At 60.0% G+C, this 57,671-nt stretch carries 40 protein-coding genes and 7 pseudogenes (1 of these 47 running past the window's edge); 21 read left to right on the top strand and 26 right to left on the bottom strand.

Annotated elements, in window-relative coordinates; all coding sequences use genetic code 11:
* The 8 genes and pseudogenes from Q7C20_RS00235 to Q7C20_RS00200 all read right to left on the bottom strand — a co-directional run.
* Window positions 1-2,719, bottom strand: the 5' portion of a protein-coding gene (locus Q7C20_RS00235) for an autotransporter domain-containing protein (protein WP_375064291.1). It extends 239 nt beyond the left edge of the window; only the first 2,719 of its 2,958 coding nucleotides appear in the window; its start codon is at window positions 2,717-2,719; the stop codon falls past the left edge of the window.
* A 30-nt stretch (window positions 2,720-2,749) separates the two neighbouring features.
* Window positions 2,750-4,084, bottom strand: coding sequence for a TolC family outer membrane protein (locus Q7C20_RS00230; RefSeq protein WP_375064289.1), 1,335 nt, complete (start codon window positions 4,082-4,084; stop codon window positions 2,750-2,752).
* Between the two features lie 2 nt (window positions 4,085-4,086).
* Window positions 4,087-5,388 carry an HlyD family type I secretion periplasmic adaptor subunit gene (locus Q7C20_RS00225; RefSeq protein ID WP_375064287.1) on the bottom strand — a complete coding sequence of 434 codons (1,302 nt, stop codon included), beginning with the start codon at window positions 5,386-5,388 and terminating at the stop codon, window positions 4,087-4,089.
* Entirely contained in the window at window positions 5,385-7,136 is a 1,752-nt protein-coding gene (locus Q7C20_RS00220) for a type I secretion system permease/ATPase (protein WP_375064285.1), read from the bottom strand. The genes Q7C20_RS00225 and Q7C20_RS00220 overlap by 4 nt, the downstream gene beginning before the upstream one ends.
* 103 nt (window positions 7,137-7,239) lie before the next feature.
* Entirely contained in the window at window positions 7,240-7,608 is a 369-nt protein-coding gene (locus Q7C20_RS00215) for a protease inhibitor Inh/omp19 family protein (protein ID WP_348057148.1), read from the bottom strand.
* 48 nt (window positions 7,609-7,656) lie between these two features.
* Window positions 7,657-9,090 (bottom strand): serralysin family metalloprotease, encoded by a 1,434-nt coding sequence (locus Q7C20_RS00210; protein ID WP_375064283.1) that lies wholly within the window; start codon window positions 9,088-9,090, stop codon window positions 7,657-7,659.
* Window positions 9,091-9,830: 740 nt separating this feature from the next.
* Window positions 9,831-9,983 (bottom strand): annotated as a pseudogene (locus tag Q7C20_RS00205) (spermidine/putrescine ABC transporter substrate-binding protein PotF); the annotation flags it as partial.
* Window positions 9,980-10,060: pseudogene (locus tag Q7C20_RS00200) on the bottom strand (DUF4440 domain-containing protein); the annotation flags it as partial. The pseudogenes Q7C20_RS00200 and Q7C20_RS00205, both read right to left, overlap by 4 nt.
* 174 nt (window positions 10,061-10,234) lie before the next feature.
* Between Q7C20_RS00200 and Q7C20_RS00195 the strand changes: the two are divergent.
* A complete protein-coding gene (locus tag Q7C20_RS00195) occupies window positions 10,235-10,507 on the top strand; it encodes a DUF1652 domain-containing protein (RefSeq protein WP_078742337.1) in 273 nt (90 codons plus the stop codon).
* Between the two features lie 169 nt (window positions 10,508-10,676).
* On the opposite strand, the gene Q7C20_RS00190 is transcribed toward Q7C20_RS00195, so the two are convergent.
* The gene (locus Q7C20_RS00190) at window positions 10,677-13,073 is read right to left on the bottom strand and encodes a UvrD-helicase domain-containing protein (protein WP_375064833.1); all 2,397 of its coding nucleotides are present in this window, start codon (window positions 13,071-13,073) and stop codon (window positions 10,677-10,679) included.
* Between the two features lie 270 nt (window positions 13,074-13,343).
* Between Q7C20_RS00190 and Q7C20_RS00185 the strand changes: the two genes are divergently transcribed.
* Window positions 13,344-14,039, top strand: coding sequence for a pirin family protein (locus Q7C20_RS00185; protein ID WP_375064280.1), 696 nt, complete (start codon window positions 13,344-13,346; stop codon window positions 14,037-14,039).
* Window positions 14,040-14,171: 132 nt separating this feature from the next.
* Here Q7C20_RS00185 and pgm read toward each other — a convergent pair whose 3' ends face one another.
* The 4 genes from pgm to Q7C20_RS00165 all read right to left on the bottom strand — a co-directional run bounded on the left by pgm (window position 14,172) and on the right by Q7C20_RS00165 (window position 20,503).
* Window positions 14,172-15,818, bottom strand: coding sequence for a phosphoglucomutase (alpha-D-glucose-1,6-bisphosphate-dependent) (gene pgm, locus Q7C20_RS00180; RefSeq protein WP_375064278.1), 1,647 nt, complete (start codon window positions 15,816-15,818; stop codon window positions 14,172-14,174).
* Between the two features lie 107 nt (window positions 15,819-15,925).
* On the bottom strand, window positions 15,926-17,332 hold the full coding sequence (locus tag Q7C20_RS00175; RefSeq protein WP_375064276.1) for a PLP-dependent aminotransferase family protein: 1,407 nt from the start codon (window positions 17,330-17,332) through the stop codon (window positions 15,926-15,928).
* Window positions 17,329-18,762 carry a hypothetical protein gene (locus Q7C20_RS00170; RefSeq protein WP_375064274.1) on the bottom strand — a complete coding sequence of 478 codons (1,434 nt, stop codon included), beginning with the start codon at window positions 18,760-18,762 and terminating at the stop codon, window positions 17,329-17,331. Before Q7C20_RS00170 ends, Q7C20_RS00175 begins: the two co-directional genes overlap by 4 nt.
* Before the next feature lie 718 nt (window positions 18,763-19,480).
* Window positions 19,481-20,503, bottom strand: coding sequence for a zinc-dependent alcohol dehydrogenase family protein (locus tag Q7C20_RS00165; RefSeq protein WP_375064272.1), 1,023 nt, complete (start codon window positions 20,501-20,503; stop codon window positions 19,481-19,483).
* A gap of 247 nt (window positions 20,504-20,750) precedes the next feature.
* On the opposite strand from Q7C20_RS00165, the gene Q7C20_RS00160 reads away from it, so the two are divergent.
* The gene (locus Q7C20_RS00160; RefSeq protein ID WP_065873157.1) at window positions 20,751-21,665 is read left to right on the top strand and encodes a LysR family transcriptional regulator; all 915 of its coding nucleotides are present in this window, start codon (window positions 20,751-20,753) and stop codon (window positions 21,663-21,665) included.
* 62 nt (window positions 21,666-21,727) lie between these two features.
* On the opposite strand, the gene Q7C20_RS00155 is transcribed toward Q7C20_RS00160, so the two are convergent.
* Window positions 21,728-22,630 carry a hypothetical protein gene (locus Q7C20_RS00155; protein ID WP_375064269.1) on the bottom strand — a complete coding sequence of 301 codons (903 nt, stop codon included), beginning with the start codon at window positions 22,628-22,630 and terminating at the stop codon, window positions 21,728-21,730.
* Between the two features lie 329 nt (window positions 22,631-22,959).
* Between Q7C20_RS00155 and Q7C20_RS00150 the strand changes: the two genes are divergently transcribed.
* A complete protein-coding gene (locus Q7C20_RS00150; protein WP_375064267.1) occupies window positions 22,960-23,244 on the top strand; it encodes a hypothetical protein in 285 nt (94 codons plus the stop codon).
* An 86-nt stretch (window positions 23,245-23,330) separates the two neighbouring features.
* On the opposite strand, the gene Q7C20_RS00145 is transcribed toward Q7C20_RS00150, so the two are convergent.
* From Q7C20_RS00145 to Q7C20_RS00135, 3 genes are read right to left on the bottom strand one after another with little or no spacing between them, the layout of a single operon-like run.
* Complete coding sequence (locus Q7C20_RS00145) at window positions 23,331-24,353, bottom strand: hypothetical protein (protein WP_375064266.1); 1,023 nt, start codon at window positions 24,351-24,353, stop codon at window positions 23,331-23,333.
* Window positions 24,350-25,372: a hypothetical protein gene (locus tag Q7C20_RS00140; protein WP_375064264.1), complete on the bottom strand. Its 1,023-nt coding sequence runs from the start codon at window positions 25,370-25,372 to the stop codon at window positions 24,350-24,352. The genes Q7C20_RS00145 and Q7C20_RS00140 overlap by 4 nt, the downstream gene beginning before the upstream one ends.
* The gene (locus tag Q7C20_RS00135; RefSeq protein WP_375064262.1) at window positions 25,365-30,521 is read right to left on the bottom strand and encodes an AAA domain-containing protein; all 5,157 of its coding nucleotides are present in this window, start codon (window positions 30,519-30,521) and stop codon (window positions 25,365-25,367) included. Before Q7C20_RS00135 ends, Q7C20_RS00140 begins: the two co-directional genes overlap by 8 nt.
* 233 nt (window positions 30,522-30,754) lie before the next feature.
* Here Q7C20_RS00135 and Q7C20_RS00130 point away from each other — a divergent pair, with 233 nt between their 5' ends.
* Both Q7C20_RS00130 and Q7C20_RS00125 read left to right on the top strand, forming a co-directional pair.
* Window positions 30,755-31,072 carry a hypothetical protein gene (locus Q7C20_RS00130; protein WP_348056413.1) on the top strand — a complete coding sequence of 106 codons (318 nt, stop codon included), beginning with the start codon at window positions 30,755-30,757 and terminating at the stop codon, window positions 31,070-31,072.
* 46 nt (window positions 31,073-31,118) lie between these two features.
* Entirely contained in the window at window positions 31,119-31,721 is a 603-nt protein-coding gene (locus Q7C20_RS00125) for a cysteine hydrolase (protein ID WP_348056415.1), read from the top strand.
* Here the strand turns inward: Q7C20_RS00125 and Q7C20_RS00120 are convergent.
* The 4 genes and pseudogenes from Q7C20_RS00120 to Q7C20_RS00105 all read right to left on the bottom strand — a co-directional run.
* Window positions 31,711-31,896 (bottom strand): annotated as a pseudogene (locus Q7C20_RS00120) (hypothetical protein); the annotation flags it as partial. The gene Q7C20_RS00125 and the pseudogene Q7C20_RS00120 overlap by 11 nt on opposite strands.
* A 153-nt stretch (window positions 31,897-32,049) precedes the next feature.
* A complete protein-coding gene (locus Q7C20_RS00115; protein WP_375064259.1) occupies window positions 32,050-32,523 on the bottom strand; it encodes a hypothetical protein in 474 nt (157 codons plus the stop codon).
* A gap of 287 nt (window positions 32,524-32,810) precedes the next feature.
* Complete coding sequence (locus Q7C20_RS00110; RefSeq protein WP_375064257.1) at window positions 32,811-33,221, bottom strand: hypothetical protein; 411 nt, start codon at window positions 33,219-33,221, stop codon at window positions 32,811-32,813.
* Window positions 33,222-33,262: 41 nt separating this feature from the next.
* Entirely contained in the window at window positions 33,263-33,958 is a 696-nt protein-coding gene (locus Q7C20_RS00105) for a B3/4 domain-containing protein (protein WP_375064255.1), read from the bottom strand.
* A 160-nt stretch (window positions 33,959-34,118) separates the two neighbouring features.
* Between Q7C20_RS00105 and Q7C20_RS00100 the strand changes: the two genes are divergently transcribed.
* Window positions 34,119-34,721, top strand: a complete 603-nt coding sequence (locus tag Q7C20_RS00100; RefSeq protein WP_375064253.1) for a cupin domain-containing protein — start codon at window positions 34,119-34,121, stop codon at window positions 34,719-34,721.
* A 40-nt stretch (window positions 34,722-34,761) separates the two neighbouring features.
* Here the strand turns inward: Q7C20_RS00100 and Q7C20_RS00095 are convergent.
* The 5 genes and pseudogenes from Q7C20_RS00095 to Q7C20_RS00075 form a co-directional block, all read right to left on the bottom strand.
* Window positions 34,762-35,196, bottom strand: a pseudogene (locus Q7C20_RS00095) (methyl-accepting chemotaxis protein); the annotation flags it as partial.
* 105 nt (window positions 35,197-35,301) lie between these two features.
* Window positions 35,302-35,985, bottom strand: a pseudogene (locus Q7C20_RS00090) (PAS domain-containing protein); the annotation flags it as partial.
* Window positions 35,986-36,248: 263 nt separating this feature from the next.
* Window positions 36,249-38,273 (bottom strand): methyl-accepting chemotaxis protein, encoded by a 2,025-nt coding sequence (locus Q7C20_RS00085; protein WP_375064251.1) that lies wholly within the window; start codon window positions 38,271-38,273, stop codon window positions 36,249-36,251.
* 342 nt (window positions 38,274-38,615) lie between these two features.
* A pseudogene (locus tag Q7C20_RS00080) lies at window positions 38,616-39,119 on the bottom strand (aldo/keto reductase); the annotation flags it as partial.
* Window positions 39,120-39,175: 56 nt separating this feature from the next.
* Window positions 39,176-39,355: pseudogene (locus Q7C20_RS00075) on the bottom strand (LysR family transcriptional regulator); the annotation flags it as partial.
* A gap of 189 nt (window positions 39,356-39,544) precedes the next feature.
* Between Q7C20_RS00075 and Q7C20_RS00070 the strand changes: the two are divergent.
* From Q7C20_RS00070 to Q7C20_RS00005, 14 genes are all read left to right on the top strand, one after another.
* Window positions 39,545-40,273 (top strand): AraC family transcriptional regulator, encoded by a 729-nt coding sequence (locus Q7C20_RS00070; RefSeq protein WP_348056437.1) that lies wholly within the window; start codon window positions 39,545-39,547, stop codon window positions 40,271-40,273.
* A gap of 184 nt (window positions 40,274-40,457) precedes the next feature.
* Window positions 40,458-41,522 (top strand): SDR family oxidoreductase, encoded by a 1,065-nt coding sequence (locus Q7C20_RS00065; RefSeq protein ID WP_375064248.1) that lies wholly within the window; start codon window positions 40,458-40,460, stop codon window positions 41,520-41,522.
* Window positions 41,519-42,778: an aspartate aminotransferase family protein gene (locus Q7C20_RS00060; protein WP_375064246.1), complete on the top strand. Its 1,260-nt coding sequence runs from the start codon at window positions 41,519-41,521 to the stop codon at window positions 42,776-42,778. Before Q7C20_RS00065 ends, Q7C20_RS00060 begins: the two co-directional genes overlap by 4 nt.
* A gap of 14 nt (window positions 42,779-42,792) precedes the next feature.
* A complete protein-coding gene (locus Q7C20_RS00055; RefSeq protein ID WP_348056440.1) occupies window positions 42,793-43,236 on the top strand; it encodes an SRPBCC family protein in 444 nt (147 codons plus the stop codon).
* 3 nt (window positions 43,237-43,239) lie between these two features.
* A complete protein-coding gene (locus Q7C20_RS00050; protein WP_375064244.1) occupies window positions 43,240-44,382 on the top strand; it encodes an acyl-CoA dehydrogenase in 1,143 nt (380 codons plus the stop codon).
* Complete coding sequence (locus tag Q7C20_RS00045) at window positions 44,379-45,206, top strand: SDR family NAD(P)-dependent oxidoreductase (protein ID WP_375064242.1); 828 nt, start codon at window positions 44,379-44,381, stop codon at window positions 45,204-45,206. Before Q7C20_RS00050 ends, Q7C20_RS00045 begins: the two co-directional genes overlap by 4 nt.
* A 10-nt stretch (window positions 45,207-45,216) precedes the next feature.
* Window positions 45,217-46,167: a fatty acid desaturase family protein gene (locus Q7C20_RS00040; protein WP_375064241.1), complete on the top strand. Its 951-nt coding sequence runs from the start codon at window positions 45,217-45,219 to the stop codon at window positions 46,165-46,167.
* Between the two features lie 60 nt (window positions 46,168-46,227).
* Entirely contained in the window at window positions 46,228-47,034 is an 807-nt protein-coding gene (locus Q7C20_RS00035; protein WP_375064239.1) for a DUF3050 domain-containing protein, read from the top strand.
* 40 nt (window positions 47,035-47,074) lie between these two features.
* Entirely contained in the window at window positions 47,075-48,142 is a 1,068-nt protein-coding gene (locus Q7C20_RS00030) for an HlyD family secretion protein (RefSeq protein WP_375064237.1), read from the top strand.
* On the top strand, window positions 48,139-49,656 hold the full coding sequence (locus Q7C20_RS00025; RefSeq protein ID WP_375064235.1) for a DHA2 family efflux MFS transporter permease subunit: 1,518 nt from the start codon (window positions 48,139-48,141) through the stop codon (window positions 49,654-49,656). Before Q7C20_RS00030 ends, Q7C20_RS00025 begins: the two co-directional genes overlap by 4 nt.
* 23 nt (window positions 49,657-49,679) lie before the next feature.
* Window positions 49,680-51,011 carry a TolC family outer membrane protein gene (locus tag Q7C20_RS00020; protein WP_375064233.1) on the top strand — a complete coding sequence of 444 codons (1,332 nt, stop codon included), beginning with the start codon at window positions 49,680-49,682 and terminating at the stop codon, window positions 51,009-51,011.
* Between the two features lie 208 nt (window positions 51,012-51,219).
* Complete coding sequence (mexE, locus tag Q7C20_RS00015) at window positions 51,220-52,461, top strand: multidrug efflux RND transporter periplasmic adaptor subunit MexE (RefSeq protein ID WP_375064231.1); 1,242 nt, start codon at window positions 51,220-51,222, stop codon at window positions 52,459-52,461.
* A 15-nt stretch (window positions 52,462-52,476) separates the two neighbouring features.
* Window positions 52,477-55,656, top strand: a complete 3,180-nt coding sequence (locus tag Q7C20_RS00010; protein ID WP_348056458.1) for an efflux RND transporter permease subunit — start codon at window positions 52,477-52,479, stop codon at window positions 55,654-55,656.
* Window positions 55,653-57,068, top strand: coding sequence for an efflux transporter outer membrane subunit (locus tag Q7C20_RS00005; RefSeq protein ID WP_375064229.1), 1,416 nt, complete (start codon window positions 55,653-55,655; stop codon window positions 57,066-57,068). Before Q7C20_RS00010 ends, Q7C20_RS00005 begins: the two co-directional genes overlap by 4 nt.
* Window positions 57,069-57,671: the final 603 nt, after the last annotated feature.

Below are 57,671 nucleotides of genomic sequence, written 5' to 3'. Positions count from 1 at the left end.
AGCCGGACAGTTCCAGCCGCTGGTGGTCATTCAAGGGAAGGGTTTTCATCGCCCGTACACCGAGGGTGCCGAGCAGCGCATCACGTCGATCGCTGCCGCGTTCCAGCGCGGCGGCATCGCCTTTTTCGTGGAACGAATCACTGTCCAGGTGCACGTAAGCGAGGTTGGCGAACGGTTCCAGCGCCAGGGGTTGCAGGTGAATGCGGTAAGCGGCCTCGGTAAACAACTGCGCCGTGCGCGCGTCCAGTTTGGCTTTTTGCTTGCCGCTGACTTCGCCGTATTGCAGGTCACGTTTCACGTCGCCGCGATGCCAGCTGTAGGCACCGCCGACGCTGACGCGCCAGTCGCCCAGTTCACGCCCGGCGTACGCGCCGAAGTGGTAGCTGTCGACGGAGGCCGACGAATGCGTGCCGCTGCCCATGTTCAGTGAGCTGTCGCTGTAGCCGGCGACCACACCCACGCGGGTTTGCTCGTCCAGCGCGCCGTCCACACCGGCCAGCAGGCCGCCGATGGAGGTGGTGGAACCTGCCGTCTCGCTGCGGCTGTCGGCCTTGCCCCACGCGCCGAGCGCCTTGAGCCACAGGTTGCTTTCACCGGTGACCGGCACATGACGCAGGCGTTCGCCCACGGCATCGCGCAATTGCAGGCTGTCGTTGATCAGCATCGCGCCAATCGCCGGATAGATTTCACCGGAGAGCTGCTGTAAACCCTGTTGCGCGGTGGCGATGGAATCCGACTGCAGCACGCTTTCGTACACCGGGTTGCCCGCGCCCAATTGCTCGGCGGCGGCTGCGACATTGCGCTGGTTACGATTGGCGGCGACGCTGGCGAAGGCGGTGTCGTTGCGCCCCACATTGAGCTGCACGCCATTGGCCGCGTAGTCGAGCGAGCCGCCGATGAACAGGTAGTCAGGCAGCACTTGCCCGAACTGCCCCTGAATGCCGCCCGCCGCTTGCAGGATGCTGTATTGGCGGCCGATCAGGCTTTGGGCCTGGCTTTGGCTGAGCAAGGTCGGGCTGTTTTCCAGCGCCAGGGTCACGGTGCCACCGCCCAGAACTGCCTTGCCGCCTGCAATAATCCGGTCGCTGCTGGCAGGCGTGAGTTCCACGGCATAAGTGGACCCTGCGCCCAGATTTACATCACCCGCCACCTGCAAGGTGCCCACTGAATTGCCCGGCGCCACGGTGCCGCCGTTGTTCACCGTCAACGCGCCAATACGCCCGGCGCCACCGAGGGTGCCGCTGTTGTTCACGGTCACCGCCGAGGTCAGCGAGCCGTTCACGGCCAATAAGCCGCCGTTAACAGTGGTGGCGCCGCGATAGGTGCTGTCGCCGCTCAACACCAAACTGCCCGCGCCGGATTTGATCAGGCTGCCTTCATACACGCGGCTCGCGCCAGCCAAGTCACGCGCCGTGCCGACGGCGTAATCGGTTTGATCCTGCTGGCTGGCAGCCGCGCCCACGCCGTTTTGCCAACCCTTGTCGATCAGCGTTTGCTGCCACGCGGCGTGCTCGGCGCGGTCTTCTGCCTGGCGCTGAATCAAGGCCTGATCGGTGATGCCATTGCTCCACACATCGCCCTGCCCTGCGGCCAGATTCACGTTCATGGCACCGAGCAATTGCCCCGGCCCGCGCATTGCGCGGCCCAGGTCCGGCACGCCCCAACCAACAATGGCATTCGGCGCCTGAGTGATCGAGCCGTCGAGCTGGGTCGCGGTGGTCAACAGCACCTGCAACGCTTGCTCGTTGGTCATGTACGGGTAGCGCTCCATCACCAGCGCCAGCGCGCCGGTAGCATGGGGCGCCGACATTGAGGTGCCGGATTTCACGCCATAGCCACCGCCAGGAATGGTGCTGTTGATCAGCGCACCGGGGGTGGAAATGCACCAGTACTTGGCGATGCCGCACTTGTTGTATTTCTGGTTATTGGCCTTGTCCAGCCCCGACACGGCGAGCCAGTGGCCCTCCAGCTCCGGCTGAAAATACGGCAGCGCCGAACGCACGCTGGCGTTGGCGTAACCACTGTTGCCGGCGCTGAATACGTTGATTACGCCCGCCTTGGCCACGTCCGCCGCCGCATCCAGCCAGGTGCCTTTGTTGTAATGCTGGGCATAGGCCGCGTGCAGGTCGCCGAGGGTCTGGTAGCTGACATTCGGCGGCTGGCTGCCCCAACTGTTGTTGATCGCACGCACGCCGGAATCCACCAGGGCGCTGTACACCGTCTTGAAGTATTTGGGGTCCGGCGTCGGGCCAAACAGGAAGCTGTCGTTGGCGTTGGTATTGCCCACATAGACTTGCGCGTTGTAGGCCACGCCATGCATGCCCACGCCGTCGCGCGCCGCGCCCATGGTGCCGGTGACGTGGGTGCCGTGGGAGTCGTTGTTGGGGTTCAGTGCTCCGGTGGTGCTGAAAGCGCTGCCATCGACATAAGTGCCAGTGGCGGTGACCGCGTGAAAACGCTCTTTGGAGGCTTCCGGGTGCGTGGGATCAAAGCCCGAATCCAGGGCGCCGATTTTGACACCACTGCCAGTGATGCCGGCGGCGTAGGCTTCATCTGCCTTCATGCGACCCAGGCCCCAGTCACTCTGGAACTCGGCGGAACGCCAGCTGGCGGGGTTACCCGGCTGGCCGGTCTCGGTGTAAGCCGCCTGTGCCGCAACGGACAACAGCAGCAACGAGCCTGCGGTGAAGGGTTTGAAGCGTGGTGAATCGGTGATCATTTAAACCATCCTTATTGTTTTTATACGGGCTCATTTCACCGGGCCGAAAGCCTCATCCACCTTGGCCAGCTCGGTGTCGCGCAAGTTGCCCGCGTAGTAGTGCAATTTGGTCCAGGCCATCAGGTAGTCATAACGCGCCTGCGCCAGGTCGCGGCGGGTGCTGTAAAGCTGCTGCTCGGCGTTCAGCGCATCGAGGTTGACGCGCTCGCCGCCGAGGATGCTTTGCTTGGTCGACACCACCAGCGCTTCGGCGGAGGTCAGGGCTTTTTGGTAGGCGCGCAGCTTGCTCACGCCCGACAGGCAGGCGCTGAATTGGCGACGCAGCTCGATCAGGGTTTCGCGGGTCTTGCCTTCCAGCTCGTACTCGGCCTGTTCCATGCCACGGCTGGCCTGGCGGGTGGAGGCCGAGATACCGCCACCGGCATACAGCGCCATGCTGACTTCGATGCCGATGGTGTTGGTGTCGTAGCGCTGGTTATAGGTGTTGCCGCTGTCCGACTCTTGTTTGCGCGAGCTGGCGTAGGCGGTGATTTTGGGCAGGTGCCCGGAGCGATTGCGCTCGACCTCATACCGCGCTATTTCCACGGCCTGACGCTGGGACGCGAGGGTCGGGTTATTGCTGATCGCCAATTCATGCCAGGTGTCGTAATTGGCCGGGGTCAGGGTGAAGGCGGCAAAGCTCTGGTTCAGCGGCGCGAGGTCGTTGATGTTGACGCTTTGCACGCCGATCAGCGCGCCCAATTCCCGCAAGGACGCATCCTGTTCATCCAGCGCCTGGATCTCTTCGGCGGTGGCCAGTTCATAACGCGATTCGGCCTCCAGAATGTCGGTCCGCGTGCCCTCGCCCTGCTTGAACAGGTGCTGGTTTTGCTGGAATTGCTGCTCGTAAGCCTTCTTCTTGGCGCGGGCGATGTCGATCTGGTCCTGAGCAAACAGCGCCTGGGTGTAATAGCTCAACACCCGCACCAGCAACGCCTGGCTCTTGTCGCGAAAGCTTTCATCGGCAAACAGCGCCTGCGCCACGCCCTTGCGGTAGTTGGCATAGGCTTCGTAATCGAACAGCGGCTGTTGCAGGCTGAAGGTTGAACCGTAGCTGTTGTAATTACGGTCATCCCGATAGCTGCCACCGCGCCCGTCCGGCAGGTGCGCTTCGGAATTGTTGCGGCCCTTGTTGTAGTTGTACGACAGCTTGGGCAGCAACCCGGCGCGGCCGATGGTGCGGTTTTCCAGGCCCGCGTCGCGTTCCTTGATGGCGCCCAGAAACACCGGATCGTTGCGCAAGGCTTGCTCGTACACATCGAATGGGCCCATGGCCGCTTGGGCACTGCCACATGCCAACAGCAGGGAAATGAACACTGACTTCATGCTCATTCCTCGGTCAACGCGGAGCCGGCGCGATCGAGCAGCGGCTTGAACAGGTAATTGAGCAAGGAGCGCTCGCCGGTGCGCACGAACATCTCGGCGGGCATGCCGGGTTTGATCACCAGGCCGTGGAGTTTGGCCAGCGCGTCCTCGCTGACGGTGGTGCGCAGTACGTAATACGGCTGGCCGGTTTTTTCGTCGAGCATCTGGTCGGCGGAAATCAGGCTGACTTCACCCGGCACGCGTGGCGTGCGGCTCTGGTTGAAGGCGGTAAACAGGATATCTACCGGCAAATGTGCGCCGACCTTATCCACCAGGTGCACCGGCAGATGCCCTTCGACTTCCAGGCGTGTGCCCTGGGGCACGATTTCCAGCAGGGTTTCACCGGCACGCACCACGGCGCCTTCGGTGTGCACGCCCAGGTTGACCGCAATACCGTCGGCCGGCGCGTTGATTTCGCTGTGTTGCAGGTCAAAGCCCGCTGAGGTGAGTTGCTGCTCCAGGGTCAGGCTGCGCAGTTGCGCGTCGGCCAGTTGGCTGCGCACTTCCTTCTGATATTCCTCGCCGTGCTGTTGCAACTTCAGGCGTGATTCCAGAATGCCCTGCTCCACTCGGCCGCTCTCGCCAGCGTTCTGCGCCAGGTCTTGTTGCACCTGGGACAGTTGACGCTGGTAATCAAGCAAGCGATTGCGCGGGATATAGCCGTTGTCGGCCAAGGGCTGCAGGTTGGCCAACTGATCACGCAGGGATTGGGCCTGGTTCGACAAATCACTGCGAGCGCGGCGCATGCCGCCCAGTTGCGAGGTGGCGCCTTCGATGTTCGCGCGGATCCCCGCCTGTTCACGGGCAAAAGCTTCGCGGCGGCTGCTGAACAGTTGGCGCTGGCCTTCCAGTACCAGCGCAAGCGCAGGGTCTGGGTTGGCGCTCAACTCGGCGGGAAAGGTGATGCTGGAAAGGTTGTCACGCTCGCTCTGCCAGCGTGCCACGCTGGCCCAGGCCATGCGGTACTGGGCTTGCAGGGACTGCACGTCGGCCTTGTTCTGGGTCTGGTCCAGACGAAACAGCGGCTGGCCTTGCTTTACCAACTCGCCCTCCTTCACCAGAATCCGGCTGACCACGCCGGGGCTGAAGGTTTGTACGGCCTTGCGCTTGCCGGACACCACCACCGTGCCCTGCACCGGGATGCCCTGGTCCAGGGGCGCCAGGCTGGCCCAGAGGAAGAAGCCACCGGCGCCGACGATCGTCAGCAGCCAGCCCATTTTTACGAAAAACCCGGCGTCACGCTGTTCAAAAGTAAGGCTGTTCATGCGCCTGGATTCCTTCCGGCTGAATACTGACGGCTAAGGCTCACGCCAGCCTTTTCTCGAGGGGCTTCTTGTTGCCCGGACAACGCGCGCAGCACTTCCTGGCTTGGCCCGAACGCCTGCAAACGGCCTTCGTTCAGCACCAGCAACTTGTCAGCCTGGGCCAACGCCGAGGAACGGTGGGTGACCAACACCACACTGCTGCCCTGGGCTTTCATCTGCATGATGGCGCTGGCCAGCGCGGCCTCGCCGACGGTGTCGAGGTTGGAGTTGGGTTCATCCAGCACGATCAGGCGCGGCCCGCCATACAGCGCGCGGGCCAGGGCAACCCGTTGTTTCTGGCCGCCCGACAGGCCGCCGCCGTTGTCGCCCAGCACGGTGTCGTAACCTTGAGGCAGGCGCAGGATCAGTTCATGCACGCCAGCTTGTTGCGCCGCCTGCACGACCCGCGCAGGGTCGGCATCACGAAAGCGCGCGATGTTGTCGGCAATGCTGCCGCTGAACAGTTCGATGTCCTGGGGCAGGTAGCCGATATGCGGGCCGAGGTCATCGCGGTCCCAGCGATGGATATCGGCGCCGTCCAGCCGCACGGTACCGCCCAGTGTTGGCCACACGCCCACCAGCACACGGGCCAGGGTTGATTTGCCCGAGCCCGAGGCGCCCAGCACGCCGAGCACTTCGCCCGCGCCGAGGTTGAAGCTCACCTGATGCAACGTCGCCATACGCTTGCCCGGCGGGCCCGCGCTGACTTGCTCGAAACTCACGTGGCCCTGTGGCGCCGGCAATGCCATCTGCTCGGCTTCAGGCGGGAATTCGCGCAGTAATTCGTCAAGCCGCTGGTACGCCAGCTTGGCCGAACTCCACTGCTTCCACACGGCAATCAGTTGGTCGATGGGGCTGAGCACACGGCCCATGAGAATGGAACCGGCAATCATCATCCCGGCGGTCATTTCGCCCTTGATCACCAGAAAGGCACCCAAGCCCAACACCAAAGACTGCAAGCACAGGCGCAGGCTCTTGCTCAGCGATGTGATCACCGAACCGGTGTCACTCGCCGTGTTCTGCAAACCGAGAAATTGCGAATGCACGGCAAACCAGCGTGTGCGCAGCGCGCCAAGCATGCCCATGGCCTGAATGGTCTCGGCGTTGTGCAAGTGGCTGGTGGCCAACTGTGTGGACTGCTGGGAAAAACCGCTGGCCTCGCCCAACGGCTTTTTGGTCAGGTATTCGTTGAGGCATGCCAGTGCGATCAACAGCACCGCCCCCGCCGTCGCCAACACCCCGAGCCACATGTTGAACAGGAAAATCACGAACAAATAGATCGGAAACCACGGCGCATCGAAAAACGCGAACAGCGCCGGGCCGGTGATGAATTGGCGGATATGAGTCAGGTCGCCCAGGGATTGCCCAGCGTGCCCTTGCCCACTTTTCAAATTACGTTCAAAGGCGGCCTTGTACACGCGCAAGTTGAAACGCCGCTCCAACTGGCTGCCGATACGGATCACGATAAAACTGCGAACGACTTCCAGCGTGCCGATAAAGGCAAAGAAGCCCACGACCATCAGCGTCAACATCACCAGGGTGGTTTCATTCTGGGAGGACAGCACACGGTCATACACTTGCAGCATGTAAATGGACGGCACCAGCATCAGCAGGTTAATTAATGCCGTGAAGCAGCCAACACTGATCAAAATGCTCTTGTATTCACCCAACGCCTTGAATAAGGGCGCGACGGCACGGGACTTCGCCATATGTTTTTTTCTTCCTTGAAGCGAATGACGCGCAATAGTTGCCCAAGCCCCTGAATAAGGGACGGCCAACTAATAAATCAAGTTATAAGGTTATAACTGTTAATCAGGGCGTTCGTTGCAGTACAACTTCTGTGCCTGACGGCGTGCGGCCCTTATATTCGCCTTCTTTCTGGCGATTTAAATGGGTAATGCCGCTGCCTTCGGCATTCATCAACCAGATGCCGTCCGGGGTGGGCGACCACGTCAGGGGCTTATCGCCCAGCCATTGTTCGACGCAGGCCACATCGCCGGCCAAGGCGTTTGCCTGCTCCAGCAGGTCGAGCGCGCAGACCTGACCCTGTTGCTTCAACTCCCAGTGCCCGGCCAATTGGGCGGTAGTGGGTAATACGAGACTGCTCGCCATTGCTTGGGCTCCTGCCGACACGAACAACACCTGTGTAACACAGGCGATCAAATGAGAAAAACGCGGCATTTGGGGCTCCATCCCGTAGCGCGGCGCCGGAGCGCCGCGCGTTTTACATTACGCCACGATGTCGCTGACGGCTGCCTGGCCGACGGTAGTGACGAGGAAATCCGCCACGCCGTGACCCGAGAAGTCGACAGCCAAGGTGCCCAGGTTGGTACCCGAGGCATAGCTCAGCACAGCATCGCCGGCATGCCCGGTGAACGCATTGACGAAGGTCAGGCCTGCACCCTTGGTGATACCGGACAGGTCGATCTTGTCCGAACCCGAGGTGAAGTCAAAGATCTTGTCGGCTGCACCCGGCTTGGAGTCGGAGCTGGCACCGTACACGAAGGTGTCGCTGCCGGCGCCGCCCCACAGTTGGTCCGCACCGCCACCGCCGTAGATGAGGTCGTTGCCGGCCCCGCCTTTGATCAGGTTGGCGGCGTTGTTGCCGATGATCAGGTCGTTACCCGCACCCCCGAAGGCGTTCTCGATGGTCACGCCTTTGGCGATGGACACGTTGCCCACCAAGCCGCCAACGTCGGAGAACGAGGTCTCATTGAGGTTGATCTTCTGGTTCTGGGTGAAACCGGAGAAGTCCAGGGTGTCGTTGCCGCCACCGTCCCACACCGAGAACACCAGTTTGTCGGCGTTGGAGGTGGCGCTGAGGAAATCACGCCCGGTGTTGGAGTTGAACCCGTAGGTGGTGTCGCTGGCGCGGGTGGCGTAGTTGGCACCGTAGAGCTTCTGGATCGCGGCAATGTCGTCGATCAGCGGGCCGGAAGCGTAAGCCTCAACCCCGCCTTTGCTGAAGTTCTGGTTGGTGTTGCTCTCGCTCCAGTAGCTCATGAGGCTGTAGCCGCGCGTGTCCTGTCCATAGGTCGCGTCGTTGTAGGTTGGGTTGCCATTCCCGGCGTTGTAGTCGCCAGGGTGAGCCAGGCCCAGGGTGTGGCCGATTTCGTGGGTCAGGGTCTGGCGGCCATAGTTGTTCAGGTCCGGGGTTTTGTTCGGCGTGTAGCTGTTGTTGGTCAGGTACCACGACGTGCCGTCGTAGCCTGCACCGGTGCCGGGCAGGTAGGCGAAGGCCGCCGCGCCGTCCTGGCCACTGCTGTAGTTGCCGAAGGTCATGTGCCCGTCACCGCCGGTGGCCTTTTCGGTAAAGGTCACTTTGGCGACATCCGCCCAGGATTGCATGGCCAGCGCGGCCTGTGCTTTCTGCTGGGTGTTGAACTGGCTGAACCCGGAGATGCCATGTTTGTTCATGGTGGCCGAGGACGCCGAGGTCAGGAAGGTGTAGGTCAGATCGATCTTGCCGTTGCCATCAGCGTCCCGAAACGCGGCGCCATCACGCAGCAGCTGGGTCGCTGCCTGGTCCACGGTGTAGGACGGCTTGCCATTGACCGTGAGGTTACCGCCACGGTCGTACAGATGGCTGAAGCTATCGATTTGCGAGTAAGCAGTGCTGGCTTGCGCAGCAGAAACAATAGCTTTGTCTTTTACTTTTGACATAAACGTACTTCCTTGTTTGCAAGTGCATCAGTCTTTGATCGATAGGAACCTCGCGGGCGAGATCGTCCTATCACTCGCCTCTTTTGAAGGCGTATCGAAACTGACACAACTTGAAATCTTTCGTCTACACATATTTCCGTGCTGAAAATGTGACGTGGATTCAACTTGAGGAAGTCGCGCGCAATGTTTATTGGGGGTAACTGGTTTTGGTCGAAAGAATTCTGCGCACTGATATTTAAATATTAAATAGCGCTGAAGCCGCCGTTGTTGGGCGGCGCACTTAGATAATGGATCCAATGTATTGTCACGGTGTCATTGGCAACATTAAAGAGCCACTATTTACACTAGTTATTAAACTTGACCCCTATTTCCGGGACATAGTCCTATCTGATTTGGGGTATGCAACAACGGTGCAAAGCGGGGTTGTTGTGGCAAACAGGCTTCTTGTGGCAGACGGGCTTGTTGTGGCAAGTGGATCTGTTGTGGTGAGCGGCTTGTTGTGGCGAACGGGCTTGTTGTGGCGAGCGGGCTTGCCCCGCGTTGGGGCGCGAAGCGGCCCTGAAACCAGGCGATGGAGTACAACCTGATACACCGCGTTCAGTCTGATTGGGGCTGCTTCGCAGCCCAACGCGGGGCAAGCCCGCTCGCCACAACAAGGCCGCTGGCCACAACAAGCTCACTTGCCATAAAAAGCTCACTCGCCACAGCAACTCAGCTCCCACATGAGTTCGGTGTTACGCCTATCTGCCGGTCCGAATGGTGTTCCACACCCGCGTGCGAATACGGTCGACATTCAACGGCATCGCCTCCAGTGCAAACAGCTTGCCCATCATTTCCGGGCTCGGGCCCCCCAGGCTGTCGGCTGCGCTGTTGCCGTTGGCGTAGTGCACGTAGGGCGCATTGTCTGGGTCGGCTGTTCGTGCACCAGCAATGCGTATTCATTAACTCGCCAGATCAGCCCGTCACGCACATGGCCTTTTGCCTGAATTTGCTCAGGATATGACTCACATCAAGGCACTGGAAAAGAACCGCCCAACGGAGCGAAAAAACCCACCGCTGGCGCAGGATCGGGTGCTATTTTGAACTTTGTCGACGCCATGACCAGTGAAGGTCTGGCCCTGCCGCGAGCCAAAGGAAGCGCTCAATGAAACAGGTGGGCAACATGAATAAAGTCACATTTCCCAACGCTTGCCAGCTGATGCGCTGGCATTTTCATCCGATGGGCTTCGAGGGGAGTATGGACGCCCCCGGCAGCATGGTTGCCCGCCTGTTTGACCGCGCCAGCGGCGAGACGCTGATTGCCATCGCCGGCATCCCTTGCGCCACCGTGATGAACGCCGCCGATGTAGAGCGGATCATCGAGGCGGTGGAAGATGAGCTGGAGTGTTTTGTGCCGCCGCTGTCGTTGCGGGCCTAATTGCAAATTAGTCTGGCAACAACTCTCTAAATGTGGGAGCGGGCTTGTGTGGGAGCTGGCTTGCCTGCGATGCAGGCACCTCGGTGTATCAGCCTCACCCGGTTGATGCTATCGCAGGCAAGCCAGCTCCCACACAACGCCGCTCCCACAGGGGTACTGCGTTCGCTTTCTAGCGGCGCCGATCGTCGAAGAACGGCTTCTTGCCATCGACCCGCTCCGACGCCCTGGGCACATTCACGCCCTGACCTTCCGGCTTTTCCACATACCAATAGCAATGGCTCACGGCCCGGGTTATCCCGACGTAGGCCAGGCGCAGCACTTCGTCTTTTTGGGCCGTGTCGTACGGTTCGCTGTCGCCGCTGTTGCCCAGGCCAGCCATGCGGTAGGCCTGGTTCTTGTAAGGCGAGCTGGTGAGGTGCTGACAATCGCCCAGCAGAAAAACCGCGTCCGCCTGCAGACCCTTGGCACTGTGATACGTCAGTTGTTTCAACCTGCGGGACTGTGGCGGCAAGCTGGAATCCACATTAACTACTGACTGTATATGCTCTTGGATCAACAGCTTATCGCTACTTTTTCGATACAGCATTAACACCGAATCACCCTTCTGATAGTGCTCCAGCAGTTGGCGACCCAGCGCGGCATCGTCCCGCTCAAGTACCGTAACCGGCACCAACGCCTTGGGTACTCCACTGGCCTTGGCCTTCTTGCCGGTAATCGCCGGGGCCGCGCGCACGATATGTTCGGCGGCGTCAATGATGTGCTGGTGACTGCGGTAGTTCTCGCTCAGCATCACGCGTGTGGTGCTCGGCGACACGAACTCCTTGTTGAATTCCATGAAGTACTTGGGCGAACTGCCGCGCCAACCGTAAATCGACTGCCAGTCGTCCCCCACGCACAGCAGGGATGACCGCTGCGCACCTCGGCCCACGTGCATCGCCGGGCCACGGCTGCGGATTTCACGCAGGCTGGCGCGAACCCACGAGACGATCTGCGGCGAGACGTCCTGGAATTCATCGATCATCAAGTGCGACATTGGCCGCAGCAACGGGTCGCTGAGCAGCTTGAGGTTTTCCGGGGTGTTTTCGCCGAACAGCGAGAACATTCGGTTGTAGGTCATGACCGGCGGCGACTGGTCGAGCAAATGGTCCTCCAGCGCCTTCCAGAAAATACTCAAGGCTTCAAAGTAGTAGCGGTCCGGGTCGTCCTTGGCGAAGCTCATTTGGCCAACAGCCGTCGGCACATCCAGCCCGAGGTTTTCGATAAACCCCGCAGCCATCACGAAACTGTCCAGCAACGGCGCCGACGTCAGTTCGCCTTTAACCTTGTAATCAAAGCCAGGCCCGGCAGCGGCCTCGCCCGCCAGGCTGCTTAAAAGACGTTTTGATGACTCGTAACTATCTATCCATATCAATGGCTTACGACAGAAAGCTTGAAACAGGGTGCGCTTGACCGCCCATTCTGCGCGCACCGACAGTTTCGAGTTCGGCCGACTGATCTGGGGGTTTTCCCGAGGGTCGAAGCCCAGGACCACCCAGGCATCCAGTTCAGGGACATAGCCATGGCAGTGAAACTGCGCGCCGTTGATTTCGAAGGTCTGGCGGCTGGGCTCAATGCCCTTGATCGGCCAGGCACCGGCGCGCAACCACAGGTCTTCGATCACATCGCACAGTTCTTCGTCGCGCTTGGCGGCCAGTTCGGTCACTGCGATGCGCTTCTGTACGTCCGGATGGTCGCGTTCCAACTCCTTGAGTTGCAGGCCATGGCGGGCCAGAGGCGTGATCAGTTCGCGAAAACGCGCATGGCGACCATGCAGCCGGTGATAGCAGGCGTTCATGAGTTGGCGCTGAGCATCGCTGATGCGCAGGTCGAACGGGTTGCTGTCCGCGTCTTCCACACCGCTGCCGAGGTTTTCAAAGGCTTGCAGCCGCTCGAACCCAGGCAGGCTACGCACCATGGGCAGAATGCGTGAGTGAAAGGTACGCACCACGGCTTGGGCTTCTTTGAAACCAAGGGGTTGGCCCCACAGGCCGAGAATCTTCATGAGCTTGTTGATGAAGTCTTTGCGCGACTCGCGGGTGAAGGTCACCACGGTCATCGAGCTGAGTTCAAAGCCCAGGTAATGGGTCAGCAGCAGGATACGCAGCACCAGCGAGGTCGATTTACCGGCACCGGCGCCGGCAATGACTGAGGTCGAAGGCGTGTCGCTGAAGATCATCTTCCATTGCGCGGCGCTGGGCTGGGCATGGGCTGGCAGCAAACGCGCCACGTCAGCCTTCATGCGCTTTTTCACGTCGGCGCTCAGCGGCAGGCGCCAATCATCGAACAGGCTGTCATCCACCCCCGGCGCGCGGTGCTCGTCCGGGCGGAAGTCGCGGATCAGCAACACCTGCCGGCCTTCCTCGATGCCGTCAGCCTTGCCCTCTTGATAGCCATACTCAACGCCTGCTTCGTGCCCGCTGCGAAAGCCGTCAGCCTGACCATGCAACCAGGAAAACCGGTGCTGGGCGCGCAAACGCGTCAGACCGTGGCCAAACAGGCGAGCGGCCAGCCGTTTTAACAGCGGCATTTCTGCCAGTGGGCGCAATTCGGGAGGCAGTTCAGAGTTGTGTTGCGACACGCGGACTCCAGCGATGAGGATGGTTTTGGCGAATGCGCCATGGTCGCCGGAATCGACGCCAAGTTCCAGCCAATTACTTTCGCGTCATACAGTTAGGCGATGAAGTGAAAGTCAAAACGCTACTTACCAATCGAATTACTGGATAGTAACCCGGCATTTTTTACGCTTTTTATCGATCTTGCACTGCTGGATCATGGTCACCATCCACAGGAGACGATCATGCTTGAACTTCGACCTTTCAACACCTTGGGCGGCGCCCATCACGGCTGGCTTGACGCCCATCACCACTTATCGTTCGCCGAGTACCACGACCCCAAGCGCATGCATTGGGGCAACCTGCGGGTGTGGAACGACGACATTATCGCGCCCGGCACCGGTTTTCCGCAGCACCCGCACCGCGACATGGAAATCATCACCTATGTGCGTGAAGGCGCTATCAGCCACGCCGATAACCTGGGCAATAAAGGCCGCACTGAAGCCGGCGACGTTCAGGTGATGAGCGCAGGCACCGGGATTGCTCACAGTGAGTACAACCTGGAGGCCACGCCAACCAAAATCTTTCAAATCTGGATTATCCCGAATGAAGCCGGGTTGCCGCCTTCCTGGGGTGCCAAGCCGTTTCCAAAAGGTGATCGCGAGGGTTTTGTGACCCTGGCCAGCGGCAAGGCCGGTGACAGCGAAAGCCTGCGCATTCGGGCAGATGCACGCCTGGTGGCGGCTAATTTGAAAGCCGGGGAAAGTGCCGAGTATCGGCTGGACAGCGGGCGTCGGGCGTATTTGGTGCCGGCGACGGGGGTGATTGAAGTTAATGGCTTGCGTGCGCAAGCGCGAGACGGCGTGGCGGTTGAGGATGAGCGCGTGTTGCGGGTGACGGCGGTTGAAGACAGCGAGATCGTGTTGGTCGATTTGGCCTGAGCTGTAGCCTTGCCCCAATCAATCTGTGGGAGCTGACTTGCCTGCGAGGGTGGCACCACGGTATGTCTGTAATACCGAGGTGCCACCATCGCAGGCAAGCCAGCTCCCACATTTCAAACGTCGTTTTTAGGGTCAGTTGGCGCTGATTGCGCCGTCTACCAGCACTTGCGCCTCTTCCACCAGTTGCTTGAGGTGATCTTCACCCATAAAGCTCTCGGCGTAGATCTTGTAGATGTCTTCGGTACCGGAAGGCCGTGCGGCGAACCAGCCGTTTTCGGTCATCACTTTCAAGCCGCCAATCGCCTGGTTGTTGCCCGGCGCGTGGCTGAGGATTTGCTGGATGCTTTCCCCGGCCAGTTGCGTGTTGGTGACCTGCTCCGGCGACAGCTTGCCCAGCAAGGCTTTCTGCGCGGGTGTGGCTTTGGCATCTACGCGAATCGCGAACGGCTCGCCCAGGGCATCGGTCAGGCCACGGTAGATCTGGCTTGGGTCCTGGCCTTTGCGCGAGGTCATTTCGGCTGCGAGCAAGGCCGGGATCAGGCCGTCCTTGTCGGTGCTCCAGACGCTGCCGTCTTTACGCAGGAACGAGGCACCGGCGCTTTCTTCACCGCCAAAGCCCAGTGAACCTTCAAACAAACCGTCCGCAAACCATTTGAAGCCAACCGGCACTTCAAACAGGCGACGACCGATACGCGCAGCGACGCGGTCGATCAGGCCGCTGCTGACCACGGTCTTGCCCACGGCCGCGTCGGCGCGCCATTGCGGGCGGTTCTGGAACAGGTAATCGATGGACACTGCCAAGTAATTGTTCGGCGCCAACAGGCCGCCGGACGGGGTCACGATGCCGTGGCGGTCGTGATCCGGGTCACAGGCGAAGGCCACGTCGTAACGGTCCTTGAGGCCGATCAACCCTTGCATGGCATAGCTGGAAGACGGGTCCATGCGAATCTGGCCGTCCCAATCCACGCTCATGAAGCGGAAAGTGGAGTCGACTTCGGTGTTCACCACGTCCAGGTTCAAACGGTAATGTTCGGCAATGGCCGACCAGTAGCGCACCCCTGCTCCGCCCAGCGGATCAACGCCCAGGCGCAGGTCAGCGCTGCGGATGATGTCCATGTCGATCACATTGCCCAGGTCTGCCACATAAGTGTTGAGGTAGTCATGACGGTGGGTAGTGTCTGCCTTGAGCGCCTGGGAATGGGTGATGCGCTTGACCCCGGCCAGCTTGTTCGCCAGCAGTTCGTTGGCCTTGGCTTCGATCCACTTGGTGACGTGGGTGTCGGCCGGGCCACCGTTGGGTGGGTTGTACTTGTAGCCGCCGCTTTGTGGCGGGTTGTGCGACGGCGTGATGACAATGCCGTCCGCCAGGCCGCTGGTACGGCCACGGTTGTAGCAAATGATGGCGTGGGAAATCGCCGGGGTCGGCGTGTATTCATCGCCTTCGGCCAGCATCACGTGCACACCGTTGGCGGCCAGCACTTCCAGGGCGCTCGCACCGGCGGGTGTCGACAGCGCATGGGTGTCCAGGCCGACGAACAATGGGCCGTTGATACCTTGGGCTTCACGGTACAGGCAGATGGCCTGGCTGATGGCGAGCACGTGCCATTCGTTGAAGCTCAGCTCGAACGAGCTGCCACGGTGCCCGGACGTACCAAAGGCCACGCGTTGGGTGGAGATCGCTGCATCAGGCTGGCCGGTGTAATAGGCCGTCACCAGTCGCGGGATATCCACCAGCAACTGAGCTGGCGCCGGCTTGCCCGCAAAAGGACTGATTGTCATGCATAAACCTCGAAAAGAAGGATTTGGAAAAAAAGAACCAGTTTACTGAGAGTTGGACTGCTGCGCGACGGTATCGATCCTACAGCAGATAGAGAAATTTCAGGCGCTCAGCCTAACTGCGCCTGACGCAGCGCCTCGCCCACCGCCGCCAGTGCCCTGTCCAGCTCCGGCTGCCCCTGAAACCCATGGCTCACGCGCAGGTGCTGGCGATGCAGGCCGCTGATGCTGAACAGTTCGCCGGGCGCTACGACCACCTGCCGGGCCAGCAAATGCTGGAATACCTGGCGCATGTCCACGGTGCGGGTGGACTTCAGCCAGAACGTTGCCCCGCCGGTGGGCATGGTATAGCTGACCAGGCCCGCCAGGTGCTGGTCGAGCCGCTCGCCTACAGTTTCGGCCTGCTCACGCAACCGTTGGCGCAGGGCACGCAAGTGCTGGTCGATTCGCCCGCTGTGATAAAGACGCGCGATGGCGCGCTGGCGAATCGACGACAACCGGAACGAGCGCAGCAGGAACTGGCGCTGCAGTTCACTGCTCATGGGCCGGCACAGCACATACCCGTGGGGCGCTTCTGGCCCGAGAATTTTCTCGAAGGAGGAAAACACCACCAAGCGCTCAGGGTTAACCAGGTCGCGCAGCGCGACGTGTGCCGGGTTGAAATTCAACTCACTGCGGCTGTCGTTTTCCAGCAACCAGCAGCCGTAACGCTCGAGCAGTTGCGCCACCTCCAGCGGGTTGCACGCAGGCGGCACAACCCCCGACGGCAGGCAGATCAGGGGTGAGAGCAGCAACGCCTGCACCGGTTCATCACGGAGCAAGCCTTCCAGCCGCATCAAATCCAGGCCGCCATCGGCCGTCAGTTCCAGCTCGATGATTTTTACCCCGGCGTCCTGCAACAGGCGCAGGATCAGCCAGTCGCACGGCGACTCGACGATCACCGAGGCGCCCTTGAGGCCCAGCACCTCAATCAGCATTTCAAGCACGCCGCGCAGGTCGGCGCCGATGTAGACGTCGTCGGCGTGCCAGCACTGCGTCGGTGAGGTGGTGTAGCGCGCCGCCAGCGCTGCCCGCAGCTCCCATACACCGCAAGGCTGGGACCACGGCTGCACCGGGTGCGGATACTGGCGAAGCAACTCCCGCTCCAATCGCAACAAGGTGCTGTCAAGCGACGCCAGCAACGCCGGTTCATCGCCGCTGAGCACCACCATGCCCGGCCGGCGAGCGGCGAGGTAGAGGCCTTCGAGCAAGTCCCCACTCGGCAACGCTTCGGGACTCTCGGCGAGGGGCCAGGCGTAATAGCCCGACTTGGCCACCGAATACACCCGACCCTCTTTTTCCAGCAGCGAATAGGCGTACTGGATGGTCGAAATCGATACGTTCAACCGCTGAGATAACTGGCGCAAAGACGGCAGCTTTACGCGGTTCTGCGTACCGACCTCGTTTATCAGGTTAATCATGTAGCGATACACCGCCTGATAGGCGAAACCTGCCTGTCTCGCCCCGCGCGATATCATTGTCCGGACAGCTGGAAGGCCATGTCTGCGTCGCCCATTGAGCTTAAGTCGTGATCACTACGGGCGACACGCACCGGGTCAAGATTCATCGGCCGTTTGTGGTACAGGTGCTGAAGCAACGGCAACGGCAACCCACTGGCGTCGGTCAGCCACTGCTGCAGCATCTCGGCGGCCGGCTTGCCCTGCAGCACCTTGTGCAGTTCGGGCAGTGCTACCAGCATGCCGGGGCAGCATTGGCGCAAGTAGCCTTCCAGCCGTTCGCCGTGATGAATAAAGGGTGAAAACAACAGGCAGATCAGCTGGCTTTGATCCAGGCCAAAAAAATCCTGGGCGCGCGTTACGGACAATGCTCGCCCTTCACGACTGACCGCCTGAGTCATCGCGTCGTCCGGGAGGTGCAGCTGGCGCAGGTAGGTCGACGCCTGAAAAAGAAAGCCTTCGACGCCCTCTTCATAGTCCCGCGCTCGCAGGCATTCAGCTTGCAGGCCGCGAAGGTGGGCCATCAACAGCGGGTTGGCAAAGGCCGGATGACTGAAGTGAAAGCCCAGCGGGTCGGGGGCGTAGTCCATGAACTCCGCGAGCAATGGCGTGTTGTTGCGGTCGATTCCCTTCAACAGGTCCGCGATCCCGATGTAAGCCAAGTGCCGGTGACCGCCGGGGCTGCTGTCGGCCTTCGGGGTGAAGTGTTCGCCGTACAGGCCACGGTAGAAGTCGTCGCTCCATTGATCCATGCGCGTGAACACGCCATTGAGCGAAGCAGGCCGGTCCTGTGTAACCTCGACGCCTGTTGTCTGGACGGTCTTTTTCAACCAGGCAAGGAACTGGCTTTGCTTGCGCACAGAGTCGCCGCTGACCACGGCATGCACCCCGCCGTTCCAGGCGGTGACGCGCTGGTAAAAATCCCCAAGGGCCAGGTAGGTGTCGTTACACAGGGTTGCGCGAATATCACCGGAGGTCAGGTGGCCGACCATCTGCCTGTTGCGCTGCGTGGTTTCTCGGCCAGTGGTAGACGGTGGGCGCTGGTGATTGAAAGGCAGCACCTGGCCATATTCCACCATCAGCAGCTCGACACGCGGATCATCATGGAAAAACAGCCGGCTGTAGCCACGATGAAGCGTATCGAGGGTGCCTTGGGTCATGCTGGCGTGGCGCAACGTGGCCACCCGCAGGTGAAATGTCCTCGGCGCCCGAGCGGCAATGGTCAATTGTGCGGCGCGCAGCAGCGCCAGGGTGTAGCTGCTGACTTCACCGCCGCCGTGGGCCACCAGTATTTTGTAATCGCCCATCTGCTCCATTCCGCCCGCCGCCACAACAATGCGCTGGATCAACAGTTGAAGTGCAGTGCGTTCTGTCCGATTGAAATGCCCGACCAACCGTTGCAAAACTTGCTGGTAAACATAATTCATAGCCTGGTCGTGAATAGCGCTCATTGTTCTACTACCTGAGTTGAAGTATCAGTTTCAAGCAACTGCTGAGAGTATTTGCTCGCTGTATTACGGCGGTGAGAAAGGTCGCTCAGGCGCAGTGTCATCGCGATAAGTCAACATTAGCATCCCGCAACAAAAAGATATTGGCTGCTTACTTGGCCAACACCGAATTCTCACGGCGCACGAAGGCTCTGCGACGGGCCTTAAAGCCAGTAGCGAATGCCTTCCTAGGAACGTTCTGACAACTTCCTACACCTATTTAACTGGCAACAATAAGATCCTTCCGACAAATAAAAAACGCGACGCAGTGTTCCTCGCCCACCTCTATCTTGAAACCCTTTCTGAAGGCGCCCATGTCCTCGGGGCCGTGCATTGCAGTTACTGTGGATGGCAGGAATTGCCTGCAGCACTATCAAGCACTCAATCATTTCTCAGTCCTTGAGATGAACATGAAGTGCCAATTATCGGGGCTGCAATAATGATTAACAGATACAGAAGCCGGCCTAAAACCAGTTCAGATAAATATCAGGCAGTGCACGGATGACACGCGCACAAAGACGCCGCGCTGGGATTCAGGGCGGCGTCTGGAAGGAAGGTATCGTTTACAGGATTGAGGAATGACTCTGCGCGTGAGGTGGCACGCGGTTTAAGTCATGCCAAATGGCGCATTTACCCCATGCGCCAAGGGGTTGGACGGTCCGTTTGCGAATACTCCTACATCTCAAACAGCTTCAACCTGCAACGCAACGCGCTCGCGGCACGGGCATTCGTCCATATAACGGTGCGCTTCGACGAACTGACTGAACGGAAACACCGTGGTTTTCAGCGGCACCAGCACGCCATCAGCCGTCAGTTGGTTGATGTCACGCAGGGCACGTTGCATCGCCACCTGATCCTGGATGATGCCCAGTTCGGGTTTACCGGTGAAGTTACCAATGCAGTGCACGAAGAACTGAATATTCTTCTGGAACGCCGCGCAGGCCGGAAATGGCGTCTGGTTACCGCCTTGCAGACCATAGAGCACCAGACTGCCACGGGGTGCCAGCACGTCACCGAGCAACGACATCTGCGGGCCGCCCAAGCCATCGAACACCACGTCAACGCCACGGTTGTCGGTGAACTTGTTGATTTGCATCAACAGGTCCTGCTCTTCGGTGACGATGACCTTTTCCGCGCCCAGGGACAGCAGGTACTCGCGCTCCGAGGCGTCCTTGGTAGCCGCAATCACCCGCACACCCAGGGCTTTGCCCAGTTGCACGAACGAGGGGCCGGCACAGTGACTGGCGTCGGTCACCAGCGCAAACTGGCCGGGTTTGACCCGCGCCAGGTCCATGTAGGCAAAGTAGGCAATCAACAGCGGCGTGTAGTGCACGCTGGCCTGAATCGGGCTCAAGACGTCCGGATAACGGGTCAGGGCCGAACGGGGCAGGACGATTTGTTCGCCATACACCGGGTAATCATTAGGGCTCTCGGCCGGAAAACTGGCCACTTTATCGCCCACTGCCAGGTCATCCACGCCGTCGCCGAGGGCAATAACCACCCCGGCCATCTCATGGCCAAGGCCGGAGGGCAAGCGTGCATGGGAGGACGCCAGGTTCTGGCGCCACAGAACGTCGTACCAGCTGATGCCAATCGCATCGACACGCACCTGCACTTCGCCGGGTGCAGGCTGCGCGGCTGCGTGCTCTTCGCACTTGAGCACCTCGGCCGGACCAAACTTGTGAAAACGAATCGTGCGGGACATCGCAAACCTCGTCAAAGTAACCTCTAATGCCATGAACTCTATCTGGGCTTTCCAGGTAAGACCACCGGTCGCCGTTAATAGTCGACATGCATGTCATTGATTCCGCAACTGAGGGATAAACCTCAAGTGCTGTAGGAAAACTCAATTATCTTGTGCAGAGTACCAGCCTTTCCCCGTAAGATTCATGCTGGTCATCGCTTCTATATGGCCGATCTCGTCAAGTTTGCTGACTCTTCCAGGACACAAGATGAACCGTAACGACCTGCGTCGTGTCGACCTTAACCTCTTGATCGTATTCGAAACCTTGATGCACGAGCGCAGTGTGACCCGCGCCGCCGAGAAGTTGTTCCTTGGCCAGCCAGCCATCAGCGCGGCCCTGTCGCGCCTGCGTGGGTTGTTTGATGACCCGCTGTTCGTACGCACCGGGCGCAGCATGGAACCGTCCGCCCGCGCCGTGGAAATCTTTGCCCTGCTCTCCCCGGCCCTGGACTCGATCTCCACCGCCGTCAGCCGCGCAGCTGAATTCGACCCGGCCACCAGCACCGCGGTATTCCGTATCGGCCTGTCCGACGATGTCGAGTTCGCCCTGTTGCCGCAATTGCTCAAACGCCTGCGCGCCGAGTCCCCGGGCATCGTGCTGGTGGTGCGCCGCGTCAACTACATCCTGATGCCCGGCCTGCTGGCCTCCGGCGAAATCTCCATCGGCGTCAGCTACACCGCCGACCTTCCGGCCAACGCCAAGCGCAAGGTATTGCGCCGCAGCCTGCCCAAACTGCTGCGCGCCGACAGCGTGCCGGGTTCATTGAGCCTGGATGACTTCTGCGCGCGCCCGCACGCCCTGGTGTCCTTCGCGGGTGACCTGAGCGGGTTTATTGATGAAGAGTTGGAAAAACTCGACCGCAAACGCCACGTGGTGCTGGCCGTGCCGCAGTTCAATGGCCTCGGCACGCTGCTGGCGGGCACTGACATCCTCGCCACCGTGCCGGACTACGCAGCGGAAGCGCTGACCTCGGCAGGCGGTTTGCGCGCTGAAGACCCGCCGCTGCCCGTGCGCTCGTTCGAGTTGCACATGGCGTGGCGCGGGTCGCAGGACAATGATCCGGGAGAGCGGTGGTTGCGGTCGCGGATTCAGATGTTTTTTGGCGATCCTGAGAGTCTTTAGGGGTCGTCGGGCAGGCTGTGCGGCTGGTGGGGTATTGCAGCGCTCAAACGGCGCTGCATAGCTCAACGCGACCGGGTTGCGGCGACGGAACCCTCAATCGCCAAGGCGTTGAGAAATCCAAGGCAATTGCTCGGGTTGGTAGCCGTTGATCTTTTCTCCCACCGAGATAAGCGCATTGTTGACGCTGCGTGGGGTAGTGCCCATTCCAGGTAGTTTTTCCGCCGTAACTCGGCAGGCCTGCGCTTTGCTGAGTCCCTGGTCATGGTGAAGATCCCAGGCGAATAGCCTCGAATCAACGGCGCAACGCTGGTGAGTGTCTTGAACAATTTATGCGCCTGCACAGGCTCGAATAAGTCGACAAAATCCGTGGCCGGCGACGGTTCGTCGAGCAACCTTTGCAGTCTGGCGTAATCGCCTTTTGCACGGGCATCCGCTATACGCCGTGCACGAATCATTCCTCTGCCGGAATAAGCGGCGTTCACGATTTCCCTTCTGGATGGCGCTGGAGTTTCGGAGTCAAACACCACAATTACACTATCGGTGACCCGTTTGCCGTTGATGATCACTTCATCAACGTCAGTGGTGAAGCTCCTGACACTGCGATTGGAAACAGGGATGGGAGACTGCCCGGGGCGGTTATAGAACCTATGGACCTCAATCATCCGTGGCGGCTCATGGTCCTCGTCCATTCGGCTCTGCTTGCCATGGTATGAGAACTTTCCGGTGGTGATACCCATTTCCTCACGCCCGGCTGAAGAGTTGATGAATACCCACCAATTCCACATCAGCTCAAGTTCGTTTTCTACGGCCAGGTCGGCAAGTCGGAAGCCCCGCGTGAACTGCAACCTTGACCAAACTTCATCAATCTGGCTTTCGAAGCGATTCATCGTGTCCCGCAACAGCTGAGCCTGGTGTTCGTCTTCAACCCCATCAGCCGGGTCGTACTGCCACTGAAACGCGTCCAAAAAGGATCGCAGCCCCCCTTAAGCCTTCGATGGGCTCATCCATTACTTGGCCGGGGGTATAGATGGCCTGGGCTATTTGATCATGCAATTGAACAAGCATCCGGTGTGCATCCCCGGTTACCAAGCGCTCTTTGCGCTTAGCGAGCTCAATCCAGGACAGTTTGTCCCACTTGTCCTTTGTCTCGACTTCGTCATCCGTGTATTCGTCCGTTCGCATAAATCACACCATGCTGGATGCTACCCAGGTTGGGATGGCCGATAAGCAGCAGAGTGAATAACCTGCAACCGGCTAGCTCACTCAGACTCAAAATCCGGGGTTTACAAGGGGCTTGCATACAGAAGGAGCGGCCCAAGCCACGCCTTCTCCTCACACCATCAACATGACGCGAGTCGAATACAGAGGTGCCTATGTTTGGTTTTTTTCAGGCATCCAGAAAGAAAGAAGTCGCGGCTTTTACGGCCAGCTTGCCCGGCGAGACCAAGACGCTTTCTTGCAACATCTCTATGACAAAGGCTACTCAGTCCCGGAGATCAGCAAAGAAATGGAGGTCACTGCACCCAACATTTACAGCCGCATCACCGCGCATCGCGGGCGCGGCCCACAAACCAATTGAGCCTGCCTGGCCGACCAGGTGAAACCACGGGCTTGCGCCTCGAAAGCAGGCCCGTATCCCCGCGCGCTTGCGCCTTAACGCCTCAATCAGGCCCGGCAAATGATTGGGCGCAGCCAAGCATCGCGGTTTCTGGTGCGCAACCACAGGTGGACCTGCGCGTGATCGGCGTGTTGTGGCTCGGCATCGACAGCAATCAGGCAGTTCCCGGCATCAATCGATTTACCCATCAAAATATCGCGCTTGATCAGGACCGTGTCACCATCCCCCGGTAGTTCGTAGCAACCGTCGAGGGTCGACACGAACCACTGGCGCTGGAACCGGGTGATGCCCAGAGGCTCACCGGGTACTTGTGCAATGGTGCGGGTCATGTCACCCGCAACGCTGACGACCGAACCGCCCGCCGCAATGGCCCACAATTCCCCTCTCGGACCTTCGACACCGGCGATCATATTGATGAACGCGCTGGCCTCAGTCGGCCATGGTCCATCAATTCGCTGCCAGGTCCCGCCCACCGGCCGACGCAGGATCAGGCCCGCATACCCCAGCGCGTATATTGCGTCTTGCGTCTGGACAATGTTGTTGACACCACCCAGCGTTCCGACAACGTGATCGTCGTGTTCAAGGCGAGCAACATCGCCCGATGTCCAACGATACAACCGGCGGCTGAAAGTACCGATCAACAAGCCATCGCTCGCCCAACACAGGCATTCAGCAAGCTCGACGTTCTGGCCATCCGTGGCCACATAACCCAGTGTGCGGGAGTACCACTCATCGCGCGCGTTGAGCTGTGGATGGGACGTAATCTGCCGCCATCCAGCCACCTGTCCAAGGTCGGTGTTGGTGACCAGCTCATCTTCGCTAGTGATCGCCCAGACTTGGCCGTCGCTATCACTGACGATGGCCTGGATGGCATCTGGCACCCAAACCTGTGGTTGCAGGCGTAAATGCTCACCGTCCAGTTCCCCCCTGATAATCCAGGACGATGTATGACCGCTTTCGCCCGACACGTGCACGGCAAACCAGGGCACCCCGGCGGCCATTGTCAGGTCGGCAAGCTGGTAGCGCCGGGCGTGATGGGCGGGTGTTGATGGGTTTATGTTGTCGCTCATGTCACTGGCACCGGTTGTTGGGTCACTGTAGAAGGTACGTCGTAGAACAAAGGCAACTCCCTGTCCATGGGCCAGCCGGCCGCCGTGTAGAACTCACGCGCCTCAATCAGGAGCACCATGGCGACCGCGCGGCCGACACTTTTGCGTTCATTCCACGTCATGAACCCCGCCTGCGCCAAGGCAAAACCTTTGACGTTGAAACGTTTGAATTCATCCGAGTTGGCAAGGCCACTGTTCCTGACGGCCACATCCACACCCAGATCCGCGGTGGTATACACATGGGTCATCCACTCAAGCACATGCTCCAGGTACTCGCCGGTCGTTGGGTTTTTCGCGGGCAGTGTCGGATCGCCGCGCAGCCGTTTGCGTGTGTGTTTCTGGGCGTCCGTCACAAATTTATGCTGCGATCCTCTGTTCTGTGAATCCTGCATAAACGTCGCGTAGCTCTGGTCAAGGCTGAAAGACTGCCCCCTGTGCAGTGACCCACGCAGTGCCTTGTCGGGGATCAAGTGATCGGCATCGTAGCCACGGTAGATATTCAACACCTGGGCGTTGGCCGCGGACTTGACCTGGGAAATGATTTTGTAGCCGCCCGCCAAGGTGGGCATGCGTAGCAGTTCACGCATCGCTTGCTTGGTGCTCGCATCGAGCGCGTCGGTGCGCCAGTCGAGCCCATTGATTTTATTGGCCAACGCGACCGTGGCTTCGATTTCCGCACGCAGCACGTCTGCCTGTAGCGGGTAGGCCGCTTCAATGACGCTGGGCCGCAGGTCCGATACGCTGTACGCCGGGTTGGACAGGATTCTGGAAATCACCTCGCGCGCTTCACGCTCACTCAGTGTGTGCCCATCAGTACGCGGGTAGGTAATGCCCGCGACGTCGAATGAGTCAACGAAAGTGTGCTGTTGCGCTTGGTGCGCAGCGACGAACGCTGCCTGGGCAACTGCGTCCGAGGGGTCGCGCAATGCGGCCTCATAGGCGTTTCGCATCAGGGTCATGGAGGCAAAACTGCTATTCATCGGCAGTGCCCTCCGCGCGCGTGTTCGACGCATTGCCACGTACCAGATCATCGATGTGCTTGCCGAACGTCGAGGGCCTACCGTGTCCACGCGCTTGCATCCACGCCAATAAATGATCGACTGTCGGCTCAAGCAGCGAGCGGGTGCGTATGCCGTGGTCTTGCACTACCACTTGCAAGCGAGGACTTTGCTCATCGAGCACTGCCTCCATCTCTGCCGACGCCCAATTGCGCGTGTGCTGGTGCAGGCCATCGGGGTCCAGCGCAAACCAACCTGGGTAGCTGCCCGGCTTGCCCGTTATCACCTCGACACCAATTTCAACCTGCCGGACAGCCGGTTTACCCGGCCACGTCAGGGGGTAAATCCGGCGTACAGTCTGAAACTGTCCATCTCGCAGGGAAGAGGCCAACATCAGTTTGGACATCAGGTCGTAAAGTTGCCGCTGCCTCGGGGTAAGCGCGGCCATCTTGGGGCTGTCGCCCTCCAGGCTGATGTCCAGAGGCACCAGTGCTCCGTGGGCACCGCTGCGGCCGCCGTCCGAAACCGGGTGGGCTTGCGCGCCAGGCGCGGGATCATCGTCGTGCTGCTCGGCCTCAGCGGGTGAAGGCGAACCGGCAGGCGCGCCCCACGTATTCAGCTCGACGGCGGGCTGCTGGGAAAACAGCGCGACCTCAGCGCCTTGCGCATCGACCGTTGGTGCATGGGGGCCCGCAACCGGCTGCGCGCCGCACTGATCATCAAACTGCGCCGCCCAGGTGTGCACGAACGCAAGGTAGTCCGCCTCCCCTGCATCCGGCAATTGGGACAGGTGAGTCAGAGCATCGTCGAAGGCCATCAACAACGCATTGGCGCTGATTGTGTTCAGCCAAGGGTTGTTCAGCACCTTATCTGCCTGGCGCCGTCCGGACTCGGTCAGGAACAAGCGCCCCTGCGCATCCAATGCAGCCCAACCATTGTCGTTCGGTGCTGACTCGGGCTCGTCCTGCCCCTCGCGCATCTCATACAGTTTTTGCAACGTGCTCATGGTGCTCGACGGCATCCAGCCAAATCGCCTGAACGCCTCTTGCAGGACCAGGTTAGTGCCCAGGCTTTGAGCAGGTGCCAGCAGCAAGTCCTCATGCTCGAGCAGGCAAGGTGTCGGTGAAACCATCGCGTCGCTCAGTTGGTCGATCAAGGTGTGAACGCTCTCTGTGCGGTCACTGCCCCACGCGCGCCAGGCTTCGCTGCCGCGCCGCACCATCAAGCGAGCCGGCACGAGGGTATCGTTCACGTTCAGGTTTATCGCGACACCCAACCGTTTACCGGGTAACCCCGGGGAGTCACCATGGCCCGCCAGTACCCTGAGCAAGGGCCCCTTGACCCGTCCACCTCCGACAATACCGTGACGCATGTAGACCGAGCCGATGAGGTTGTCCAGCACCCGCTGGGCAATGGCTCCATATGCCAAGCCCATATTCAAGGCCCTGCAAGCGCTGCCAGCTCGCTCGTCGGCGGTAGCGCCCTCGACCTGTACACACCGACCCTCCTCAAATGATCGGGCCATTTCGGGGGTGGTCAATGCATGAAACCTTACCCGACGCACCCTCTGAATATGCATGAACCACGGTGCTTCCTTGAGTACCTGGATCATGTGCCAAGCGATCGCTTCGCCTTGGGCATCATCGTCCGTCCCCAACACCAGCTCAGTGCATTGCAGTAAACGGCTGCCGGTATTGCGTAGGGACGCCGCCAGGTCACTGCCCTCGCGCTCGCTCAATTGCCAGTGCGGTTTGAGCCCATCACGCCAACTGATCGCACCGGGGCCTGGGAGGTCACGAATATGACCGCCACAACCGAACACCTGAGTACCGCCAGGTACCAGCTCTTGGATGATTTTCGCCTTGTGCAAGGATTCGACAACCATCAGCGTGGCGGGACCGAGCTTGCACGCTGGCACCCGCGGGGCGCAGGTGAGCCGCTCATGCTCTGGCTCACGCACACCGGCCAAGCATCGTCCTACCACAGCAGAAGGCAAATCGTTGTTCGGGTCCATCGCCTGCTGGGAAAAAAACAGATCGGAATGGCCAAACATAATGAAGCTTTTCTGCGCACGACTGATCGCTACGTTGAGCAGACGCCCATCGTCACGATCGATAAACACCCGCTCACGATGATTGGTATCGGTTCGACGGCTGGCGCGGCTTTCCCGATTCACGGCACTGAACAACACCACAGGTTTCTCCGCCCCTTGAAGGGTATGAACCGTGCCGATGGTCAAACGCTCACTCAGGTCAGCGTCATCCGGGTCGAGTTCTTCGCGCACCCGACGCTTTATCGCTTCGACCTGGCCTCGAAATGGCGTGACGACCGCGACAAGTTTTTCCAACCCTATCGGCTGCTCCGGGTGGCCTTCGACCCTGGCGGCCCACTTCGCCAGGCGCGGTCCGTGCTCTTTAAGCCAGTCCACGATGGCATTGGCTTCTCCAGGGTTGGACCATGAGTCGCCTTTGCAGGGCTCATCGTTCGGGCCACCGGTCTGATAGAACCCGAGCGGCGGTAGCGGAAACGTTGCCTTCATGCGTTTGCGCAACTGCATTTCAGCTTCGCCCTCGAGCAAGGGCAACTCGGCATCCGCGAACAGCCCTGCCAGCGGGTTGGGCACTTTGGGTTCCAACTCTTTGCTGAGCAACCCGCCCTCGGCATCACGGTCGTGATCGTGGTACAGCAAATCGATACACACATTGATGATCGACTCTGCACAACGGTAGTGCTCCCGCAGGAGCAGCCCGTCCCGTAGCCGTCCGTCCGGCATGGCCTCGGCAAACGATGCCCCGGTTGCGGCAAGCTTCATGATTGAACCCGTGGCGGAGTCCGCGCCACGCACGAGCAAGGCGCCCAAAGACGACGGATCGGCCCAACGGTCCTGCACCTGGCGCGCATCGACCTCGGGTGTTACCGAAGACACGGGGGAGAGCTGCTTCATATCGCCGACCACCACGGCTTTTTTAGCCAGGCTAAGCACCGGCACACCCAGCTCCGGCGCAGCTTGCCCCGCCTCATCGATAATCAGCAAATCCAGGAACGCGAACAGCGGCCTACGGCCCTCTCCCAGTAACCGTGGGGCGCTATGCAAGGTGGCGACAATGCACGGAAACAGCATGGCTGCGTGCCTGAGTGCGTTCTTTCGGCTGCCAGGCTCGGGGGTTGCGATCACACTGGCCAGCCAACGCGTCTCCCAGTAACGCGCGGCCAACTGGAAAATAATCGGCCGCCACACCACGTCCAGCAATTTCTGCTGCTGCGCCTGGCGCGCCTCAGGGGTTGCGGCCACACGCAAATCCGCGAGGATGTCGATGGCCCAGGAAGATGACCATGCCTCACTGGGAAAGCGCGCAGCCAGCTCACCGGGCTCGATCAACGCGTCGATGTCAGCCTGGCGCTCGATTGCCGAGGCCAACCCACTGCGCAATACCTGGGTCAGCGTGTTCAAGTGCTCGCAGAGGGTCGACGCCGTAGGCGTTGTCGAAGCACTCTTCTGCATGAGATAGATAAAACGCGTGGCATCACTGACCTGATGTTTCTGCTCAACGCTAAACAACGCATTGAACAACTCTGGCAGCTCGCGGAAGGCATCTTCAAAGTGCCGCGCCAAAGCAAGGGCTGCCGCAACACCGTCTTCGTACGATTGCTTGAGGCTGGAGGACCCGACGCCCAAGATGCGCAACTGCTTTTGCCGGATCTCAAGCGTGGTGAACTTGCTGCGATGGGTTTTCCCCTTGGCCTTGGACGGTGCGCTGGCGGTGAAACCCAATAGTGGCTTGCCCGTAGGGTCCAACCAACGACGTGCCAGGGCATGCTTCCTGCCTACGGCACCATTGAACGTGCCCATCACATTCTCGACACTCTGGTTGGTCGCCCCGCACACAAACGTGACGGGGCAATGTTCGCGATTATCGTAAGCCGCCAACACCCATTGGTTGGCGATCATCGCACGCAGCATGGCCGTCTTCCCAGTGCCCGGCGGCCCACTGACCGCAACCACCCCGACCTGCTCACCCAACCGGCCGAGGGCGTGCAATGCGCGGCGCTGCGATTCGTTCAAGGGGTCTGCGCCGCGATTGACGTCTGGCTTGTCGAGGTGTGTGGCCTTATCGACCATGGCCACGTGCCGGATCGTCACCTGCGGCGCTGCCATGCCGCCTGCCTGGACAGCCGAACGGTGTCGTCCGGCGCCTATGAGCTGCTCCAGTGCGCCGATGGACGGCGCATTGGGGATCGCTTCATAGATGTTGGCGAGCGCACGTGTTGCATAGCCAGGCTGTCGCGGCACCGCGACCCATTGCCCCGTGATCGGCGCCATTCCCGTCTCAACCCCATCCGCTTGAACGTGGGCGAACAAGGCAAAACAGGCGTCGACATAACTGCTCAAATTGGCGCTTTGGCTCAACGTCGCGAAAAATAGCTTGAGCTCGTCGCGATAGCAATCGAAGTGGCCAATGGCCGGCGGCAGGTCGTTGGCCGCCATCAGTGGCTGCGGTTCAAGCCATTGGCGGACCACACGCGGCCGGCAATCGTTGGGGTCGCGTGGTAGGCATATTTGGTTTTTGTCGTTCAGGTCGAAAGGAAACCAGAACGCGATATTCAGTCGGTCGGGCTTGAGGCGGTTTTTTTTCGCGCCCGGCGCAGGCTTTTTATCCGGGTCGGGCCACGTGACCTGGACCTCATCGCTTGATGAGGTGGTTTGATGGAACACCAGCGCCATGGGAATACGCGGATCGTCATCCGGCTCGTCCGCCTCCTGCGCACCCTCTGCGTCGTCCTCTGAGGCCTCAAGTGCCTGCGCTTGCTGTTTTCGCCGGGCCTCTGCGGCACGCTCAGTGAGAATGCCCAGTGCCAGCGCCCGACGCTTGCCGAAACCGAGATTGAAGTTGGGCCAGGCCAGCCCCGCGAAATTTGTCACCGGGATGCGGACATCGGTGGCTTGCAGGCCACCCAAGTCATCGGCAATCAGCGCTCTGTGCCAGTAGTCCAGCACATTCGCGGGCAAACTCCCGACGGGTCCTGCCTGAGGGTCCACCTCCATCGAGTGCAGAACCTGTTCCTTGGAAACCGCTACAGCAGTAAAATCCTTGCGCAACCGCTTGCTCAAGTCCATGAGACGCCTAAACATTTCTTACACCCTATAAATCCGAACGGCATACGAACAATGGCTCGTAGCGGCCAACAATGATGGCCCATTGCCTTGGTCGCTGCAATTCAAGCCGGGCACGTATAGTTAACGAGTGACCTGTTCAATATTATACAACTCGTGTTTAGGTCAAACGCACCGTCAACCACCCGAGACTTTCCCCGCCCATGCACGGACGCCCCCTCCTCATCGCCCTATTCCTCACCGGTACTGCCATGGCCGCAGAACCCTCCCGCTACACCTACGACGAAGCCCCCACCGATGGCTTCATGTACGCCGTGCGCTATCAGCAAGCCAAACTGGCCTGTGGTTCGCTGCCCGAAGATCTCGAGGCGGACTATGCTAAAGCGATGCGGCTGACTGGCGAGGCCAGCCCTGCGTTTAAAGCTAGCTATGCACAGCGCTTGGCAACCCAGCCAAAGTGGAGCAAACCGGCGTTGCCTGAAGAACAGGCGCTTGCGTGCGAACAAAGCCAGCACACCTTGCGCGTAACGGTGCAGCTCGCCCGGCAATGGTTTCCCGGTGGCTGGTAGCCACGTGTTTTAATCCATTGATCGGTCCATTGATCGGAGGTCCACGATGAACCCACACAGCACCGCCCTTGTCCTGATCGAGTTCCAGAACGACTTCACCACACCCGGCGGGGTGTTTCATGATGCGGTCAAAGACGTCATGCGTATTGGCGACATACTGGCCAACACTGCAACCACGGTGCAGCAGGCGCGCAAGCTGGGCGTGAAGATCATCCATTTGCCGATCCAGTTCGCCGAGGGTTACCCGGAGCTGACCACGCGCGACTATGGAATATTGAAGGGTGTGGCTGATGGCAGTGCTTTTCGCACCGGCAGTTGGGGGGCCGAGATCACCGAGGGTGTGGGCCGCGAGGCCGGCGATATCCTAGTGGAGGGCAAGCGTGGGCTGGATGGTTTTGCGACGACGGGACTGGACCTGGTGCTGCGCAACAACGGCATCCAGAACCTGGTGGTGGCAGGTTTTCTGACCAATTGCTGCGTCGAAGGCACGGTGCGTTCAGGCTACGAGAAGGGCTACAACGTGGTCACCTTGTCCGACTGCACGGCAACCTTCACCAGCGAACAGCAGCAGGCCGCCGAGCAATTCACGCTGCCGATGTTTTCTCAGGTGCTGCAACACACACAGTTCCTGGAAACCCTCAGCCGTTAAGGGTGAATCCCGAAGACACCGGCGCAGGCAACTTGTGCCGGCGCGGTCGCTGTTGCCAGGCAAGTTGCGCTTGCACCCGGGCGACGGCTTCCAGGACTTTGTGCGCCCATTGCTCATCATTCGGACGCACGACAACCACACGGAAACCGTGGTCGTAACCTTCGATTTGCACGCCACCGTCCTAGAGCCAAGTCAAAATTTTTTTTGGCGATCTGAGAGTCTATAGGTTTCGTCGGGCAGGCTGTTCAGCCTGATCATTGCGCATGACCGCGGTGTAACCGCGCTACGTGCTGATCTATGCGACCTTGGATCGTGCGCAAGGTAAAACCTACTCTCTGACCTGAGAGAAAGTAACGACTGGACCATATTCCTGATCAGACACTATCGCTTGCACACAAAATTTCTTTTCTGGAAATTTACTCAGCAACAGCATCCTCCATGACTGAGCAACAATCCTGCACAGCTGTTCATAAACAGCATCCTCCACCCTACTCCCGCAGCCTCCAAAAACATCATACAGATGCAGATGATTCAAAACCTTCTCAACGGCCACCACATCATTATTACAAGTTTCCATCCAACTCGCGAATGCTTCAAAAGTAAAACTGCTTTCCAGAAACACACCCGATTCGTGAAAAACAAAATCGGGGAATAAAACTTTACAAAACATCAAGGCATCTTCAGGGTGCACAACATCACTAATATAAGAAAACTCATCCAGCTCCGACTGATCCGCCCATTGGCTTTTCCAACGCTCATACTTTGGAGAACTGACAGAATCTACAACCTTAATGATCTTCATGAAGTTTCTTCTGCACTGATGCTTCGTGGAGGTTTTTTGCTCGACGAAAATTGTACTCCGATCAATCCGTCTGGCAACTTGTTGCGAGCATAGTCACCTGAATGACCGGCACAGCGTCATGGCGTGCCGGAACGTAATACGGTGTGAAGTCGAACACCCGGGAGTTACCGGGCGCCTGACCAACCTTGAGTACGCCTTCAGTTGCGCCGATCTACCAAGCAGGAGGGACTTAAAACTTGATAATCCTTAGAAATCTAGGCAGTTATTCGCAACCGTATCGCCGCTATTCAGGACACACCACTATAGGGGTCGGATACGGAGTCACCAAACTCAGAGAGCGCGAGAGAAATCTCATTAAAAACTTCCGGTGACACGTCGGTAGGCGAGCGAGAGGCCAGGAAAGTATTGATCGCCTCAAGCCCCAAGCTCGCCATGATGCTAATAACCTGTTCAGCCTGTTCCAGATCATGACCATCCCATAAAGACAACACGCGATGTTCAATTCGTTCTCTAAGACTGTTGTCTAACAAACTATAGGTATGCCACTGCCTATCACTCAATTGCACTAATGACTTTACAAGCTCCGCGCTACCGGTTTTTTTAGATTCGAACTCATCCAACAACTCGGAAAACGCCATTTCAAGCTCCTCGCGGGTCATGAGATCTGGCAGCGCTGCGTAATATGCAAAATTTTTCATATTTAAAAATCCACAGGTCTAGCTGTGCAGTGGCCTGTCGACTAATTGCCCCCAGGACCAATCAGCGAGCTTTCGATCTGCACGCCAGGCATCATTTGCTGTAACCCTTTGATCAGTTTGTCCCCCGCTTCCGTCAAGGCCTCAAGCGGCATCGCCGGCAGACTCTCCAGGATGAACCACATGTTTTTGGCGTCAGCACCAAGACGGGTCCTGACACCTTGTCGCCAATTCCAGCGACGGCAGGTCACTCCTTTGTCATCGCGCCAGACAACCTCGCCGGCGTCTGGGTACTCGAAAGCAGGAGCGCCCTCTTTCATGGTGTCAAAAGGTTCGGTGCCATCTGCAATTGCCAGACGTGGGGAGCCCACATAGGCATCAATATTTTCCCCGCCGACCGGGATGGCGTACTCAATACTGATTGCGTTGTAGAGGTCGACGATGGGGTCCAGGCTCGGCAAGCTGCCGTCGCGTAACACCCGTTTACGCAGTGCCTCGGCTGAACAAGGCGTGCGCTGCGGCTTGGCGCCGAACGCTCGGAATGTCTCGGCCCATGCGGCCAAATGGGCTTCTCCCCAGCTTGGCCCACCTTCCTGCACGGCCTTGAAAGCCCGGTCCAGTGCGGCCTGAGCCACCTCAGGGTGGGTCAGTGGCGCAGCTTCCACCACGATGCTCAGGGCCCGGAACTCCGGGGCCAGCTCGGCAACGGCTTGATCAATTAACGGCAGTACGGACAGCATCAAAACCTCCAGCAACCTGAATGTCATTTCATGCTAGTCAGTGACGACCGGAAAAGTCAATATAATGACTAATATCACCCACTATAACGGATGATCCGATTGACGCAGCGGCTGATAAAGGCTGAAAATCCGGGCACATTTTGCCGCGTGAACCTTATCAATGACCACGAATACCAGCCTGTCGACTACCCTTGGCGCTGATGCTCAAGCTGTCAGCCTGGCCGTCGCGCGCACGCTCAAACAGGCGCGCAAGGCACAGAAGATTACGCTGGATGAGCTTTCCCGACGCGCAGGCGTGAGCAAAGGGATGGTCGTCGAAATAGAGAAATGTACGGCGAACCCCAGTATCGGCATCCTTTGCAAAATCGCCGCCGCGCTTGGCTTGTCCGTTGCAGACATTGTCAATGTGACCGAAGCCCCATCCGCCCATATCATCAACAGTCAAGACATCCCCACGCTCTGGAACGGGGAGCTGGGAGGAACGGCGCGCCTTCTGGCTGGAACGTCCGGCCCCGACATGATCGAGCTGTGGCGTTGGGAAATGCACCCAGGCGAGTCCTTCGCTTCACAGGGTCATCCTCAGGGCACGCTTGAACTGTTTCATGTGGAAAAAGGCACGCTGAGATGCGTGGTAGGGGAAACGGAGTTGGTCATCCCTGCGGGCAGCTCGGCAGTGGCCAAAACCGATGTTCCCCATTCTTATTCCAACGCGGGGAGATCCAGGTTGGTATTCACTATGTCGGTGACGGAGATGCATCAGTAGGCACTGGCAGGCTGGCGGCCAGTGAGCCTGCCCTCGCGGTTTAACCTAACTGATTAGCAAATTTGCCTACCGCGTCGACTACCCTTTTAGCGCCATCCTGGATCTCCACTATCACCTCGCCTGCCTGCGTAGCCAGTGCAAGGCCTTGCTCCGCTTGGGACTTACTGTTCGCCATTTCACCCACGGTTTCATCGACCAATTTCTGGTTCTGCATGACGACAGAGGCAATTTCTTCCGTCGCGCTGCTGGTGCGCCCAGCTAATTGCCTGACTTCATCCGCGACTACGGCAAAGCCTCGGCCCTGCTCGCCTGCGCGGGCAGCTTCAATCGCAGCGTTCAACGCCAACAAGTTGGTTTGTTGAGCAATACTACTGATCGTCTGAATGATCGAGCTGATCAACAGTGACTGTTTGCCGAGCGCTTCGACTCCGCCAGAGGCAGCCTGCATATCCACGGCGATCTTGCGCATGGTATGCATTGTGTCGTTTACAACGACTGCTCCGTGCTGAGCACTGACATCGGTCTGCTGGGATATTTCAAATGCTGTTCGGGCTGCATCACTGACCTCTTTTTCCCGGGCAACCTGGTCAGTCACTACCGTGGCAAACTTGACCACTTTGCACAGCGTCCCTTCAGTGTCATACACCGGGTTGTAAGTAGCCTCCAGCCATACGGTTTGACCGCGACTATCAACGCGCTCAAATCGACCCGCGACAAACTCACCCTTTTTCAGGGTCAGCCAAAAGTCCTTGTATCGTTGAGACGCGGTTTCTTCTGGCTTGCAGAAGATACTGTGATGACTGCCTTTCGCTTGCTCCAGGTTGTAGCCCATCGCTTTGAGGAACTGATCGTTCGCCTTGATTACGTGCCCGGAGAGGTCGAACTCGATTACCGCAGTTGAACGAAGTAATGCATCGATGAATGACGCGTTCTCCGAAGCCTGTTCCAGGCGAGAGGTAATATTCGCCCCATAACATGTGATGTGGCTCAGGCTGCCACCTGCGTCCGCGATAGGTTGCCAATGGGCACGGATCCACACCAGGGAGCCGTCAGCATGCAAATACCGGTAATCGTCCGTGATTGATTTACCGGAGGTGACCGCAGCGCGAAAGTTATGAAAGCAAGGGAGCTTCGTTACGTAGTGCGGAAAAATATCCGACATGGCGCGCCCAATAAGACGATCCTGGGTGTAGCCCAAAGCCCCTGCAAAATTGTCGTTACAGGAAATGATTTTAAAGGTTGAATCGATAGTCAGCGTCAGCATTTCACGGTCAAGGCCGTCGCGTAATTGGCGCAGCGCCGAGAGTTCCGCTTCCTGGGAAATTAGTCGGCTTTTGAGCTTGGTATTAAACATGGACAACCGCCTCTTGGATTATGAAAGGCTATCGGCATTTTCCCCTATACATTAAGGGAAGCCGACGGACGTAAGGCAAACCTGAGAAAAGGTGCTCCGAAGAGCGCCATAAAAAGAAGTAAAGCAGGTTTACCTGACGCGGGTCTGGCGTACAAACCGTCCCCTGCACGTCCTCACAGTTTGAAACGCGAAACGACAGTACGCAGTTCCCCTGCCAGCAGCGAAAGCTCTTGCGCCGTTGCGGCGTTGTCCTCTATGCCCTCCATCAGTGCAACACTGCCATTACGTATCTCGGTCACATTACGGTTGATATCTTCCGAGACGGCATGCTGCTGAACCGCCGCGCTGGCTATTTGCGTGTTCATGCCGACGATTTGCTCAACACCCTCATTAATTGCGTCCAGGCTGGTGGAGGCCTGGTCGGCAGACTCGATACATTCCTGAGCGCGCAATTTGCCCGCTTTCATTTGCTCGACCGCAGCACCCGTTGCACTTTGCAGCTCCTGGATAATCCGGCGGATCTCTTCGGTGGAAGTTTGTGTGCGCGAGGCCAGTGTTCTGACCTCGTCCGCGACCACCGCAAAACCTCGACCCTGCTCACCGGCGCGGGCGGCTTCAATGGCGGCGTTCAACGCAAGCAAGTTGGTTTGATCGGCAATGTTACGGATCACCTCTATTACGCCACCTATCTGTTGGCTGTGTTGGGCCAGCGCCGAGACCTTTTGCGCGCTGCGCTCCACCTCGTCGGCCAGAGCCTCAATAGTCACGCGGGTTTCCTGCATTTTCGCCAGGCCGGCGCTGGAGGACTGGCTGGCGTGCTCGGCGGCGTGGGCAGCACCCTCGGTATTTTGCGCCACGTCCGCGACGCTGGTGGTCATCTCGTTGATGGCTGTGGCGACTTGTTCGGTTTCGCTTTGCTGGTTGCTCATTGAGCGTTTGGCTCGATCAATCGACACGCCAATGCGCTGCGCTGCATCGGAGACCGATTGGGAACTGCGCTCGACCTGAGCAAGCGAGGAGCCAAAGGCTTGCACCATATGGTTAAGGCCGTTGCCCACGTCGGCCATTTCATCTTTACCGCGCACTTGAATGCGCACGCTCAGGTCGCCCTGGGCAATCAATTGGGTGGCCACCAACACGTCGTTGATCGTGCGGCGCATGGCGCTGTAGATGCCGCTGAACACATACACCAGCAGCAGGCCAAGAACGACAAACATGCCTAGAATAAATTGCCGTTCCGAGGTTTTTTCCTGAACGCGTTGTTCAAGTGCATTCGACAATGCTTCCTGCAGCGTGTCTTGGGCTTTGTACAACTGCGCCACCACCGCATTGCCCTGGGCCGGCAAGTTCTGCACGCCGCTGATGATGTCGGTTGGCGCGCCAATCAATACTTCGAGGTCGGCGCGAAAGTTGTCGAGGCTGGCAAAAGCACTGGTAATCGGGGCCTGAATGCTATCGGCCAGAGCGGGTTCTCTGCGGCGCAAAAGTGCCAGGCTTTGCTGTAGCTCTTTATGGATCAGTAACTCATTTTTGAGCATCGACTTGATGACGCTGCGCGCACCCGCACTCAAGGTTTGCCCGTCATGCAGCCCGCTCGCCAGCCCGCGCAATTGGCCGACGATATTGATTTGGCGTGGCAGCCTCAAGGTGCTCTGGTCGATCATGAACAACGAAGCGTAATCTTCATCCAGCACCATGCCGGACGTGGCCGATACGTAGTACACGAAGTTCAGCGTCTCGTTGAGCTGATCGCTCCAGCCGTCGAACATCGCGGTTTGGTTGGCATCGGCTTTTGCCAGCTCAATCAAACGCTGTGCACCGTCGTGCAGACGCTGCACTCGATCACCGGTCTCCAGCTGCGTGGTGTATTGGCGGTCGGTTGCGGTCAGTTTCGAAAAAGCGCCCTCCAACTTCTCCTGGTTGGTCGCTAGATCGGCTTGAGCGGTTTTATCACCGCTGAGCAGGCGGTTGGTGAGCGCACGCTGCATCATCGATATGCGCATAACAGGCGTCACGTCCAGTAAATAGCGCTGGCCCAATTGTTCCGAGCGAATGACCTCAAGGCTTTCGTTGATTTGATTGAGGACACGCGTCCCGAGCAAGCCCAAAGGGATCAATACGATGATCGCAAGCACCGCGAATTTCGTGGAGAAGCGTAATCGGTTAGCCATGTGTACGGCAGGAGCAAGGATATTCATGGAGTTCTCACAGCCCGGAATGGGACATTTTGTAGGTGGTTTGTGGTTGAGAACGCTCCATTTCCTCGAATGCCTGGCTCTGTCTGGCTCATTCGGCTGGTCACTTTTTTATGTAATAAAAAGTTTCAGTAACTCTGTCGGCATCGAGATTAAGAACTTTATGAAAAGTTGTACATTTAATTATATTTGTACAACTTGGGAACGCCTTGAGCGCAATGATGTCGCGGAGCCACTACGCAAGCTTGTAGCTGGCCCATGTGCGCAATGCCGTGGGTGATCGCTATCCTGCCGATTTACACAAGAACGCTGACCGCTAAATCCCAATACCCTGCGCCCATCGGTTCAGCTCACCTTGCGACCTTCGACCGGGTAACCCGGGTCCGTGAAACCGTGGGTCGATGCATGCCCCGGCACCACCAGGCTGTCGACCAGTTTTTCGTCATCCGGCCCCAGTTCCAGCCCTAACGCGTCCAGGTAGCTGTCCCAGTGAGCCTCGGTGCGAGGGCCTGCGATTGCCGCGCTGATCAGCGGGTTCTTCAGCACCCAGGCGATGGCAAAGGCCACTGAAGTGGTGCCGCGATCGGTGGCGTGCCGGGCGATGGCCTGGGCAATTTTTAAAGACTCGGGCCGCCATTCTGTCTGCTGGATTCGCTTGTCACCGCGACCCGCCCTGGTATCCGCCGGCGGCGGTGCATCCACTGGGTACTTACCGCTCAGAACGCCACGGGCAAGCGGGCTGTAGGGCACAACACCCATGCCGTAATTGCCGGCGACGGGCAATTGCTCGACCTCGGCAATACGATTGACGATGTTGTACAACGGCTGGCTGAGGGTCGGCCGCTGAATGCACCTCCATGGGTAGGCAGCCTCAGGTTGATGCAGTTATGCGCAGCCAGGTCTTTCGGCGCCACACTGCGCGTGGTTCGCGTCAATAAACGCACGCCAAGGCGGGCTTCCAGCGCGCGAATGGTATGACTCAGCGCCGACTGCGAAACGCCGAGCTGGGCAGCTGCGCGGGTAAAGCTGCGCTCCCGTGCGACCGCAATAAATGCCAACAAGTCGGCGTAACCTTCACGCGCCATTTATGAACCTCATTCATAGACCGATCGCTGGATAGCCTATCTCACATCAATGGGAAGGTCTCACAGTGCGGCACTCAGCCCTGTATCCCGCAGTCTTGAGGTGCAGGCGCCGCGCGGTGCTTGAATCGGAACCCGTGCAGGCCTAACCTGCACGCGCAGCATTTACCCTTCGAGTCAGGACGACCTTACATGTGGGATGGCAACGTTACCTTCGGTGATTCATGGGCCGGTTACATTGGCCGTGCGGATCAAAACACTGCCCATTCCCATGTTGCGATCCAGCTGTGCATTGGCGTCAATCACCCGGTCAACCTGGAGCTTCCCGGGCAGTTGATTCGCGCAGCGGGCGTGATTATCGGCCCGAATGTCGAGCACCGTGCAGTGCCTGACTGTCATGCGGTGGCCTTCGTCTACATCAACCCTGATACCCCGCTGGGCCGCGCACTCAATGCGCTGCTGCAGGATAACGGCATCGCCCTGGCCAGCGATGAACTGCTGGAATGCTTTCGCTGCACCACCTCCCTGCCCCAGTTCGTCGAAGCGCTCGCACGCCTGCTGGCGATCTCCGCGCCCATCGACCAACGCCTCTATAAAGCCTTGAACATTTTGCGCCTGGACCGCGACGGCCCAGGCTCAGTTGGCCGCGCCGCCAATGCGGTGGGCTTGTCCAGCCCGCGCTTGCGTTGTGTGGCGACCCACCAGATGGGCGTTTCGCTGTCCCAATGGATCATCTGGAACAAACTAGAACGCGCTTCCAAAGCCCTCGCTGGAGGTTCCAGCTTGTCGGACGCAGCCGCAGACGGCGGCTTCTCCGACCAGGCGCACCTGGCCCGCATGATGCGCCGCATGATTGGCATGACGCCCCGCACCGCAGCCAAGGTATTGCGCAAGACAAGCGTTTCATTCAAGACGCAGTGATATCAAAACGCCAATATCGATCGCATCTTATTCGCCAACACGTTAAGTGCTGATCGTCTCCCCCCACAGAGCCCCTCAGCGCCGCTGAAAGTGAATACAAGAGTGTTCGCCAGGGGCATCTGTGCCTGGGATTCGGCGGAACGCACCGTTAATTCTTTCGATGAGTCCGCAGGAAGCGTCCTACATGTCAGAACCGCAAAAACTAACCGTCCTGCTCACAGGGGGCTCAGGCGTACTCGGTGATTCACTGATCGACTGCCTGGCCAAGGACGTTCACCTGGTGTGCCTGGCGCGCAAAAGCCGCATCCGCCACCCAGGGGTTGAAGTGCTCAAGGGCGATATCTGCAGCCCTCGGCTGGGGTTGGCCGCCGCTGATTACGAAGCGCTGCTAAACCGTGTGGATTGGGTGATCCACGCTGCTGCAGTCACCCGTATGGATGGCGACATCGACCAGATTTTTTCGGTGAACTACCTCGGCACCGAAAACGTCGTGAGGTTTGTGCAGCAGGCCAAAGTGCCGCTTTATCACGTCAGCACAGCCTCCGCTCATCCGTGCGATTACTACGAAGGCGTGCAGGCTGAAACGCCGTACGAAGTTGCCAAGCGCCAGGCCGAAACCCTGGTGCGCTCGTCCGGGATCGACGTGTCGATCTTCCGCCCGTCCATCATCATCGGCAATTCGGACAGCGGGCACATGCCCAACTTCCAGGGTTTTCACATGACCATGGGGCTGATGATGTCCGGCGTGCTGCCGATCATTCCTTGCCCGCCGGCAGGTTATGTCGACCTGATCGCTCGGGACGTGGCCGCACAGGCGATCGCCAATGCGTTGCACCAGCGCTTGATTGGCGAGGACTACTTCCTCACCAGCGGCCCGCAGTCCCTGGACCTCACCCGCCTGCTGGACCTGATGTGCCAGTCGATGGAAACCCAGGCGCAAGCCTTCACCCGGCCACGTTGCATGGCGCCGGATATTTATGAGCGGTTGATCCGCCCGGTGTTCCTGCCGGCGCTGTCCGGCAACATTCAGGCCGCGCTGGGTCGCGCCAACCAGCTGTGCCGCTATGCCTGCCTGCGCACACCACTGCCGACCTCATTGCCGCAGCTGCTCGGCGAGCCGGCGTTCAGCGCACGGGATGTGAGCCGTGAATTACTGCTGTCACTCAACCACCTGGCCCCCAAGTTAGGTGCGCTGACCCGCATGCTCAAGCAGCCCGTGCCACCGGCAACAGAAGCGAGCCCGGCATGAACCGGCGTCCCGTCGAACCTGCAGCCGACGCCGAACAGATCGATCAATTTTTTCGCCAGCACGTGAACTCGGGCTACGCGCGCCTCGCCGCGCTGATGAACTTGCCGATCGAGCAGTCCAGCCGGGGCGTCTACATCTATGACAGCCAGGGCCGCGAGTACCTGGACGTGGGTGGCTACGGCGTGTTTTTCCTCGGCCATGGCCACCCGGTGGTGGTGGAAGCCGTGACGCGCCAACTGCAACAAAACGCCCTGTCCAGCAAGCTGTTGCTCAACCCGCAACAAGCACTGGCCGCACACGATTTGGCAACGTGCTGCCCGGGCAACCTGGACTATGTATTTTTCTGCAATTCGGGGGCCGAAGCCACCGAGGCCGGCTTGAAACTCGCCCGGCTCAACGGCTGCCACCGCACGCTGTCGACCCTCGGCGGCTTCCACGGCAAGACCCTCGGCGCACTCTCCGTCACCGGTCGCGACAGCTACCGCGAGCCCTTCAGCGGCCTGCTTGGCGACACCGACTTTGTGCCCTTCGGCGACAGCGCTGCGCTGGAACAGCAACTCAGCGCCTCGCCGGAAAAAGCCTGCGTGATTCTCGAACCGATCCAGGCCGAAGCCGGTGTGATCGTGCCGCCAGCGGGTTACCTCACCCGCGTGCGCGAACTGTGCGATGACTACGGCGCAGTGCTGATTTTTGATGAAATCCAGTCGGGCCTGGGCCGCACCGGCCATTGGTGGGCGTGCGACAGGGAGCAGGTGGTGCCCGACATCATGCTGGTCGGCAAAAGCCTGTCCGGCGGCTGCGTGCCCGTCAGTGCAATGGTGGCCAGCGCGGCGATCTACGCGCCGTTCAATCGCAACCCCACGGTGCACACCACCACCTTCGGCGCCAACCCGCTGGCGATGGCGGCCGTGCAGGCCACCTTGCAAGTCATGCAGCAAGAGAACCTGGTGGAACGCGCCCGGCTGATGGGCCAGGAACTGCACGCCCGCTTCACGAACTTGCTCACGCAAATGGGCTTGGCCGAGCGCGTCAAGTTTCGCAGCGCGGGCTTGCTGCTGGGTTTTGAATTCACCGAGGCCTCCATCGCCGCGAACATGGTCATGGCCTTGATCGAACAGCACATCATTGTGTGCCACTCACTCAATGATCACCGAGTGATCAGGCTCACGCCTTCGCCGCTGCTGACCGCCCAGGACTGCACCCGGTTGATCGAGGGGTTCGCCAGCGCGCTCACCTCCTCCATCCCTACCCTTTGAATGGAATCTGCCCCATGCAACACGTCAATGTACAGGCACACATCCCCAACGCCTGCGCTGATCAAGTCTTCGCCGTGATCAGCGACTTCAGCAACTACGTCGAGCTGTGCGACTCGGTGCGCACTATCACGATCAACAAGGTCAGCGACCTGGTGTCGTTCACCTCGTGGGAAGTCAACTTCCACAGCGGCATCCTCAAATGGCAGGAGCGCGACACGTTCAACCGCGAAACCCGCGAAATCCACTTCGAGCAAATGGCCGGCGACGTGGACCACTTCTCGGGTACCTGGCAAGTGCTGCCCGACGGCAAAGACTCGATCATCACCTTCGAATCGCGCTTTGACCTGGGCCTGCCGATGCTCGCCGACATGCTCGACCCGGTGGCCCAGCAGGCCATCCGCGAAAACATTCACTCGATCATCACCGGTCTGTTTCCGGCGAGCTACCTGAAGGCCTGAGCCATGTCACTGTCATTGTTAAACCGCTCACGCGCCCTGCTCCACAGCGTTGCCCCGGAGTTTGACGAGCGCTTGGCGGCCATTGCCTTCGCTGACCGCGAAGGCCCCCACAGTGAAGTCATCGCACTGTTCAAAAAGCACGGCCCGGTTGGCCTGCTGGTTAACCGCGCGGCCGGCGGGCTGGGCGCCAGTATTCTGGAAGCGGTGCATGTGCAGATCGCTCTCGGTGCGCGCTCGCCGTCGCTGGCAGTCGCCAGCACCATGCACCAGTTTTCCGTGGCCAGCCTGCTGGCACTCACGCAAAACGGTGGCGGCGCCGAGGGCCTGTTATTGGCCGCGGTCGCGCAAAACCGCTTGCTGCTGGCCTCGGGGTTTGCCGAGGGCCATTCGGGCGCCGGTATTCTCGACTCGACCATGCAGGCAGTGCACACCCCGGAAGGCGTGTTGCTCAGCGGCAGCAAGAAGCCCTGCTGCCTCGGGCAGTCGATGGACTTGCTGACTGCCAGCTATACCCGTCAGGGGCCCGAGGGCGAAGAGCTGATGGTCGCGTTGATTCCCGCCAACGCTGCGGGCATCACCCGCTTGCCGTTCTGGCAGAACAGCGCGCTGGCCGCCGCCGAAAGCATCGAGGTGCGCCTCAATGAAGTGTTTGTGCCCGAGCGCATGCTGTTTTCCGCCGGCTACAAACACCTGTTGGGCGATGTGCAAACCGTGGGTTTCATCTGGTTCGAGCTGTTGATCTGCGCGTCCTATGTAGGTGCCTGCGCCGGCCTGATCGAATCCGTGACCGACGCCGCACGCTGGACCGCCCATCACCGCGTCGACCTGGCGGCCAACCTGCAATTGGCAATCAGCGCTCTGGAAGGCGCAGCGCTGGACATCGAGCGTAACCCCAACGACCTGCCAAACGTGCTCGCCCGCCTGTTGCTGGTGCGCTACGGCATCGAGCAACTGCTCACCCAGCTCTCCGACCAGGCCCACGCCATGCTCGGCGGAATGGCGTTTATTGCCGGCAACCAAAGTTCGAACTGGGTGATGGCCGTCCGTGGCCTGCAATTTCACCCGCCGGCGAAGATCTCCATGGCCAGCAACCTCGACACCTATTTGTCCCACTCAACCTTCAGCATCGCCGGAGCGCACCCATGAACCTGCCTGGAAAAATCATCGTTATCACCGGCTCCGCGCGCGGCCTGGGCCATGCTGCCGCCAGCAAGCTCAAGAGCCAGGGCGCCACGGTGATCGGCCTGGACATTCTGGCGCCGCAAACGCCTGAGCTGCTGGATGCGTTTTACCAGGTTGACCTGGGCGACCGCCGCGCCCTGGCAGAGGTGATTGGCGCCATCAGCACCGACTTCGGCGACATCGACATCCTGATCAACAACGCCGGCACCTTGACCCTGGAACGCGGTGAAACCGGGGTGACCGATGAGGTCACGCGGGCGGTTGACGTGAACCTGTTTGCGCCGTGGCAACTGGTCTCCGGGTTCTTGCCGGGGTTGCTGCGCAAGCGCGGCAAGGTAGTCAACGTGTCGTCGCTGTTTGCGCTGGTGAATGCACCGTATGTGGCCGCCTATGCCGCCAGCAAACGCGCGCTGAGCGCGTATTCCGACGTGCTGCGCATGCAGTACCGCGGGCAGCTCGACGTGGTCACGGTGTACCCCGGTTTTATCGACACCGCGATTCATTTGCCGGCCCAGCGGGTTGGCCTGTCGGTCAAGCGTCTGGTGACGTTCATGTGGGGTGACAAGACCCTGCTGTGCCTGGAAGAAAAACTCGACGCCGCCTCTGACGGCCTGGTGCGCGCCTGCCAGAAAGACGGCCTGCGCAACCGTGGGTTGACCTTCATGGGCACGCTGGCGATGTACACCGCGCGCAGCCTGCCGAGTGTGGTCGATGCATTCATCGCTCTGCGCCTGCGCACGTTGACCCGTGGCGGGCACTTGGCGCTCAAACCTGAACTGATCGAGTAACGCGCCGCCAATGGCCAGTCAACTCCACTCCAAGCCGCAGGTTCGCCTCGACCGTGCCCTGTTCAAGGCCCGGCCGGGCGAGTCCCTGCTGGTCATCGGTTACGCCTTGAGCCTCTACGTGCTGCCGCTCGCGTTGTTTGTGTGGGTGGCCAACAACGCCTCCACCGGCTGGGTGCTGCTGAGCGCGCCGCTGCTGGTGTTGGCGGGCTATGGCTTGTTTCTGCAAGCGATCCTTGGGCATGAAGGCTTTCACTTCAACCTGAGCGCAAACCCGATGCGCAGCTGCTACCTGGGCATTCTCACCAGTTCGCTGCTGCCGGGGTTCTGTGTGACGGGCTACTTCGTCGATCACTGGCAGCACCATCGCTTCAACAACAGCCCGAAGGACCCGGACTACCGGCACTTTTCACGCTATCGCAGCCTGGCGAGCCGCATTGCCGTGTCGCGTTTGGCGGCCACGTCGAATTACCTGCACGCCACGCTGCGCCTGGCGTTCGGGCCGCAGAACGAACCCTCGCCGTTGCCCTTGAGCGCGGCGCACGTTCAGCGGCTGGCGCGCTGCAACCTGGCGTGCCAGCTCGGCTGGCTCGGCCTCTACACGCTCGCCATGGTGTGGGTCGACGGTTTGCTGTTGGGGTTTGGCCTGACGCTGGCGGTCGCGTTTCTGCTGTCGGCGGTCAACGCGTATCAGGAACACGCGTTCAGTGCCGGCCCGCAGCAGCCGCCTGCGCGCTCACGCACCTCGCGCCTGAGTACCTGGCTGCACGCTGGCTCGAACTTTCACCTGGAACACCATTTTTACCCGGCCGTGCCGTGCTGGCGACTGCCGCGCGTGCACCGTCAACTGCTGGATTCGGGATGGTACGCCGACAAGCACTACCTGCTGGAAAGGCGCTTCGTCGCGTCTTTCAAGTACGCCACCGGCAGCCACCCCTACCGTGGAGACACGGTAAACGACTGACCTCACCGCCTAATTTCCCTATGGATTTCCCGCCTGACGTTTCAGGCCGCAGGAGCACCTATGTCATTTGATATTGATAGCCACATCGAAGTCGAACGCGAACAACTCTTCAGCCACCCGCTGTTCGCCAATATCCGTACCGTCGAAGACGTGCGCACGCTGATGGAGTTTCACGTGTTTGCCGTGTGGGACTTCATGACGCTGCTCAAGCGTATCCAGCGCGACCTCACCTGCGTGGAGTTGCCCTGGGTGCCGCCGGTGCACATCACCGCCGCACGCCTGATCAATGAAATCGTGGTGGGTGAAGAGACCGACGAACACCCCGACGGCGGTTTTATCAGCCACCTGGACCTGTACCTCATCGCCATGGATGAAATCGGCGCCGACAGCAGCGTGTTCCGCCGCTTCCTCGCGGCCATCCAGGCCAGGGTGCCGTTGGCCAAAGCCCTCAACGACGGCGAGATTCCGCTGGCCGCCAAAGTGTTCATGTGCCAGACCCTCGACATCGCGCAGCACGGCTCCACCGAGGCGGTGCTCGCGTACTTCTTCTTTGGCCGTGAAGACATCATCCCCGACATGTTCGGTCGCCTGCTCGCGCAATGGTCGGTCAGCGAAACCGAGGTGCCGATGCTCACCTATTACCTCAAGCGCCACATCGAAATGGATGGCGACGAACACGGCCCGGCGGCCAAACGCATCATCGCCGAAATCGTCACCACCCCCGAGCAACACCAGCACATGGTCGAGAGCGCCAAAACCGCGATCAATTCGCGCATCGACCTGTGGGACGGCGTGAATCAGTTTCTCCTGGAAAAAGCCCGACGCACTGCGCAGCGCCCTGTGCGCCAGGTTGAACACAGCTTCTGAAACCGCTTGAACAGTGACGCGCAAACACAGGAACCGGAACATGACCAAAGGCAAGCTTATAAAACTGACACTGTGCGGCGTCGTGGTCGGGGGGCTGTTGTTGCTCGGCTGGCAGCGCTGGCAGTACTCAAGCGCCTACGTGAGCACCGATAACGCGGAGCTCGACGGGGTGATCATTCCGGTGCGGGCCAAGTTGTCCGGCGTGGTGATGAGCGTGCCGGTGATGGACAACACCACGGTGGAAAGCGGCGACCTGTTGTACCAGATTCGCGACAGCGAATATCAGTACCAGGTAGAGCAGCGTGAGGCGCAATGGCAAGCGTTGCTCTCCGCCGCAGGGCGCAGTGGCAGCCCGGGTGCGCTGGACAGCCAGATCCTCGGCGCGATAGCCATGCGCCAGGCGGCGCAGGCGGCTCTGGCGCAATCGAGCGCGAACCTTGAGCAGGCACGCAACGACTACCAGCGCGCGCGTCGCCTGGCCGCCCAGGGTGTGTTGAGCACCCAGGACCTGGAAGTGGCCAAGGCGCATTTCGAGGCGCTCAGCCATGCCCAGGAAGCTGCGCGCAGCAACACCCAGGCCGCAGCGCAAAGTACCCTGGCAGGCAAGGCCGAGCTGAAGGTGCAGGACTATCGCATCGCGGCGGCCCAAGCCGAACTGGAACAGGCCAAAATCAAACTGCGCGACGCCCGCCAGACCGCGCCCGTGCGCAGTATCGTCTCGAAAAAAGAGGTGGAGCCTGGCCAGTTCGTGGTCGCCGGCCAAAAGCTGTTGAGCCTGATCGCCACTGACCCGCTGTGGATCACCGCCAACTTCAAGGAAACCCAGGTCGGGCGCGTGCGCGTCGGTCAAGCCGCCAAAGTCACCGTGGATGCGTTTCCCGAGCATGCCTTCAACGGAGTCGTCGAAAGCCTGGCACCGGCCACCGGGGCGAAGTTTTCCTTGCTGCCGCAGGAGAACGCCACCGGTAATTTCACCAAGGTGGTGCAGCGCGTGCAGGTGCGCATCGCCCTCAAGGACGTGCCGGATGACTACAAGGCGTTATTGAGCCCAGGCATGAGCGCGTTCGTCGAAGTCGCCACACAACAGCACGGCAGCCAGACGCTATGAGGTCGCCGTACCTGATTGCGTTCACCGTGACGCTGGTGTCGATGATGGAGTTGCTCGACGTGACCATCGTCAACGTCGCCATTCCCAGCTTGATGGGCACTTACGGCGCCTCGGTCGATGAGATTTCGTGGGTGTCCACCGGCTACGTGGTCGCCAACGTGGTGATCCTGCCGGTCAGCGGCTGGCTGTCGGCGTGGTTCGGCCGGCGCACGTATTACCTGGTCTCCACCGCCGTATTCGTGCTGGCGTCACTGGGGTGCGCAATGTCGACCGAACTGTGGCAACTGGTAGCCTTTCGCGTGCTGCAAGGCCTGGCGGGCGGCGGGTTGCTGGGGATTTCCCAGGCGATCATCTACGACGTGTTCCCCAAGGAAAAAGTCAGCAGCGGCATGGCCTTGTACGGCGTGGGCGTGATGATGGGGCCAACCCTGGGGCCGACTGTCGGTGGTTACCTGATCGACACCCTGTCGTGGCACTGGATCTTCCTGATCAACCTGCCGATCGGCGCTGTGGCGCTGATGCTCAGCTGGCTGTGCATCAGCGATTCGCCCAACGAAAGCAAACCCACCAGCGTTGACTACAGCGGCTTCTGCCTGCTGGCGCTGGGGGTCGGCAGCCTGCAGATCCTGCTGGAACGTGGCGAGCATTGGGACTGGATGGAGTCCAACTGGACGGTCGCCTGCCTGCTGCTGAGCAGTTTCAGTTTGGTCGGGTTCTTCTGGTGGGAGCGACGTGTCGCCAACCCGATCGTCAACGTCGCGCTGTTTCAGAACCGCGAGTTCCTGATGGGGTGTATCTGCGCGTTTTGCGTGGGGTTCGGGCTGTACAGCACGCTGTTCATGGTGCCGTTGTTCTTGCAGACACTGCTGGCGCAAAGCGCTTACCAAAGCGGGCTGGTGATTTTCCCCGGCGCGGTGGCGAGCGCCATCAGCACCCTGGTCATCGGCAAACTGTCCCAGGAAAACAAGATCGACGAGCGTGTTTTCGTCACCCTCGGCATCGTCATGTACTGCTATGCGATGTTCCTGCACACCCAGTTCACCCTCGACAGCAACCCCGACTCGCTTTACTGGCCGCTGGTGATTCGTGGCCTGGGCCTGGGCATGATCTTTGTGCCGCTGACCAACCTGGCCATGCGCCGCTTGCCGCTGACGTTGATCTCCGGCGCCTCGGGCGTGTTGAACCTGATGCGCCAATTGGGCGGCAGCGTCGGCATTGCAATCGCCGCCACCCTGCTCACGCGGTTCTCGTGGGAGCGCTATCGCCTGCTCTCGGAACACGTCACCGAATCGAGCTTGATTGCCAGCGGCTGGGGGGGCGTGGAATCCAACCCGCTGTTTCTCTCCCTGGGCCTTGCCAGCCATCAACAAGCCCTGGCCTTGATGCCTTACCTGCAAGCGCGTGAACAAGCGCAAATGCTCGCCTTCAGCATGCTGTTCGGCACGTTGGGCGCGGTCATGGCCATCGGTATTCCCATGGTGCTGATGATGCGCAGAAGCACCCTCAGCCGATAATTTTTTCAGTGGAGCACACCCCCTTGCGTATTTCAGGGCTGAAATTCCAACACCCTTCCCTGCTCTGGCTGGCCCTGTTCTGCCTGCCGGCACAGGCTTGGGCGGACGACCTTTACCAGCTGTACCAGAAGGCGCTGACCCATGACATGAAGTTCGCCGCCGCTCAGGCGCAACAACTGGCCACGGCAGAAAAGGAACCGCAAAGCCGCGCCAACCTGCTGCCGGACCTGTCCGTCACGGGCGGCGCGGCCTGGGTCGATTCCGACGAGTCCAACGATATCCGCCGCAACCGCAATAACACCAATGCCTACGCCGTGGTCCTCACCCAACCGCTGCTGCGCTGGCAGAACGTGATCGCCCATGACCAGAGCAAACTGTTGATCAGCGCCAGCGAGGTGCAGACCGAACAGGCGCGCCAGGACTTGATGCTGCGCGTGGCCCGCGCCTACTTTGACGTGCTGCTCAATCAGGAACTGTTGAACACCCGCACGCAACAGTTGCAGACCCTGCTCGAAAACCAGGACCGCAGCCGCCGCTTGCTGGCCGACGGCGCCACCACCGCGAATGCGCTGGAACAGATACAGGCCAAATATGACCAGGCGTTTGCCGAACAGATTGCCGCCCGTGGTGCACTGGACATCGCCACCGAAACGCTGACTCAACTGACCGCCGCCCAGGCGCGCCCGTGGTCAGGCAAAGAGCCGCCGTTCAGCGCCCCGGTGCCCGCCGCCATCGGCGACTGGGCGACCACGGCGCAACAGGGCAACCTCGCCGTGCAACAGGCGCAAATTGCCCAACGCCTGGCAGAAATGGACATCGACAAGGAACAGGCCGGCCACTTGCCCACCCTGGACCTGATCGCCGCCCATGGTCGCTTCGCCTCGGTAGGCGGTGATGTCTACGACGTCACGCTGCCGGAAAACCGCTATACCCAGACCGTGGTGGGGGTCAAATTGAGCGTGCCGCTTTACGGCGGTGGCCGCACCAGCAGCCGCGTGCGTGAGGCGCATGCGTTGCAGACCAAGGCGTTGGATGAACTGGAAGACGCGCGCCGCAGCGCCGGCTTGATGGCCCGCCAGGCGTACCTGCAGGTCACCAGCGGCATCAGCCAATTCGAGGCCCTCAAACAGGCGCTGAAATCCAGCCAGGTCAACCTCACCTCGGTGACCCACGGCTTCGAGGCCGGTTCGCGGATTAATACCGATGTGCTGGACGCCCAGCAGAAGGTCGCCGACACCCGGCAACGTTTGGCTCAGCAGCGCTATGCGATTCTGCTGGCGCAACTGAACCTGTTGGCGTCTACCGGAAACCTCAACGACCTGCGGCTGCAGGAAGTCAGCCGCCTGCTGAATTGATAAAACCTGCGCGGTGTCTCTTGCAGCCCGCGCAACAGTCTTTTGTCATCAAGGCCATTGATAGCTCCCTAACGAAACCCCCATTGTGGGGTGCTTATCTGCCGCTTATATCATTCCGAATGATAGTTACCTTTGGTTCATTCGATTCGTGACATAGCACCTCGCCGCGCATGATCCGCCCATCTCAATACATTGGCGGATGCACCTCATGGAACAGTCACTCAAACATTTGCGCTTCCCCCTGGCGATTTTGGCCGTGGTGGTGATGAGCGCATGCGGCAAGAGCCCGGAACAAGCGGCCGCCATGCCCCCTGCAAAAGTCAGCGTGGCCAAGGTGCTTGAACAACCGGTCAATGAGTGGGATGAATTCACCGGTCGCCTCGAAGCCCCGGAAACCGTGCAGATTCGTCCGCGCGTGTCGGGCCAGATCGATCAGGTCGCGTTCACCGAAGGCGCCTTGGTAAAAAAAGGCGACTTGCTGTTCCAGATTGACCCGCGTCCGTTCCAGGCTGAAGTGCGTCGCCTTGAAGCCCAGCTCGCACAAACCAAAGCCGCCGCCAGCCGCAGTGACAACGAAGCACAACGCGGCGACCGTCTGCGTCAGAGCAACGCGATCTCCGCCGAACTGGCCGACTCGCGCACCACCGCCGCCCAGGAAGCCCGCGCCGCTGTCGCCGGCATCCAGGCGCAACTCGACCTGGCCAAACTCAACCTGAGCTTCACCCGCGTGACCTCGCCGATCAGCGGCCGCGTCAGCCGTGCCGAAATCACCGCCGGCAACCTGGTGACCGCCGACACCACCGCGCTGACCAGCGTGGTGTCGACTGACAAGGTTTACGCCTACTTCGACGCCGATGAGCGCGTGTACCTCAAGTACACCCAACTGGCACGTGAAGGCCGTCGTGGCGCGACGACCCCGGTGTACCTGGGCCTGTCCAACGAAACCGGCAACCCGCACCTGGGCCAGATGAACTTCGTCGACAACCAGGTCAACCCGGCCACCGGCACCATTCGCGGTCGCGCCGTGTTTGATAACAGCAAGGGCGAATACACCCCTGGCCTGTATGCACGCCTGAAGCTGGTCGGCAGCGGCACCTACTCCGCCGTGCTGATCAACGACGAAGCAGTCGGCACCGACCTGGGCAAGAAGTTCGTGCTGGTGATGGACGGCGACAAGCCGGCTTATCGCGCGGTCGAACTGGGGCCGAAGCTCGAAGGCTTGCGCATCGTGCGCAGCGGCCTGAACAAGGACGACACCATTATCGTCAAGGGCCTGCAACGCGCCCGCCCGGGGTCACCGGTTGCGCCGGAAACCATCCCGATGGCCAGCAAGGAAACCCTCGCCGCCCTGGCACAACAACGACAAGCGCTTGAAGCCAGCAACCTGGAGCAAGTGGCGCCGGAAAAAACCGCGTCCAAGCTCGCAGCCGTCGCGGCCCCACGCGGTTAAGGGATACAACTCAAGATGAATTTTTCCAAGTTCTTCATTTCGCGGCCGATCTTCGCAGCGGTGCTGTCGCTGTTGATCCTGATCGCCGGCGCAATCTCGCTGTTCCAATTGCCGATCAGCGAATACCCGGAAGTGGTGCCGCCAACGGTTGTGGTACGTGCCAACTTCCCGGGCGCCAACCCTAAAGTCATCGGTGAAACCGTGGCCGCTCCCCTGGAGCAGGCGATCACTGGCGTCGAGAACATGCTGTACATGTCCTCGCAGTCGACCGCCGACGGCAAGCTGACCCTGACCATCACCTTCGCCCTGGGCACCGACCTGGACAACGCGCAGGTGCAAGTGCAAAACCGGGTGACGCGTACTCAGCCAAAACTGCCTGAGGAAGTCACGCGCATCGGTATTACCGTGGACAAGGCCTCGCCAGACCTGACCATGGTGGTTCACTTGACCTCCCCGGATCAGCGTTACGACATGCTTTACCTGTCCAACTACGCGATCCTCAATATCAAAGATGAGCTGGCGCGCCTGGGCGGCGTGGGCGACGTGCAGTTGTTCGGCATGGGCGACTACTCCCTGCGCGTATGGCTCGACCCGAACAAGACGGCCTCACGCAACCTGACCGCGACCGATGTGGTCAGCGCTATCCGCGAGCAAAACCGTCAGGTGGCAGCCGGTGCACTGGGCGCCCAGCCTTCACCGACAGACACCAGCTTCCAGTTGTCGGTGAATACTCAGGGCCGCCTGGTTACCGAGGAAGAGTTCGAGAACATTGTGATTCGTGCCGGCGACAACGGTGAAATCACTCGCCTCAAGGACATCGCCCGGGTCGAACTGGGGTCCAGCCAATACGCGCTGCGCTCGCTGATCGATAACCAGCCCGCTGTCGCGATTCCGATTTTCCAGCGCCCCGGTTCCAATGCCATCGACATCTCCAACGATGTGCGCAGCAAGATGGCCGAGCTGAAAAAGAGCTTTCCGGCAGGCATGGATTACCGCATCGCCTATGACCCGACGATCTTTGTACGCGGCTCTATCGAAGCGGTCGTGCACACGCTGTTCGAAGCACTGATCCTCGTGGTGCTGGTGGTGATTCTGTTCCTCCAGACCTGGCGCGCCTCGATCATTCCGTTGGTGGCGGTGCCGGTATCGTTGATCGGTACATTTGCGGTGATGCACCTGTTCGGGTTCTCGCTCAATGCCTTGTCGTTGTTCGGATTGGTACTGGCCATCGGCATCGTGGTGGATGACGCCATCGTGGTGGTGGAGAACGTCGAGCGCAATATCGAGCTGGGCCTGGAGCCGTTCCCGGCCACTGAAAAAGCCATGAGTGAAGTGACCGGCCCGATCATCGCCACGGCGCTGGTGCTGTGTGCGGTGTTCATTCCAGCTGCCTTTATCAGTGGCTTGACCGGGCAGTTCTACAAACAGTTTGCCTTGACCATTGCGATCTCCACGGTGATCTCGGCGTTTAACTCGCTGACCCTGTCCCCTGCCCTGGCCGCCGTGTTGCTGCGCGGTCACGACGCGCCGAAGGATCGCTTCTCGAAGTTCCTCGACAAGATCTTCGGCGGCTGGCTGTTCCGTCCCTTCAACCGCTTTTTCGAAAAGGCCAGCCATGGCTACGTGGGGACCGTTCGCCGGGTAATTCGCGGCAGTGGGATCGCCCTGTTCGTGTACGCCGGCCTGATGGTGCTGACCTTCTTCGGGTTCGCCCACACCCCGACCGGTTTCGTGCCGGCCCAGGACAAGCAATACCTGGTGGCGTTCGCCCAACTGCCCGACGCTGCAAGCCTGGATCGCACCGAAAGCGTGATGAAGCGCATGTCGGAGATCGCCCTGAAACAGCCCGGCGTAGAAGCCGCGATTGCATTCCCTGGCCTGTCGATCAACGGTTTCACCAACAGCCCGAACAGCGGCATTGTGTTTGTGACCTTGAAGCCCTTCGATGAGCGTAAAGACGCGAGCATGTCGGCCGGCGCGATTGCCGGAGCGTTGAATGGCCAATACGCCAACATTGAAGAAGCCTACATGGCGATCTTCCCGCCGCCGCCGGTACAGGGCCTGGGTACGATTGGCGGGTTCCGCCTGCAGATCGAAGACCGTGGCAACCTCGGCTATGACGAGCTGTATAAAGAAGTGCAGAACATCATCGCCAAGAGCCACGGTGTGCCTGAACTGTTCGGCCTGTTCACCAGCTACACGGTCAACGTGCCGCAAGTCGATGCCGCCATCGACCGCGAAAAGGCCAAGACCCACGGCGTGGCAATCAGCGACATCTTCGACACGCTGCAGGTCTACCTGGGTTCGTTGTATGCCAACGACTTCAACCGCTTCGGGCGTACCTACCAGGTCAACGTGCAGGCTGAGCAACAGTTCCGCCAGGACTCCGATCAGATCGGCCAACTGAAAGTGCGCAACAACAAAGGCGAGATGATCCCGCTGGCGACCTTTATCAAGGTCAGCGACACCTCGGGCCCGGACCGCGTGATGCACTACAACGGCTTTATCACCGCAGAAATCAACGGCAACGCCGCGCCGGGCTACAGCTCTGGCCAGGCGCAGGTCGCGATTGAAAAACTGCTGAAAGACGAACTGCCCAACGGCATGACCTACGAGTGGACCGACCTGACCTATCAGCAAATCCTCTCGGGTAACACCGCACTGTTTGTGTTCCCGCTCTGCGTACTGCTGGCGTTCCTGGTACTGGCCGCCCAATACGAAAGCTGGAGCCTGCCGCTGGCGGTGATCCTGATCGTACCGATGACGCTGCTGTCGGCCATTACCGGGGTGATTATCTCGGGCGGCGACAACAACATCTTTACCCAGATCGGCTTGATCGTACTGGTGGGCCTGGCGTGTAAGAACGCGATTCTGATCGTCGAGTTTGCCAAGGATAAACAGCAGGAAGGCATGGACCCGCTCGCTGCGGTACTCGAAGCCTGCCGCCTGCGTCTGCGGCCGATCCTGATGACCTCGTTCGCCTTCATCATGGGTGTGGTGCCACTGGTGTTGTCCAGCGGTGCCGGTGCCGAGATGCGTCATGCCATGGGCGTGGCGGTGTTCTCCGGGATGATCGGGGTGACCTTCTTCGGTCTGTTGCTGACGCCAGTGTTCTACGTACTGATCCGTCGCTATGTGGAGCGCCAGGAAGCGCGCAAAGCGGCCAAGGCCTTGAAGCTGGAGACACAGCAATGAGCGTGAAAGTCTTTCTGCCGAGCCTGCTGGTACTGGCGCTCGCCGCCTGTGCCGTAGGCCCGGACTACAAAACCGAGAAACTGGAGGCGGCCAATATCACGGCCGCCGCCGACACCAAAAGCTATGACCACGCCAAGTACGAAGGCATCTGGTGGCAGCAGTTCGACGACCCGACCCTCGACCAACTGGTGACCCAGTCGTTGGACGGTAACCGTGACCTGCGTGTGGCGTTTGCCCGTCTGCGGGCGGCACGCGCCATCCGTGATGACGCGGCCAACGACATCATGCCGGTGGTCACCAGCCGGGTCAGCAGCGATGTGGGCAAAGGCCAGATTCCCGGCCAGACCACCCGGCGCGTCAACAGTGAACGCTACGATCTGGGCCTGGACATGGCCTGGGAAGTCGACTTGTTTGGCCGTATCCGCCGCAACCTGGAGGCCAGCGACGCTGACCAACAAGTAGCCGAAGCCGACCTGTACCAACTGCAAGTCAGCATGATTGCCGAGCTGGTGGACGCCTACGGTCAACTGCGCGGCGCTCAATTGCGCGAACGCATTGCCCTGGACAACCTGAAGAACCAGCAGGAATCGCGCACCATCACCGAAAGCCTGCGCGATGCCGGCGTGGGTGATCAGCTCGACGTGGAACGTGCCGACGCACGTTTGGCGGCGGTTGAAGCCAGCGTGCCGCAACTGCAAGCCGAGCAAGTGCGCGAGCGTAACCGCATCGCCACCCTCCTCGGCCAGCGCCCCGACAAGCTGAGCGTGGACCTGAGCCCCAAAGCCCTGCCGGCGATTGCCAAGGCGCTGCCGATTGGCGACCCGGGGCAACTGCTGCAACGTCGCCCGGACATTCTCAGTGCCGAACGCAAACTCGCCGCCGCCACCGCGCGTATCGGCGTGGCCAAGGCCGACCTGTTCCCACGGGTGAGCCTCAGCGGCTTCCTCGGCTTTACCGCCGGGCGGGGTTCGCAGATTGGTTCGGCAGCGGCGAATGCCTGGTCCCTCGGCCCGAGCATTACCTGGGCTGCGTTCGACCTGGGCAGCGTGCGTGCGCGGTTGCGCGGCGCGAATGCCGAGGCTGACGGCGCGCTGGCGACCTATGAGCAGCAAGTGTTGCTGGCACTGGAAGAATCAGAGAATGCCTTCAGTGATTACGGCAAACGCCAGCAGCGCTTGGTCTCGCTGATTCGTCAAAGTGAGTCCAGCCGCGCGGCGGCTGACCTGGCGGCGATTCGTTATCGCGAAGGGACGGTGGACTTCCTGGTGTTGCTGGATGCCCAACGTGAGCGTCTGGCGGCCGAGGACTCACAGGCTCAGGCGGAAGTGGATCTGTATCGCGGGATTGTGGCCATCTACAAAGCGTTGGGTGGTGGCTGGCAGCCGGACACGGTGGTGGCTAGCAGCAAGTGATGTAAAGAGCTCCTTTGGTTGGTCGCATCCAGCCAATTTTTAGCCCCGTGATCCATTCGGTCACGGGGCTTTTTTTTGGCTTGTGTGTTGGTTTGCTGGGGGCATATCCGTTGCTGCGGTTACGGCTGATATGGGTTCCGCCCTTACGGCGGGTCACTTTTGGAAAAGAGCACCAAAAGTAACCAAAAGGGCTCTTGCCCCACCACTCGGCACCTCGCTATGGCTCGGTGTGCCCTCACTCCGGCTTTGGACCGTGGGCCGCCGCAATGGGCCATCCTTGGCCCAGTGCGGCTAACCCGGCGTCCTGCCGGGTTACCCACGCTCCAAAGCCTGCGTTCGGCCAGCGTGGTTAACGGGGCGCCTCAGATCAAGATCAAAATCTAAAGCACGGCGGCCTGACAGCCGACCTGAGTGGTGTGGATCAAAAGCAGTCAAGTGTGGGAGCTGGCTTGCCTGCGATGGCGTCAACTGGGTTTGCTTGAAGTACCGAGGCGTCTGCATCGCAGGCAAGCCAGCTCCCACAGAAAAGCTCAACAGTGTGTGGAGGTATTGAAGTCTTACTCGGTCAAAACTGTGGGAGCGGGCTTGCTCGCGAATGCGGTG

This window comes from Pseudomonas sp. AMR01 (assembly GCF_041946035.1).
GTDB classification, from domain to species: domain Bacteria; phylum Pseudomonadota; class Gammaproteobacteria; order Pseudomonadales; family Pseudomonadaceae; genus Aquipseudomonas; species Aquipseudomonas antarctica_B.
Note: the sequence above shows the minus strand (reverse complement) of the source record. Positions and strands in the feature narration are given on the sequence as shown.

Bases quoted from the DNA above. Each gene is read 5' to 3' on its own strand.
- Q7C20_RS00085 (WP_375064251.1), bottom strand. From the start codon at position 38,273: ATGAATATCCTTGCTCCTGCCGTACACATGGCTAACCGATTACGCTTC.
- Q7C20_RS00145 (WP_375064266.1), bottom strand. From the start codon at position 24,353: ATGAGCGACAACATAAACCCATCAACACCCGCCCATCACGCCCGGCGC.
- Q7C20_RS00010 (WP_348056458.1), top strand. From the start codon at position 52,477: ATGAATTTTTCCAAGTTCTTCATTTCGCGGCCGATCTTCGCAGCGGTG.
- Q7C20_RS00195 (WP_078742337.1), top strand. From the start codon at position 10,235: ATGAAACAGGTGGGCAACATGAATAAAGTCACATTTCCCAACGCTTGC.
- Q7C20_RS00100 (WP_375064253.1), top strand. From the start codon at position 34,119: ATGACCACGAATACCAGCCTGTCGACTACCCTTGGCGCTGATGCTCAA.
- Q7C20_RS00215 (WP_348057148.1), bottom strand. From the start codon at position 7,608: ATGCCGCGTTTTTCTCATTTGATCGCCTGTGTTACACAGGTGTTGTTC.
- Q7C20_RS00140 (WP_375064264.1), bottom strand. From the start codon at position 25,372: ATGAATAGCAGTTTTGCCTCCATGACCCTGATGCGAAACGCCTATGAG.
- Q7C20_RS00025 (WP_375064235.1), top strand. From the start codon at position 48,139: ATGAGGTCGCCGTACCTGATTGCGTTCACCGTGACGCTGGTGTCGATG.
- Q7C20_RS00005 (WP_375064229.1), top strand. From the start codon at position 55,653: ATGAGCGTGAAAGTCTTTCTGCCGAGCCTGCTGGTACTGGCGCTCGCC.
- Q7C20_RS00125 (WP_348056415.1), top strand. From the start codon at position 31,119: ATGAACCCACACAGCACCGCCCTTGTCCTGATCGAGTTCCAGAACGAC.
- Q7C20_RS00060 (WP_375064246.1), top strand. From the start codon at position 41,519: ATGAACCGGCGTCCCGTCGAACCTGCAGCCGACGCCGAACAGATCGAT.
- Q7C20_RS00130 (WP_348056413.1), top strand. From the start codon at position 30,755: ATGGCCGCAGAACCCTCCCGCTACACCTACGACGAAGCCCCCACCGAT.
- Q7C20_RS00230 (WP_375064289.1), bottom strand. From the start codon at position 4,084: ATGAAGTCAGTGTTCATTTCCCTGCTGTTGGCATGTGGCAGTGCCCAA.
- pgm (WP_375064278.1), bottom strand. From the start codon at position 15,818: ATGACAATCAGTCCTTTTGCGGGCAAGCCGGCGCCAGCTCAGTTGCTG.
- Q7C20_RS00160 (WP_065873157.1), top strand. From the start codon at position 20,751: ATGAACCGTAACGACCTGCGTCGTGTCGACCTTAACCTCTTGATCGTA.
- Q7C20_RS00070 (WP_348056437.1), top strand. From the start codon at position 39,545: ATGTGGGATGGCAACGTTACCTTCGGTGATTCATGGGCCGGTTACATT.
- Q7C20_RS00035 (WP_375064239.1), top strand. From the start codon at position 46,228: ATGTCATTTGATATTGATAGCCACATCGAAGTCGAACGCGAACAACTC.
- Q7C20_RS00225 (WP_375064287.1), bottom strand. From the start codon at position 5,388: ATGAACAGCCTTACTTTTGAACAGCGTGACGCCGGGTTTTTCGTAAAA.
- Q7C20_RS00190 (WP_375064833.1), bottom strand. From the start codon at position 13,073: ATGCCGCTGTTAAAACGGCTGGCCGCTCGCCTGTTTGGCCACGGTCTG.
- Q7C20_RS00115 (WP_375064259.1), bottom strand. From the start codon at position 32,523: ATGAAGATCATTAAGGTTGTAGATTCTGTCAGTTCTCCAAAGTATGAG.
- Q7C20_RS00065 (WP_375064248.1), top strand. From the start codon at position 40,458: ATGTCAGAACCGCAAAAACTAACCGTCCTGCTCACAGGGGGCTCAGGC.
- Q7C20_RS00040 (WP_375064241.1), top strand. From the start codon at position 45,217: ATGGCCAGTCAACTCCACTCCAAGCCGCAGGTTCGCCTCGACCGTGCC.
- Q7C20_RS00210 (WP_375064283.1), bottom strand. From the start codon at position 9,090: ATGTCAAAAGTAAAAGACAAAGCTATTGTTTCTGCTGCGCAAGCCAGC.
- Q7C20_RS00110 (WP_375064257.1), bottom strand. From the start codon at position 33,221: ATGAAAAATTTTGCATATTACGCAGCGCTGCCAGATCTCATGACCCGC.
- Q7C20_RS00220 (WP_375064285.1), bottom strand. From the start codon at position 7,136: ATGGCGAAGTCCCGTGCCGTCGCGCCCTTATTCAAGGCGTTGGGTGAA.
- Q7C20_RS00185 (WP_375064280.1), top strand. From the start codon at position 13,344: ATGCTTGAACTTCGACCTTTCAACACCTTGGGCGGCGCCCATCACGGC.
- mexE (WP_375064231.1), top strand. From the start codon at position 51,220: ATGGAACAGTCACTCAAACATTTGCGCTTCCCCCTGGCGATTTTGGCC.
- Q7C20_RS00050 (WP_375064244.1), top strand. From the start codon at position 43,240: ATGTCACTGTCATTGTTAAACCGCTCACGCGCCCTGCTCCACAGCGTT.
- Q7C20_RS00175 (WP_375064276.1), bottom strand. From the start codon at position 17,332: ATGATATCGCGCGGGGCGAGACAGGCAGGTTTCGCCTATCAGGCGGTG.
- Q7C20_RS00170 (WP_375064274.1), bottom strand. From the start codon at position 18,762: ATGAGCGCTATTCACGACCAGGCTATGAATTATGTTTACCAGCAAGTT.
- Q7C20_RS00105 (WP_375064255.1), bottom strand. From the start codon at position 33,958: ATGCTGTCCGTACTGCCGTTAATTGATCAAGCCGTTGCCGAGCTGGCC.
- Q7C20_RS00030 (WP_375064237.1), top strand. From the start codon at position 47,075: ATGACCAAAGGCAAGCTTATAAAACTGACACTGTGCGGCGTCGTGGTC.
- Q7C20_RS00135 (WP_375064262.1), bottom strand. From the start codon at position 30,521: ATGTTTAGGCGTCTCATGGACTTGAGCAAGCGGTTGCGCAAGGATTTT.
- Q7C20_RS00045 (WP_375064242.1), top strand. From the start codon at position 44,379: ATGAACCTGCCTGGAAAAATCATCGTTATCACCGGCTCCGCGCGCGGC.
- Q7C20_RS00055 (WP_348056440.1), top strand. From the start codon at position 42,793: ATGCAACACGTCAATGTACAGGCACACATCCCCAACGCCTGCGCTGAT.
- Q7C20_RS00165 (WP_375064272.1), bottom strand. From the start codon at position 20,503: ATGTCCCGCACGATTCGTTTTCACAAGTTTGGTCCGGCCGAGGTGCTC.